Genomic DNA, 51,978 nt, shown 5'->3' with positions numbered 1-51,978 from the left:
TTCGTGCTGGCCCGCTGGCGCTTCAAGGGCGCCGACATCGTCTTCACCCTCATCCTGTTCGGGATGTTCATCCCCTACCAAGCCGTCATGATCCCCCTGAACCAGCTCGTCCTGGGCATCGGCATCCCCACCGGCATCCCCACCCTGATCCTCCTGCACGTCATCTACGGCATCCCCATCACCACGCTGATCTTCCGCAACTACTACTCGACCGTTCCCGCCGAGCTCATCGAGGCGGCCCGGGTCGACGGCGCCGGCATGCTGCGCACCTACTGGAACGTGCTGCTCCCCATCTCCGTCCCCAGCTTCACCGTCGTCCTCATCTGGCAGTTCACCAACGCGTGGAACGACTTCCTGTTCGCCGTGTTCTTCTCCTCCAGCCAGAACGGCCCCGTCACCATCGCCCTCAACAACCTTGCCAACGGCGCCCTGCTGCAGAACTACGGCGTCTCCATGGCCGGCGCCCTCCTGGCCTCCCTGCCCACCCTGCTGGTCTACATCATCCTCGGCAAGTACTTCGTCGGCGGCCTCATGTCCGGCTCCGTCAAAGGCTGAATCTCACGACTCAGCCCGTTCGCTATGCTCCTGGGCACCACCACCCAGCCGGGCAGCGGGTGCCACACCCCCAGCCGGAGTCCGGGCAGTTCTTGCCCGGCCCTCCAACGACGAAGGAAGTTCAGGACCACGAGATGCGAGTGACTCGGAGGACGACCGCGGCGGGGGCGACAGCTGTCGCGTTCGTCATGACGCTTGCCGCCTGCGGCGGCACATCAGCAGGGGAAGCCGGCCCTTCCCTCAGAACCCATACCGACGTCGGTGTCTACACCTGGTGGGCCGCAGGGGTCGAGAAGACGGGCCTCGACGCCCTGGCGGAGGTGTTCGAGAAGCAGCACCCCGACATCGAGTTCGTCAACGACGGCGTCACGGGTGGCGGTGGTTCCGCGGCCAAGGACCACCTCCAGTCGCGCCTGGAGAACCAGGACCCGCCGGACACGTTCCTCGTGCACGCCGGTGCGGAGCTCGAGGACTACATCAAGGACGGCTACGTCCTGGACGTGTCGGACCTGTATGAGAAGTACGGCCTGACCGAGGCGTTCCCGAAGGACCTCATCGAGCGGCTGTCCACCGACGACGGCAAGATCTACTCGGTCCCGTCCAACATCCACCGCGCGAACGTCATGTGGGCGAACCCCACCGTCCTGGAGGACAACGGGATCGACCCCTCCGCCAGGTACGAGAGCATCGACGCGTTCATCACGGACCTCGAGAAGCTCGACCAGGCCGGCGTCACGCCCCTCTCGGTCGGGACCACGTGGACGCAGGTGCACCTGCTCGAGACGGTCCTCCTGGGCACGCTCGGCCCGCAGGCGTACAACGGCCTCTGGAACGGAAGCACGGACTGGACAAGCGCGGAGGTCACCGCCGCGCTCGAGAACTTCAAGACGCTGATGTCGTTCACGAACAGCAACCGGGAGGATATCGACTGGCCCGATGCCACCAAGATGGTCATCGACGGCGAGGCCGCGTTCAACATCATGGGCGACTGGGCGGTCAGCGCCTTCGACGAGGCGGAGATGACCCTCGGCCAGGGCTACGTGGCCGTCCCCTCTCCCGGCACGGCCGGGTCGTTCGACTTCCTCGCCGACTCCTTCACGATGACCGCCGGCATCCTGGACCCGGAGAGCACGGAGGCGTGGCTGCAAACGATCAGCTCGAAGGAGGGGCAGGTCGCGTTCAACAAGATCAAGGGCTCGATCCCGGCCCGCACCGACGTCGACCGCGACGAATTCACCGAGTACCAGCGAATGGCGATCAAGTCGTTCGAGGAGGACACGATCGTGTCCTCCCTGGCACACGGCGCCGCCGTCCCGGTCGCGCAACTCAACGCGATCTCCGAGGCGACTCGCGCCTTCGCCGGACCCAGCGGCCATCAGGACGTGGCGAGGTTCCAGTCCGATCTGGCTGCCACCGCGGGCTGACGCCGCACAGCAGTGCGCCGAGGTGGCGGGTCCGGCGGCCGGCCACCTCGGCGTTCTCGTGCACCGCCTCTCACTAATGCGTCAATCATCATGGACGGACGTCCTAGTCGTTGCTTCTATTACCGGCGGCAACATGAGCAGCACCACTACGGCGACGGCGAGCAGGACGACCGTCCAGCCTCCGATCGCCGCCCAGAGCGGCCCACCGCCCAGCGCCCCCGCCAATCCCGCGAGGATCTGGAACAGCTGCCACGTGACGGCGAAGCCTCGGGCGACCCGGCTCCCGCGCAGCAGCGCCCGCCCGGCGGCCACCAGGGCCCACGCGGCGCCACCCAGGACCAGGACGAGGAAGACGGCCACCTCGGGGGCCTCGGACCCACGGAGCACCAGCTCCCCCAGGATCGCCAGCGCGAATGCGCCGACGCCGACGGCCTCTACCACGAGGAGCACCAGAAGTGAACGTAGCAATGGCAAAGATCTGCTCACAGTATCGCTTTCGGGTGTGATGTTGACAGACAAGATAGCGGTGAAGTGCAGATTCACAATAATGTGACGGAAACCTCACCTGCTGCGACGGGGAAAATTTGCTGCAACCCCTTGTGCGAGGCTTCACGAGATGTGAACCTAGTACCAGCAAGCCCAACCCCCCGAACACACCTGCAGTTCGAGCGCCCTCGGCGTACTGCGGCCGAAAACGTTGCACAGCCGCCGCCTACGGACGCAGTGCATGCCCGGCCGGTCGGCGCCCCCAGAACGCACGACGACGGCATGGGCCATCACGGCCCGGCACCCGGACGGCAGGTACGTTCCACCACAAGGAGTATCCGACATGGACTGGCGCCACCGTGCAGCGTGCCTCGAAGAGGACCCCGAGCTGTTCTTCCCCATCGGCAACACCGGACCTGCCTTGCTGCAGATCGAGGAGGCCAAGGCCGTGTGCCGGCGATGCGACGTCGTCGACACGTGCCTCAAGTGGGCGATCGACTCCGGGCAGGACTCCGGTGTCTGGGGCGGCATGAGCGAGGACGAGCGCCGCGCGCTCAAGCGCCGCACCGCCCGCGCCCGCCGCGCCGGCTGAGGACCACCCACCGGTCACGCACCCCCCGTTTCACCACCGACGCTTCGTCACAGAAGCGGCTTCACCACCGAAGCGCCCGGGACTCCCCCACCGTCCCGGGCGCTTCGGCGTTCACGACGCCCGCCCACCGCCGTCGCGCAGCGCCAGCCGGAGTTCCACCTCGGTACCGCCGCCTTCCCGCGCGGACCATTCGATCGTCCCCCCGAGCTCGTTCATCACGAGCGTCCGCACGATCTGCGTACCCAGGCCGCTGCCGGGCCCTGCCCCGCCCGCGGCGCCGTCGTCGCCGGACGGCAGCCCGACGCCGTCGTCGGACACGATCACGCGCATGTCGCTGCCGTTGCGCTCCACGTTCACCTCGACCGTGCCCGAGGTGCGCCCCGGGAACCCGTGTTCCACCGCGTTCGTCACGAGCTCCGTGAGGATCAGCGCGAGCGGCGTCGCGTCCTGTGCCGGCACCAGCCCGAAGGACCCGTTCCGCACGGTCCGGACGGTGGTCTGCGCCGAGGCCACGTCGGCCGTGAGACGCAGGGCGCGGCCCACCATGTCGTCGAGCTCCACCTGCTCGTCGAGCGTCTGCGAGAGCGACTCGTGCACCAGCGCGATGGTCGCGACGCGGCGCATCGCCTCCTCCAGGGCCGCGCGCGCCTCGGGCACGTCCATGCGCCGGGCCTGGAGGCGGAGCAGCGCCGCGACGGTCTGCAGGTTGTTCTTCACGCGGTGGTGGATCTCGCGGATCGTCGCGTCCTTGGTGATCAGTTCGCGCTCCCGCCGCCGCAGCTCCGACACGTCCCGGCACAGCAGCACGGCGCCGATGCGGTGTCCGTGGTCGGTGAGCGGCATGGCACGCAACGAGAGCGCGACACCCCGCGCCTCGACGTCCGTGCGCCACGGCGCCCGGCCCATCATCACCAGGGGCAGCGACTCGTCCACGGGGTTCGCCTGCTTCTCGATGACCCGGGCCACGACCTCGACGAGCGACTGCCCGCCCAACGGCCCGATCACACCGAGCCGGTGGAAGCACGAGAGCGCGTTCGGGCTCGCGTACAGCACCTCGCCCTCGGAGTTCAGCCGGATCAGGCCGTCGCCGACGCGCGGCGCGCCCCGCCGCGGTCCGGTCGCTGCGTTGGGCAGCGGGAACTCCCCGCGCGCGACCATGGCGACGAGGTCGTCGGCCGCCTCGACGTAGTTCAGCTCGAGGCGGGACGGCGTGCGGCCCGAACCCAGGTTCGTCTGCCGGGAGACGACGGCGATGGCGCGCCCCTTGTGCACCACCGGTACGGCCTCCTCGCGCACGGCGTAGGCGCCGAACCAGCGGGGCTCCCGGGCGCGCTGGGCCCGCGTCTCCTCGATGGCGCGGAGGAGTTGCGGGCGCTGCCCCTCGGGCGCGAACGATCCGACGATGTCGTCGTAGTGCACGGTCGATCCCGTCGACGGCCGGCACTGGGCGAGAGCGACGAATCCGCCGTCCGTGGTCGGCAGCCAGAGCACCAGGTCGGCGAAGGCGAGGTCCGAGATCACCTGCCAGTCACCGACGAGAAGGTGCAGCCACTCGACGTCGGCCGGCTCCAGCTCGGCGTGCTCGAGGATCAGGTCACTCATCGCGGACACGGCTCAAGCGTAGAAGATCGCGGCCCGACGCCGGACGCCGGGAACCGGCGGGCAACCCCGACACGTTACAGTTCTGATCACCGGCGTGACCGACCTCGAGGAGAGCACGTGCACCTGACGGTCGACCTGACGTACCCCGCCAGCCTTGACGACGTCTCGGCGATGTTCGCCGATGTCCAGTTCGTCCGCTGGCGGTCGGAGCGTACCGTCCGTGCCGGTCTGCCGGGGGGCGGCACGGTCGAGCAGGCCGACGTCACCGGCTCCGTGGACCACGGGTTCACCGTGGTGGTGCGCCGGACACTCGCCACCGATCAGATCCCGGCGCAGGCCCGCTCGTTCGTGGGCGGCGCCCTGGAGATCCGCCAGGCGGAGGCCTGGGAAGCGGCGGCGGACGGGCGGCGCCTGGGCACCCTGTCGGTGGAGATCCTCGGCGCGCCGGTGCGCATCACCGGAACGGGCCGGCTCCAGCCCTTGGCCGGCGGCAGCACGCGCCTCACCTACGAGGGCGACGTCCGGTCGACGGTCCCGCTGTTCGGCGCTGTGGTCGAGGAGGCGGCCGCCAAGGCCGTCCGGACCGCGCTCGAGGCCGAGGCCGAGGCGGGCCGCGCCTGGCTCGCCGGCGAGCGCCCGGCGTGACGTTCCTCTCCTGGGCAGGAGCTTTCCACGCGCGCCGGTGATACCCCGCGCTGTCTCTTAACCGTTTCACGTCGCTCGACGCGTCGCGCGGCCGTGACGGAGACTCCACGGACCGTGCGCCGTGCACCGCACGACGCCCCGGCTTGACACGACACGGGGATCGGGCAACGATCGTTCGGGCATGGGAGCGCTACCACACCTATTTCCGGGCGCTGCCGGCCGACCCCCGGTCGCACGGCCGCGCCCGCCCACGTCGAAGGGAACACGATGGACGTCGAGATCGCAGCAGCGACCGGACCTGCGGGCGGAGGCACCCTGGCCGCGCCGGGAACCGCGCTCCCGTACACCCCGACCGCGCCCCGGCCGGCGCGCGGCGCGAACGGGACCGGGCGCGTGGACTTCCCGCAGGGCTTCCTCTGGGGCGCCGCCACCGCCGCCTACCAGGTCGAGGGCGCGGCCCGCACCGACGGGCGGGAGGACTCGATCTGGGACGTGTTCGCGCGTATCCCGGGCGCCGTCCTGAACCAGGAGGACGGCGAGGTCGCCTGTGACCAGTACCACCGGTACCCGCAGGACGTCGCCCTCATGCGGGAGCTCGGCATCAAGGCCTACCGGTTCTCCACCTCCTGGGCCCGCATCCAGCCCGGCGGCCGCACCTTCAACCCCGCGGGCCTGGACTACTACGACCGCCTCGTGGACGAGTTGCTCGCCGCCGGGATCCTGCCGTGGCTCACGCTCTACCACTGGGACCTGCCGCAGGGCATCGAGGACGACGGCGGCTGGCCGGCCCGCGACACCGCCTACCGCTTCCGCGACTACGCCGTCGCCACGCACGAGCGCCTCGGCGACCGGGTCGGCGTGTGGACCACGCTCAACGAGCCGTGGTGCGCCGCGTTCCTCGGCTACACGGGCGGCCAGCACGCTCCCGGCCGGCAGTCCCGCGAGGACGGCCTGGCCGCGGCGCACCACCTCATGCTCGGCCACGGCCTCGCCGTGGAGGCGCTGCGCGAGCGTGCGCCGGAGGCGAACCTCGGGATCACGCTGAACTTCGAGCTGGAGGACCCGCTGGACCCGGAGAACCCCGCCGACGTCGAGGCCGCCCGCCGGCTCGACGGTGCCTTCAACCGCATCTTCGCGGACCCGATCCTGCGCGGCGCCTACCCGGAGGACGTCCTGGCCGACGTCGAGCCGTACGGCCTTGCCGACCGCGTCCAGGACGGCGACCTGGAGATCATCTCGACGCCGATCGACACGCTCGGCGTGAACTACTACCACGGCAACGCCGTCTCGGCGGTCCCCGCCGAGGCACCGCTCGCCGGCAACGCCCCGCTCAGCCGGGCGACGTCGTCCCCCTTCCCCGGCGGGGACGGCGCGTACGTACACCCCCGCGGCCTGCCGCTCACGGACCAGAACTGGGAGGTCCAGCCCGAGGGGCTGACCCGGCTCCTGCTGCGGCTGCAGGAGGACTACACGGGCCCCCGTGGCATCGCCCTGTACGTCACGGAGAACGGCTGCGCCTACGAGGACGTCCCGGACGCCGACGGCTACGTCGAGGACCGCGACCGCATCGCGTTCATCGACGGCCACCTACGCGCCATCAAGGACGCCATCGACGAGGGAGCCGACGTGCGCGGCTACTTCGGCTGGTCGCTGCTCGACAACTACGAGTGGGCCTGGGGTTACGGCAAGCGGTTCGGTCTGGTCCGCGTGGACTACGAGACCCAGGAACGCGTCGTCAAGGCCTCGGGACGCTGGTACGGTCAGGTCGCAACGGGTGGCTTCCTGCCGGAGCTGCCGACACACTGAATCGAGGGGGTGCGCGCTGACGCCCGACGGACCACCGACGTTGGACGACGTCGCGCGCGCAGCCGGAGTCTCTCGGTCCACCGCGTCCCGCGCGATCAACGGCGGCCTGCGCGTCTCCCCGGAGGCGCAGGCCGCCGTCGACGACGCCGTCGCCCGGCTCGGATACTCGCCCAACCGTGCCGCCCGCTCCCTGGTGACGCGGCGCACCGACTCGATCGCGCTCGTCATGCCGGAACCGGACGAGCGCATCTTCACCGACCCGTTCCTCGCCGCCACGCTGCGGGGCGTCTCCGCCGGGCTGGCCGGGACGGACCTGCAGCTCGTCCTGCTGCTGGCGCGGCCCGGCGAGCGCCCCGGCCACATGGCCCGCTACCTGGGCAGCGGGCACGTCGACGGCGTCATCGTCACCTCGCACCACCGGGGCGACCGACTGGAGCCGGAGCTGGCCGGCGGACCGCTGCCCGCGGTGTTCGTGGGCCGGCCGTTCGAGGACGACGGGCTGCGCTGGGTCGACGTCGACAACGTGGACGGTGGCCGCCTGGCCACCCGGCGGCTGCTCGAACGCGGCTGCCGGCGCATCGCGACCATCACCGGACCGCTCGACATGACCTCGGGCGTGGACCGGCTGTCGGGCTGGCGCGCCGAGATGCGCGCCGCCGGGCTGCCGGACGACGCCGTGGTCGAGGGCGACTTCACGATCGCCGGCGGGACCGAGGCCACGCAGCGCCTGCTGGACGAGCACCCGGACGTGGACGCGATCTTCGCCGCGTCGGACCTCATGGCGGAGGGCGCGCTGCGCGCGCTCGCGGCCCGGGGCCTCTCGGTGCCCGGCGACGTGGCGGTGGTCGGCTTCGACGACCTGGGCGTCGCGGCCTCCACGACGCCACGCCTGACCACCCTGCGCAACCCCGCGGTCGAGATGGTCAATGCCGCCACGAGCACGCTCCTGGCGCTGCTGGCCGGCGAGGACGTCTCCCCGGAGCCCCAGGTCTTCGAGGTCGAACTCGTCGAGGGCGCGTCCGCCTAGCCCGGCCAGGGCGGGCCTGGCCGGGCCGTCGCACTCAGCGGCGGACGTGGCCGTAGCGGTGCATCGTGCGGCTGATCGCCTGCTCGCGGAGCATCGTCAGGAGCTCGCGGCGGCCGCTCGCCAGGACCGGGCCGTCCAGGACCGTGACCGTCGCCAGGCGGCTCGCGGCCGTCTCGCGCAGGCCGGGGGCCTCGCCGATCACGCGGATCCGCCCGATGACCAGGCCGTCCGCGACCGCCTCGGCGAACTCGTCGTGCGTCAGGTGCCCGACGGCGGTCCGGGGCGTGCCGGCCGGCGCGGCGCCGTCGTCGGGGACCATCCGCGAGACGTCGACCGGCACCCCGGCCCGCTCCGCCGCCGCGAGCACGCGCCTCACCTCGATCTCCCGCGCGCCGTCGCCCACGCGCACCGTCAGTCCCGGCACCGGCCGGTAGCGGAACACGTTCGACTCCGCCTCGAGCCCCGTCGGGTCGTGCTCCACGCCGAACTCGCGGGCCCACCAGCGCTCGTCGTCGGCCACGGCCGCGGCGAGCCAGCCGTCCGGGTCGTCGTCACGCGAGGGGACGTCGGCGGCGTCGGACCACCGGCCCAGCTGGGCCACGTAGTTCGGGCCGCCGGCCTTGGCGCCCGGGCCGACCGACGACGCCTTCCAGCCACCGAACGACTGCCGTTGCACGATCGCGCCGGTGATGTGCCGGTTCACGTAGGCGTTGCCCACCTCGACGCGGTCGAGCCAGCGCTCGATCTCCGCCTCGTCGAGGGAGTGCAGGCCGCCGGTGAGGCCGAAGGAGACCGCGTTCTGCAGCTCGATCGCTTCGTCCAGCGTGCGGGCGGTCATGATGCCGAGCACCGGTCCGAACACCTCGGTCAGGTGGAAGAACGACCCCGGCCGGACGCCGTCGCGCACGCCCGGCGTCCACAGGCGGCCGTGCGCCAGGCCCGCCTCGCGGGCCGCGGCGTCCAGGCGGCGCGGCCGCACCAGCCAGGACTCGCCGGGCTCCAGCGTCGTCAGCGCGCGCAGCAGCTTGCCCTGCGCGGGCTCCGTGAGCGGGCCCATCACCGTGGACAGCGACGTCGGCGGGCCGACGGCGAGCGACTGTACCGCGTCGACGAGCTGGCGCCGGAACCTCTCCCCGGTGACGCTCCTCGGGTCGCCCACGGATCCCACGAGGATCGCCAGCGACGCCGCGGAACACTTCTGCCCGGCGTGCCCGAACGCCGACCGCACCACGTCGGCGACCGCGAGGTCGAGGTCCGACGACGGCGTGACGACCAACGCGTTCTTGCCGCTGGTCTCCGCCATGATCTGGAGGTCCGGCCGCCACGAGGCGAACATCTCGGCGGTCTCGATCGCACCGGTCAGCACCACGCGGGCCACGCCGTCGTGCGTCACGAGGCGCCGGCCGAGGTCCCCGTCGGGCACGCGGACGTACTGCACGACGTCGCGCGCGACGGCCGGGTCGAGCCCGATCTCCGGGGCAACCTCGTCGAGTGCGGCGTGCACCGCCTCGACCGCCAGCTCGTAGCAGCGCGGCGTGGGCGGCGCGGGCTTGGCGATCACGGCGGAACCGGCGGCCAGCGCTGCGAGCACGCCGCCGATCGGGATCGCGACGGGGAAGTTCCAGGGCGGGGTGATAAGGGTGACGCCGCCCGCGTGGAACTCCGCGCCGGGATACGCGCCGAGCGCCGGGTCGAGGCGCTCCGCGCTCACCGCGTAGTAGTTGGCGAAGTCGATCGCCTCGGTGATCTCGGGGTCCACCTCGGCCACGGTCTTGCCGGCCTCGTGCACGGCGGCGACGACCAGGTCGGTGCGCGCGGCCTCCAGGTGGCGGGCAGCCGCACGCAGCACGCGCGCCCGGTCGGCCGGGGCGACGCGGGACCAGGCGGCGGTGGCCCGGCCGGCGGTGGCGACGATGTCGTCCACCTGCTCGGTGGTCGCGAGCGGCTCGGCGATGGCCGGGACGAACCCCGAGCGGTCGCTGATCGCGTACGCGGCCCAGTCGCGCGAGGCGGCGACGGCGGGGTCGGTGTCCACGGCGTTGCGGAAGCCGGCCGAGTTGTCGGCCGGGGAGTTGTCGGCCGGGAGGGAGTCCGCCGGGGCGGCGGAGCCACCGGAGCCGGGCGCACCGGAGGCCGGCGTGCCGGACTCCGCCGGGGCGGCGTCGGGGCGGGCGTCGCGTGGCACGCGCCGGGGCGCGACGTCGGACGGCTCGTAGTGCACGCCGTGCGCGACGGACGCGCGGAACGCGGCCTCCTGCAGCTGCATCGGGTCGGCCGCGGAGCCGCCCTCGTGCGACTCGGCGAACATGGCGTAGACGAAGTTCTCCTTCGCCGCGTTCTCCTCGAGGCGGCGCACGAGGTAGGAGATCGCGACGTCGAAGTCCTCGTCCCGCACCACCGGCGTGTAGAGCACGACGCGGCCGCCGTCGGGCGTGATCTCGTCCCGCACGGCCGCGGACTCGGCCGGCGCCATGCCCTGCAGCATCTCGATGTCGAGCGCGTCGGCGACGCCGCGGCCGCGGGCCAGCAGCACGGCGAGCGCCACGTGGTAGAGGTTGTGCGACGCGGCGCCGATGCGGACGGCGGCGGTGCGCTCCGGCCGCAGCGCGTGGTCCAGGAGGCGCACGTAGTTGGCGTCGACGTCCGGCTTGGTGGCGTACGGGGCCTGCGGCCAGTCGTGCAGGGCGGCCTCGACGCGCTCCATGGACAGGTTCGCGCCCTTGACGAGGCGCACCTTGATCCGGGCACCGCCCGCGTCGACGCGCTTCTGCGCGAACGCGGTGAGGTCGTCGAGCGCGCCCAGCGCGTCGGGCAGGTAGGCCTGCAGGACGATGCCGGCCTCGAGGTCGCGGAACTCGTCGCGGTCGAGCACCGCCTTGAACACCTCGGTGGTCAGCGCGAGGTCGCGGTACTCCTCCATGTCGAGGTTCACGAAGACGCCGTGCTCGCGCGCCGCGCGGTACAGCGGCAGGAGGGACTCGACGACGCGGTCGCGGGAGCCGGGCAGGTCCCAGGTCACGAGCTGCGCCGCGACGCTGGACACCTTGACGGACACGTAGTCGACGTCGGGCCGCTCGACGAGCCTGATCGTGCGCTCGAGCCGCGCGGCGGCCTCCGCCTCGCCGAGCACGGCCTCGCCGAGCAGGTTGACGTTGAGGGTGTAGCCCTGGGCCCGGGTACGCGACAGATGGGCGGTGAGCCCGGGGCCGGCGTCGGCCACGAGGTGGCCGACGAGCTGCTTGAGCCGGACCCGCGCCGCGGGGACGACGACGGCGGGCGCGACGGGCGCGGCCAGCGCCCCGGCGCGGAACAGCAGCTTGTCGACCGGGCCGAGGAAGGTCGCGGATCCGGCCTGGCCGCCGAGCCGGGCCAGGGCCTTGGCGGCGACGCGCGAGTCCTGGGGGCGGGCGACGTCGTCCACGAAGCTCATCGCGAGCTCGAGACCGGCGGGGTCGGAGACCAGGGCGCTGAGGGATGCGGAGGCGCGCGCGGCGGCGCGGTCGGCTGCAGACGGGTGGGCGGCGCGTTGCTCGCTCGCGCGGATCCAGCGGCGGGCGAGGGCGACGGCGTCGTCGGCCAAGGACTCGGCGGAGACGGCGGCGCTCGTGGCGCCGGCCGGCACGTCGTCGTGCACCGAGACTGCGCGGGGATGCTGGGCAGAACTCTTCATCCCTCCAGGGTGCACCCTGTGCGGAGGGAGCGTATTGGCGGATTCCCTCGTTCCGGGAAGGAATTCCGGTCAACGCTGGTCCCGGCCGTGCGGCGATGCCGGGACGCGGGAGGGAGCGGGATGATGGGGCGATGAGCATCTCCGCGACCGAGGCGTCCTGGCCCGAGGCGAAGGCACTGCTCGATGCCCTCAGTCCCGCGATGGTGTCGCTGATGGACGAGCTGACGGGTGTGATGTTCTGCGCGAAGGACGCCGGCGGGCGGTACGTGCTGGTCAACGAGGTCTTCGTGGCACGGACCCGGGAGCGGTCGCGGCGCGATGTCGTCGGGCGGCGGGCTCCGGACCTCTTCGTGTCCGACCTGGCCGAGCGGTACGAGGACCAGGACGAGCAGGTGCGGGTGACGGGCCGGCCGCTGCGCGGCGAACTCGAGCTGATCCGCCACGTCGGGGGCGCGCCGGGCTGGTTCCTCACCGCCAAGCTGCCCGTGCAGGACGCCGCGGGTGCCTTCGTGGGGCTGGTGTCGGTCTCGCAGGACCTGCGCTCCGGGGACGCCGACGACGCGATGATCCGCGACATGGCCCAGCTGCGCCACGAGGTCGAGGCGCGCCTGGACCTGGGCGAGGTGCCGTCCGTCGGTGACCTGGTCGAGCTCTCCGGGTATGGTCCCGGCGCGCTGGACCGCCGGGTCCGCAGGGTGTTCGGGCTCTCGCCACGGCAGCTCGTGCTGCGGCTGCGGGTGGACCGCGCGACGCATCTGCTCACGTCGACGACGGTGCCGCTGGCGCAGGTCGCGACCGCGGCCGGGTTCTCCGACCAGGCCTCCTTCACGCGCACGTTCGCCCGCGTGACGGGCGAGACCCCGGCGGCCTTCCGCCGCCGCAGCGCCTGACGGCCGCGCGCCCGCTGGCCGGCGGCCGGGTCGGATGCCTGGGGTCGGCGGCCAGGTCTGCGGTCAGGACGGGGCGGCCGGGACGTGGAGGGCCAGGGTGCGGGCCACCAGAGCGGGCTTCGGCTCGCCCTCGATCTCGACCGTGACGTCGCTCTCGACGCGGGTGCCTCGCTTGCCGGGCGTGACCGCGGCGACGACGGCGGTGGCGCGCACCCGCTTCCCCGAGCGGACCGGGGCGACGAAGCGCACACGGTCGGAGCCGGCGTTGACCACCATGGCGACACCGTCCACCACGAGGAGCCCGCGCATCAGGCGCGGCAGGAGCGACAGCGTCAGGTACCCGTGTGCCACCGTCCCGCCGAACGGGCCCGCGGCCGCGCGCTCGGCGTCGACGTGGATCCACTGCGGGTCCTCGGTCGCCTCGGCGAAGCGGTCGATCCGCTCCTGGGTCACGTCGACCCAGTCGCCGGGCCCGAGCGTGGTCCCGACCAGGCCGTCCAGCTCTCCGTACGTGGTGCGCATCACCGCTGATCCTCTCAGAACGCGGCCGAACCCGAGGTCTGCACGCCGGACCGCACCGCTCCGGTCGGTGGTGGCGTTGCCACCGGCCAGAAGGCCGTGGCCGGCGGCCGGGTGACAGCGGTGGCGACGCGCGGCCCGCGGCTCGGCGGTTGGCGGCCGCCTTGTGGGTTTCCCACAAGTTGACTGCGCTTTCACGGGCATCTGATCCCCACGACGCCGTACCTCGCCGCCTCGTACTGTCGTGTTCATGACAAGCCTTGCCTTCCCTCTCGTGCCCCGCACGAACCCGCGCCGCGTCCTCGCGGACCTGATCCCCGCCGAGTCGAGCCGTGCCCGCGCGATCGCCCGGGACGTCACGCTCGTGGTCGCCGTGGCGGCCCTCACCGCGCTCGCCGCACAGATCCGCATCCCGGTCCCCGGCCTGCCCGTCCCGATCACCGGGCAGACGTTCGCGGTGCTGCTCGGCGCCGCCGCACTCGGCCCGTTCCGTGGCACCGCCGCCCAGGTGCTGTACGTCGGCGTGGGCCTGGTCGGCCTGCCGGTCTACGCCGGAGGCGGGGCCGGGGCCGAGGTGCTCTTCGGCGCGTCCGGCGGCTACCTGGTCGGCTTCGTCGTGGCGGGCGCCGTCGTCGGCGCGCTGGCCCGGCGCGGGATGGACCGCGGTGTGCTCGGCACGGTGCTCGCGTTCGCGGCCGGCTCCGCGGTGATCTACGCGATCGGCGTGCCGTGGCTGGCCGTCGTCGCCGGGATGGCCCCGGGTGAGGCCTTCGTGGCGGGCGCCGGCGTGTTCCTGATCGGCGACGCGATCAAGGCCGCCCTCGCGGGCGTCCTGCTGCCCGGCGCGTGGCGGCTCGCCCGGGACTGACCCGTGTACGACGGCGGTCCGGGGGTACCTCTCGGAGGAGAGGTGCACCCGGGCCGTCGTCGTCCGCCGGATCGACCCGTCGCCCGTCGGGACGGCCCGTCCGCTCGACCCGGCCCGGGTCCCCTCCCTCACCGGCCGGTCACAACGCCGGGCGGGATGTTTGCCGTATCGTCACGATTCGATCGGGCATTCATCCTGCCTGTCCGGCCCGATGAGGGATAGATTGAAGACAGGGCGCAGAACCCGCGCTCTGACGATCCCGCGCCATCGGCCCCACAAGGGCATCGGCGCCCGTTCTCCCCGGAGGACCATGTGACAACGACGTCAGCCACCGAGGCCGCCGAGGCCGCCCCGGTCGCTCCCACCACGCCGGCGGAGGTGGCCCCTCCGGCCACCGGCTCGGCACTGGACACCGCGCACGCCCAGCTCGCCGCGGCGGTCGACATCCTCGGCTACGACGACGGCCTGCACACGATGCTGCGCATGCCGCGCCGCGAGATGCACGTCGCCGTGCCCCTGCGCCGCGACGACGGCACCACCGAGGTGCTGCACGGGTTCCGCGTGCAGCACAACGTCAGCCTCGGGCCGGGCAAGGGCGGCCTGCGGTACCACCCGAGGGTCGAGATCGACGAGGTCCGCGCCCTCGCCATGTGGATGACCTGGAAGTGCGGCGTGGTGAACCTGCCGTACGGCGGCGCCAAGGGCGGCGTGGCCATCGATCCGCGCGGCTACTCCATCGGCGAGCTGGAGCGGGTGACCCGCCGCTACACGTCCGAGATCATGCCGATGATCGGCCCGGACAACGACATCATGGCCCCCGACATGGGCACCGACGCCCAGACGATGGCCTGGGTCATGGACACGTACTCGGTTGCCAAGGGCTACACGATCCCGGCCGTGGTCACCGGCAAGCCGCTGGCCGTGGGTGGTTCGCTGGGCCGCGGCACGGCGACGTCGGCCGGGCTGGTGCATGTCACCGCCGCGGCTCTCGCCGACGCCGGGGTGCCGCTCGAGGGCACGACCGTGGCGATCCAGGGCTTCGGCAAGGTCGGCGGGCACGCCGCCGAGATCTTCGCCGAGCGTGGCGCGAAGGTGGTCGCCGTGAGCGACCAGTACGGCGGCGTCCGGAACGACGCCGGCCTGGACGTCCCCCGCCTCATGGAGCACGTGCGCGGCACGGGCTCGGTGGTCGGGTTCGGCGAGGCCGACCCGATCACGAACGCCGAGCTGCTCGCCCTGGACGTCGACGTGCTGGCCCCCGCCGCGATCGAGGGCGTGCTCGACGAGCACACCGCGGGCGCGGTGCGGGCGCGCTGGGTGGTCGAGGGCGCGAACGGCCCCACCACCGAGGCGGGCGACGCCCTGCTCGCCAAGAACGACGTGATCGTGGTGCCGGACGTGCTGGCGAATGCCGGTGGCGTCGTCGTCTCCTACTTCGAGTGGGTGCAGGCGAACCAGACGTACTGGTGGACCGAGCAGGAGATCGCGGAGAAGCTCGAGCACCGGATGCACCAGGCATACCGGGGCGTGGCGGAGCTGGCGCGGCGGGAGGACCTCTCGCTGCGGGACGCCGCCATCACGATCGGCGTGCAGAAGGTCGCCGAGGCCCACCAGATCCGCGGCCTCTACCCGTGACCCGCTGAGCGTCCGCCGATTCCTGTCACCCACCCGCAATGCGGGTTTCGGTGGCGGGGATCGGCGGCTCTACGATCGGTCGGTGAACGAGGACCCCGAGCTTGTCGAGCGGTTGCGGGCGGCCGGCTGTGTGTTCGCCGAGGACGAGGCGCGGCTCCTGACCGAGGCAGCCGCCGCCGTGGCGCCCGACGGGACGGCGCCGGCCGGCGGGGCGAGTGGCGGCGAGATCACCCTCGGTGCTCGGGTCGATCCGGAGAAGCTCGAGCGGATGGTCGCCGCCCGGATCGCCGGGGCACCGCTGGAGCAGGTGCTCGGCTGGGCGGAGCTGTGGGGCAGGCGTTGGGCGGTCGCGCCGGGCGTCTTCGTCCCGCGGCGCCGCTCCGAGCTGCTGGTCACCGAGGCGCTGGCGCACCTGCACACGCACTCCGGTGCCGGGCGGGCCGCGGCGGCACCCGGTGCCGCAGTACCCACCTGGCCCCCTGCCGTACCGCCCACCGAACCGGTGCCACGCCCCGGACGTGCCGGGCCCGATCTCGCAACGCCCGCGAGCGCCGTCGTCGTCGACGTGTGCTGCGGGTGCGGGGCGCTCGGCGGGGCGGTAGCACTCGACCTGATCGGCGACGGGTACGACGTCGAGCTGCACGCCTCCGACCTCGACCCCGCCGCCACCGAGTGTGCGCGGAAGAACCTGACCGACGCCGTCGTCGGACCGGGCTCGGGGACAGGCGGGCCGGCCGCCGTCGGGCCGGGCTCCGGCGCCGGGCGGCTGGCCGCCGTCGTGCACGACGGCGATCTCGACGGTCCCCTGCCGGATTCGCTCCGGGGCCGGGTGGACATCCTGCTGTGCAACGCGCCCTACGTGCCGAGCGAGGCCATCGCGCTCATGCCCCGCGAGGCCCGCGACCACGAGCCCCGGCACGCGCTCGACGGCGGCGCCGACGGCCTCGGCATCCTCCGCCGCGCGATCGCCGCCGCCCCCGGATGGCTCCGCCCGGGCGGAGCCCTCCTCTTCGAGACGGGCCGCGACCAGGCCGAGTCGGCCGCGGCGGCGGCCCGGGACTCCGGGCTGGCCCCCCGCATCGTCTCCGACGACGACCTCGGCGCGACAGCGGTCATAGCCCGCCGACCGCCGCCGCGGTGAAAGCGATCAGCTCAAGGGCTGGCGCGATGCCCAGTCCTCCAGCGTGGTGCGGGGGCCGGTGAAGAACGGAGTCTCCTCGCGCACGTGGCGGCGGGCCTCGGTGGCGCGCAGGTCGCGCATGAGGTCGACGATGCGGTGCAGCTCGTCGGCCTCGAAGGCGAGGATCCACTCGTAGTCGCCCAGGGCGAACGCGGAGACCGTGTTGGCGCGCACGTCCTTGTACCCGGCGGCGGCGATGCCGTGGTCGCGGAGCATGGTGCGGCGTTCGTCGTCGGGCAGCACGTACCAGTCGTAGGACCGCACGAACGGGTACACGCACAGGTAGTCGCGCGGCTGCTCGCCCGCCAGGAACGCCGGCACGTGCCCGCGGTTGAACTCGGCGGGCCGGTGCAGCGCCGCCACGGACCACACCGGCTCCAGGGACCGCCCGAGCGTCGTGGCGCGCAGCCGCTGGTAGGCGCCCTGCACGGCCTCGATCGAGGGTCCGTGCGTCCACAGCATGAGGTCGGCGTCGGAGCGGAGCCCGGCGACGTCGTACCAGCCGCGCACCACGAGCTCACCGGTGGCCCGGGCGCTGTCCCGGCCCGCGTCCGTCGTCGTGCCGCCGTCGCCCCAGGCGGCGTCCTCGGCCTCGGCGGTCAGTGCTTTGCGGTCGCCCTCGTCCTCCGGGAGCGTCTCGGTGAGACTGAACACCGAGAACATGGTGTAGCGGATGGTCGCGTTGATGGCGTCGGCGTCGACCTTCCGGCCCGTGTCGCCGTGGATGTGGTGGTGCTCCGGCGTCGTGCCGCCGGGGCGGATGCTGTCGCTCACTGGTACATGTCCTCCGAGCAGAGTGCGGGAATGCCGGTGGGCTCCTCGTGGCGCCGCAGGCAGGAGTTCGGGCCGGTCACTGACGGCAGCGCCGGCAGGTCGCCCGTCGTGGCCTCGGTGATCTCCTCGCCGCGGGCGAGCGCCGCGCGCTCCAGCAGGAGGTCGACCAGGCCGCGGACGAACGGCTCGCGCGTGCCGACGGTTCCCGCGCGCACGGCCGTGATGCCGAGTTCCTTCGCCGTGGCGAGGGCCTCGGTGTCGAGGTCGTAGGCGACCTCCATGTGGTCGCTGACGAAGCCGATCGGCGAGATGACGACGTCCTGGACGCCGTCGGCGGCGAGCGCCTCGAGGTGGTCGTTGACGTCCGGCTCCAGCCACGGCTGGCTCGGCGGGCCGGAGCGGGAGCAGTAGGCGAGGTCCCAGGCGACGTCGTGCCCGAGCCGCTCGGAGACGGCCGCCGCGACAAGCCCGGCGACGCTGAGGTGCTGCTCGGAGTAGGTGGCGTGGCCGACGCCGGACGCCGCCTCCATGGTGTCCGGGATCGAGTGCGTCACGAAGACGAGGCGTGCTCGCTCCCCGGTGCCCCCGGCGTCGGCGAGCGCGGCGTACCCGTCGAGCACGGCGTCGATGTTGCCCTGCACGAAGCCGGGGTGGTTGAAGTACGAGCGGATCTTGTCGAACTGCACGCCGGTGGAGCCGTCGGGGCCGAGCTGGCCGCGCTCGCGCAGCGTGACCGCGAGGTCCTCGCGGTACTGGCGGCAGCCGGAGTAGCTGCTGTAGGCGGAGGTCACGAGCGCGACGGCGCGCTTCGCGCCGAGCCGCTCCAGCTCGTCGATCGCATCGGTGGTGTAGGGGGCCCAGTTCCGGTTGCCCCACACGACCGGCAGGTCGATGCCACGCCGCTCGAGCTCGGCCTCGAGCGCGGCCTTGAGCGCGAGGTTCTGCTCGTTGATGGGGCTCTTGCCGCCGAACTGGTAGTAGTGCTCGCCGACCTCCTCCAGCCGCTCGTCGGGGATGCCCTTGCCGGCGGTGACGTTCCGCAGGAACGGGACGACGTCCTCGGGCTTGTCGGGGCCGCCGAACGAGTACAGGAAGAGGGCGTCGTAGGGGGCGACGACGGCGGGTGGCGTGGTGCGCTGCGCCGCGGGCTCCACCGCGGCCGCGGGCTGGAGGGAAGGGGCCATGCGCCCATCCTCCCACCGGCGACGACGCGCGATCGCGCTTCGGCGTGGTGCAGCGACGTGACATCGACGGGACAGCTTGTCAGAACCCCGCGGCGCGCGGGTCGCGTCGGGACCGGCGGCCTGCGGCGAGACCGGCCGCCCTCTCAGGCCGACCGGGCATGCACGTTGCCCTTCGCGAGGCGCTTCCGGAGCGCCGGCAGGACGTCGAGGACCTCCGGGGGTGCAGGGCTGCGGCTCACCACGGACAGGGTGACGCGCCCACGGACCGGGGCCCGGTCGATCCGGTCGCCGGGCGCCGCGTACCAGCCGGCCACCATGTCGGGCACGACGGCGGCGCAACGCCGCTCCCGGGCCGCCCGGACGGCGGATTCGGCCGTCGCGCCGCGCCGCGCGTGCGCGCCCAGCTCGGCGAGACGGCGGTGCAGCACGTCGGCGGCCAGGTCGAGTGCGCAGTAGACGACGATCTGCCCCGCGTAGGGTCGCTTGCCGCCGGACGGTGACGGCGCGCCCTGGGGCAGGAGTGTGACGAGGTCGTGCCGGCCCACCTCGGTGACGACGAGCCCGCGGGCTATCGGGACCTGGCCCGCGATGGTGACGAAGGCGGCGTCGAGCGCGCCGCGCTCCACCCGCTCCAGCAGCCGGGGGCCGTGCTCCACCTCGGGTTGTACCACCACGTCGTCGAGCAGCACGTCGAGCACCGCGAAGAGGGTGCCGGCCAGGCTCGGGAGCGTGCCCACCGAGACCGTGCGCGACTGCGCGGCGACGAGCGACCGCTCCCCGATGCCGCGCAGGTGGTCGAGGATGTGCGCGGCCTGCGCGCAGAACTCCCGGCCAGCGGAGGTGGGCCGGGCCCCGGTGGTGTCGCGGTCGAACAGGCGCGTGCCGAGGCGGCGCTCCAGCGCCGCGAGCCGCTGGCTCGCCGACGGCTGGGTGATCAGCAGCTCGCGCGCGGCCGCGCCGAGCGATCCGTGCCGGGCGACGGCGTCGGCCAGCCGCAGGTCCTCGACGCTGGGCAATGATGTCATAGGGCTACTCTATGAGCCGCACCGGCCGGTCGGCGTCTACCGGGTCGCCGTCGCGGTGCGCAGGATCGAGGACGTGAATCGTCACCTCCTGATGCTCACGGGCACCACCTTCGTCACCTGGACCGGCCAGCGGATCACCGCCGTCGCGCTGCCTCTCGTCGCCCTCGACCAGACCGGCGATGCCTGGACCACCGGCCTGGTCGGCGGGTTCGCCGGCCTTCCCCTGCTGACCTCGGCCTGGTGGGGGCGGCCCTTCCGGCACCTGCTGACGTCCGGAAAGGCCCTGGCGCTGCTGCTCCTGATCCAGGTGGCAGGGCTCGCCCTGGTCCCGTTCGCGGCCGCCGCCGGAGAGGTGAACGCCGTCGTGCTGTGCGTCACCGGCTTCGTCACGGGCGCCACGGGCGCGCTGCTCGCGCCCGCTCAGCGATCTCTCACCGCCGACCTCGCCGACGACGTCGGGCCGGGCGTCGGCGCCAAGGCCCTCGCCTGGCAGGACATGGCCCACCGGTCGTCGATGATCTTCGCGCCGCCGCTCGGCGCCTGGCTGCTCGTCGTCTGGGGCGCGGTGCCGCTGCTCTGGTGCGAGGCGGCCGCGGCCGGGCTCGCGGCGGTCGCGATCGCCACCGTGCCGCGCGCGGCGACGCGGTCGGGGACGCACGCGCCGTCGGACACCGCGACGATCCCCGCCTCCCGCGGCCACGCCACGATCCGGTCGGTGCTCCGCGCCGACCGGGACCTGGCGATCGGCATCCTCCTGGCGGGGGTGGGCGGCATCACGTGGTTCGCGTTCCCGCTGGGCCTCGCGCTGCTGGGCGCCGAGCTCGACCGGCCCGGGCAGATCGTCGCCGCCGCGATGTCCGGCTACGGCGCCGCGACGGTCGGCGCCTCATTCCTCGTCCCGCTCGTCGTCAACCGCGTCCCGCGCATGCCGGCGATCCTCGTCTCCTGGGCGGTGCTCGGGCTCTCGTTCCTGCTGTTCCCCCTGGCCGCCCCGGATCTCGTTGCGGTGACCGCCGTCGCCGCCCTGGGCGGGATCACCATCCCGTTCGGCATCGCGGCGCTCAACGCGCTCATCACGGAGCGGACCACGGGCGACGCGCGACGCGCGGCCTTCACCGCGGAGACCGTGCTGCACAACGGCGGGGCGTCCGCCGGTCTCCTGGTCGGCGGGGCGATCATCGGCGCGTTCGGCGCGGGCGCGGTCCTCGTGGCCACGGGCCTGATCCAGGTGGCGGCGGTGATCGCCGCGCTCCCGTGGCTCCGCCGGGTGGCCGACACAGCCGAGGACCGGACCGCGACGGCCCCGGCGACCCGCTGACGGTGGCCGCCGACGGGCCGTCAGCGGGCGGCCGGGAGGGAGAGATTCGCCACCTGGGCCGCCAGGTCGGTCAGGCGGGCCGGGGTGCGGTGGATCAGGTCGTCCAGCTCGACCGGCCCGGGGGCGATCGAGAACGCGGCCGCGATCCCCGCGTCCCAGGCCAGCGGCGCCGGCAGGAGCACCTGCCCCGCCAGCACGACGACGGGCGGCTTCGCCGGGGCGACCGCGGCGAGGCGCGCGATGCCGTCCGCGACCTTGCCCCGCACCGACTGCGAGTCGAACGAGCCCTCGCCGGTGAACACCAGGTCGGCGTCCGCGAGCGCCTCGGGCAGTCCGATCGCCTCGGCGACGAGGAGCGCTCCCTGCTCGGTCTCCGCGCCGAGCACGGCGACGAGCCCGGACGGGACCCCGCCGGCCGCCCCGGCGCCGGGGGTGTCGTGGGTGCGCTCGCCGGTCTCGCGTGCGAGGACGTCCGCCCAGTGGCGCAGCGCGTCGTCGAGGTAGGTCGCGTCGCCGTCGCTCGCGCCCTTCTGGTGCCCGAACACGTGGGCGGCGCCGTGCTCGCCGACGAGCGGGTTGGTCACGTCGACGGCGAGCCGCCAGCGGACCTCGCGGGCGCGCGGGTGCAGGCCGTCGAGGTCGATGCGGGCCACCCGCGCGAGGCCTTCGCCGCCGTCGGGCACGTCGGCGCCGTCGTCGTCCAGGAGGCGCGCGCCGATGCCGGTGAGGATTCCGGATCCGCCGTCGGTGGAGGCGGATCCGCCGAGGCAGACGAGGATCTCCTCGACCCCCGCGTCGAGGACGGCGCGGGCGACCGCGCCGGTGCCGGCAGTGCTCGCGTGCAGGGGCTGCAGGGGCGCGTCGGCGACGTGCGGGAGGCCGCTGGCCTCGGCGAGCTCGACGACGCCGGTGCGGCCGTCGGGCGAGGTGGCCCACCGCGCCCGGCGTGGGCGCCCGATGGCGTCGACGGTGTCGATCACCTGGGCCGTGACGTCCCAGGCAGCGAGCAGGGCCTCGAGGGTTCCCTCGCCGCCGTCCGCCATCGGCAGGGTGGTCACGACGGCCTCGGGCCGGGCGGCGTGGACGCCGTCGGCGATCTGGGTGGCGACCTCGGCGGCGCTGAGGCTGCCCTTGAAGGAGTCGGGGGCGACGACGACACGCGGCGTGTTCACGGCCCTGATCGTAGAGGGGCGGACCGGCGACGCGCCGGGACGGCTCGCCTGCCGAGAGGTCTCAGCTTGGTCTGCTCTCCGACTGGCCTCCCCTCTGCCTGGTCTGCCCGGCCCGGCCCATCCACCCGAGCCGACGACGGCGCGAGTCCGGTGCCAACGACCGCCCGGGCCAGCGTCACAGGTCCAGGCGCATCACCGCGCGGCGCTCGGTCGGCCGGCTCACCTCGCGGAATCCGGCGGACTCGAACATGCCGACGCTGCCGACGAACAGGTCGCCGGAACCGTTGCGTCCCGCACCGGCGGGACGGGGAAGCAGCGGGTACCCCTCGACCGCCGTCGCGCCGCGTTCCCGGGCGAATCCGGCGGCGGCGCGGGCCAGTGCCGTGCCGATGCCGCGCTGCCGGAAGCCCTTGCGGGTCACGAAGCAGGTCACGGCCCAGACCGAGGCGTCGTCGGGATCCTCCGAGCGGTCCGACCAGACCAGCCGGGAGGTCCGCAGGCGCGGGTACGCGGCGCGCGGTTCGACGGCGCACCAGCCGGCGGGCTCGCCGTCGAACAGCGCGACGATCCCGCTGGTCGAGGTGGCGTGCGGGTCGCCGCACCCGGTCTGCTCCCGTAAATGGTCCTCCCGCGCGGCGCGGTCCAGTGCGTCCATCTCCCGGCGCGGGAACTTGAACCACTGGCACTGGCACCACGCGGGGACGCCACGTTCCCCGAACACCGCGCGAAGATCGTCCCAGGACACCTCGTTGGCGGGCACGACGACGATCTCGCCGCCCTTCTCCCCGACCTCCTGAACAGCCATGCGTCCAGCCTAGGAGTCCCGCCGCATCACGCCAGGGGCAGGCCGAGGGCGTCCGCCACCTCCGTGCTGCGGAGCTCGCCGGCGTGGGTGCTCAGGCCCTTGGCGAGGGACGGGTCCGCCGCGAGCGCTTCCTCCCACCCCTTGTCCGCCAGCGCGACGACGTACGGCAGGGTCGCGTTGGTCAGCGCGCGCGTGGACGTCTGCGGCACCGCGCCCGGCATGTTCGCGACGCAGTAGAAGAGTGCGTCGTGCACGCGGTAGGTCGGGTCGTCGTGCGTGGTCGGGTGCGAGCCCTCGAAGCAGCCGCCCTGGTCGATGGCGATGTCCACGAACACCGTCCCGGGCCTCGCCGCCTTCACCATCTGGTCGGTGACGAGCTTGGGTGCCGCGGCGCCCGGCACCAGGACGGACCCGATGACGAGGTCCGCCTGCTCCACCTGCTCGGCGATCTCGTACTGGGTGGAGTGCCGGGTGTGGAGCTTTCCGCCGAACCGGTGGTCGAGCTCGCGCAGGCGCGGCAGGGAGATGTCGACGACGGTCACGTCGGCGCCCATGCCCAGGGCGTTCGCCGCCGCGTGCTCGCCGGCCACGCCGCCGCCGATCACCAGCACCTTCGCCTTGGGCGTGCCCGGGACGCCGCCCATCAGGACGCCCGCGCCACCGGCCGATCGCAGGAGGTGGTAGCCACCCGCCTGGATCGACAACCGGCCGGCGACCTCGCTCATCGGCGCGAGGAGCGGGAGGGAACGGTCGGGGAGCTGGACGGTCTCGTACGCGATGGCGGTCGTGCCGGCGTCGAGCAGCGCCCGGGTGCACGCCTCCGAGGCCGCGAGGTGCAGGTAGGTGAACAGCACCTGGTCCCCGCGCATCCTGGCGTACTCGGGCTCGACGGGCTCCTTGACCTTGACGACCATGTCCGACTCGGCCCACGCCTCGTCGGCGGTCGCGAGTGTGAGGGCACCGGCCATGCGGTAGGCGTCGTCGGTGAAGCCCGACCCGATACCGGCGCCCGCCTGGACGAGAACCTGGTGACCGCGGCGAACGAGCTCGTGCGCGCCGGCGGGGGTGATGCCGACACGGTTCTCGTTGTTCTTGATCTCGGTGGGTATTCCGATCTTCATGTTTCGACGGTAGGACGGTCCCGCTGTGCGGTCCAGGTCACATTTCTGAATAGAATGTTCGGTGAATCCGAACAGAGAGGTCCGGGATGCTCGACCCCTGGCGGCTCCACCTCTTGCGCCAGCTCCACCAGCTCGGCACCGTGCGCGCGGTGGCGGACGCGCTGCACATGAGCCCGTCGAGCGTCTCGCAGCAGCTCACGACCCTGGAGAAGGAGGCGGGTGCGCACCTGCTGGAGCGGGCCGGCCGCAGGGTCCGCCTGACGCCGGTCGGACTGGCGCTGGCCCGGCACGCGACGGAGATCCTGGATCACATCGAGTCGGTCGAGGCCGAGATCGCCGGTCTGCACTCCGAGCCCACCGGCACGGTGCGGGTCGCCGCGTTCACGAGCGTGCTGCACACCGTCCTGATCCCCGCGGTGCGACGGCTGCACGCCACCCACCCGCGGATCTCCGTCGTCGTGACCGAGGCCGAGCCCTCCGAGGCGCTGCCCGCGCTGCATCGTGGCGAGGTCGACCTGGCGGTCAGCGGGGACTTCCAGGACTCCCCCGAGCCGTCCGACCCCGACCTCGTCCGCAGGCCGCTGACGAGGGACGACGTCGTCCTCGTGCTGGCCGAGGATGCGACGCCGCCGGGAGTGCCCGCACCCGGCGACCCGCACGAGCACGAGGCGGTGCACCTCGCCGCGCTGTCCGACGCGACCTGGGCGTTCGAGAAGCCGGGGGCGCATCTGGCGGACCTGGCCGAGCGCCTGTGCCTGCGCGCCGGGTTCCGGCCACGGGTCGCGGCGCGCTGCATGTCGCACGGCTCCCTGCTGCGATACGTGGAGGCGGGCCTGGCGGTGACGCTGCTGCCGCGTCTCGCCGTCGACGGCCGGTACGCCGTACGGATCCTGCCGTTCGCCGACCCGCTGGAGCGCGACATCCACCTGGTCGGCCGGCGTGCGGCGATGTCACGGGTCGCGGTCCGCGAGGTCGCGGACGCGATCACGCGGGTCGCCCTGTGACCCGGGCGTCCTGACGGGATGCCCTACGAGGCGACCTGGGAACGGTCCGGGACCCCGGACTGCGCCGCCCGGAGCTTGTCGAGCAGCGCCCGCAGGGTCGCCAGGTCGTCGGCCCGCATCGCGGAACCGACGTAGTGCGCGATCGACCGCACGTGCCGCATCCCCACCTCCTTCTGCAGCCCGACGCCGGCGTCGGTGAGCACCACCTTCACGCCCCGGCCGTCCTCGGGCGCGGACTCACGCCGCACGAGCCCTCGCCGCTCCAGCCGGTCGACCAGGCGCGACAGCGACGACTGAGCCATCAGGATGTTCTCGTTCAGATCCCGCAGGCGCATCGAGCCGGCGCCACCGGAGAGCGTGAACAGCACGTCGTACTCGCGCATGCTCAGTTCGTCCCAGATGTCGTCGGCGAGCAGCCGGCGCATCAGGGTGACCTGCGTACGGAAGAGCGACTCCCAAGCCTCCGCTGCCTCGCGGGCTGTCGGAGCCGGCCGTTCTCTCACTGTCATCGAGTGTCTTCCTCTCCTGCCTGGACTTGCACGCTACCCGAGGACGGCTCAGATTTCCGCAGGAAGGACTAATATGATGTGGATTTTCAGGACAGACGTCGCCGCGCGGAAAACCGCGCCAGGACGGAGGCCGCGCGGAGGGTGCGGAGGCCCGGGATCCGGCGGGAGATCGCGGCGATCAGCGGCCGAGCCGGCGCTCCCGCTGGGAGAAGTCGCGCAACGCCCGCAGGAAGTCGACCCGCCGGAAGGCCGGCCAGTACGCCTCGCAGAAGTAGTACTCGGAGTGCATCGACTGCCACATGAGGAAGCCGCCGACGCGCTGCTCGCCCGACGTGCGGATGACCAGCTCCGGGTCCGGCTGACCCTTGGTGTACAGATGCTCGGCGATGTGCTCGACGTCGGTCCGCTCGGCGAGCTCCTCGAGCGTCGCGCCGTTCTTGAGCTCCTCGGTGAGGTACGAGCGCACCGCGTCGGCGATCTCCTGGCGGCCGCCGTAGCCGATCGCCACGTTCACCTGCAGCCCGCCGACGCCGGACGTCGCCTCCTGGGCCTGGCGCAGGGTCCGCGAGAGACGCTCCGGGAGCAGGTCGAGGCGCCCGATCGCGCGCAGCCGCCAGCGACCGGAGTCCGCGAGGTCCCGGACGGCGTCCTCGATGATCTCCAGGAGGTTCTCCAGCTCCGCGGCCGAGCGGCTCAGGTTGTCCGTGGAGAGCATCCACAGCGTCACGACCTCGATCCCCAGCGGCTCCGCCCAGCTGAGCAGGTCCGCGATCTTGTCGGCGCCCCGCCGGTGTCCCGTGGCGGCGGTCTCACCGAACGACTTGGCCCAGCGCCGGTTGCCGTCGAGCATCACCCCGATGTGCCGGGGCAGCGCGGCCCCGTCGAGGCTGCGCGCGAGGCGGCGCTCGTACAGTCGGTAGAGAGGAGAGGGCAGATGCACGGGAAAACGCTACCGTGCCGCGGGATACCCGTAGCACGGCAGCTCGTGCCAACCCGCCGCAGGATCTTCACACCGCCGCCGCCGGACCCGGGATCGACACCCTACCCTGGTAACAACCTACGCTACCGTAGGTTCACGGTGTCGGCCGAGCGAAGGAGATGACACGTGGTAGCAGCAACGGACAAACCCGGCCGACCGACGTCGGGACCCGTGGAGAACGTCCGCGACAGGGTGTCCGGCACCTTCGACCGCGTCGGCGAGACGTTCGGCGACGTGCGCGGCAGCGTGACCGGCGTCGTCCAGACCATCTCCACGACCGTGTCCACCACGGTGGAGCGGAAGATCAAGCCCCACCTGCGCGGATGGATCCACGCGGGGACGTTCCCGTTCGCCCTCGCGGCGAGCATCACGCTGATCGTCCTCGCGCCGGGCGCCGCCGCCAAGTGGTCCGTCGCCGTCTTCGGCCTGACGGCCGCGCTGCTGTTCGGCACGAGTGCCGTGTACCACCGCGGCACCTGGTCGCCGAAGGTGGAGGGAATCCTGCGCCGCGCCGATCATTCCAACATTTTCCTCATCATCGCCGGAACCTACACACCGCTCGCGGTCACGCTGCTCGACCAGCGGACCGCCACGATCCTCCTGTGGATCGTCTGGAGCGGCGCACTGGCCGGCCTGATCGGGCGCATCGTGTGGCTGCACGCGCCCCGCTGGGTCTACACGCCGATCTACGTGGCGCTCGGCTGGGTCGCCGTCGGCTACATGAGGCCCTTCTGGGAGGCCGGAGGTCCGGCCGTGGTGTGGCTGATCATCTCCGGCGGCGTCGCCTACACCCTGGGCGCGATCGTCTACGCGACGAAGAAGCCCGACCCCAGCCCGCGCTGGTTCGGCTTCCACGAGATCTTCCACGTGCTCACGGTCCTGGGCTTCGCCTCGCACGTCGTGGCGATCTACTTCGCTGTGCTTTCCTGAGCTCTGTTCTCCTGAACCACCGCGCTACTCCGGGACGACCGCGTAGCGGCGGTTGGCCAGTGACGGGTTGGCGCGGCGGGCGGCCGCGACGCCGGACGGATCCAGGTCGACGGTCCGGATCTCCGGGTCGTCGCCGAGCTCCAGGCCGACGACGCCGTCGGGCCCGACCAGCAGCGACCGCCCCGTGACGCTCTTGCCCGCCATCCCGACGCCGAGCACGATCGCGGTGTTCTCGATCGCCCGCGCCCGCAGCAGCGTGTGCCAGTGATCCGCCTTGAGCGGCCCGGCCATCCAGGCCGCCGGGTAGACCAGGACGTCGGCCCCCGCGTCCACGACGCGCCGCGCGGATTCGGGGAAGCGCAGGTCGTAGCAGGTCAGCACGCCGAACGTGAACTCGCCGAGGGACAGAGTGACCGGCGGGTCGCCCGGGTCACCCGGTTCCAGGCGATCCGATTCCCGCGTCCCGAACGCGTCGTAGAGGTGCACCTTGCGGTACACCCCGGCGATCGATCCACCGGTGCCCACGACGACGAGCGCGTTCGCCGCCAGCCCCGCCCTCGCCGGGAGGGTGACGCCCGCGATCACGGCGACACCCGTGTCAGCGGCCCTGCGCCGCAGGGTCGAGACGTACGGGCCATCGAGCGGCTCGGCGTGTTCGGCACCGACGCCCCGCGGGTCGTACGCCGAGGCGTACTCGGGCAGCACGAGCAGGTCCGCCTGGAGCCGGGCCGCCTCGCGGAACGCGGCCTCGGCCGTCGCCCGATTGGCGGCCGCGTCGTCGGAGACGGTGAGCTGCGCGACCGTGACGCGCACCTTCGCCGGGACGTCACCCGGCCGGTCCGGCGTCGTCCCCGTCGCCGCAGGCCCGCCGCCGGATCGTGCCGGGTCGCTCATACCGGCCCCGGACCGCCGGGCGGGATGTCCATGTAACCGTGGCTGTCCCGCGGGTAGCGGTCCGCCGGCGGGCGGTGGTCGATGTCCCGCTGGATCTCGATCCCCTTGCGCTTCTCGACGTCCAGGCCCTGCTCCTCCGCGTTGCGGCGCGCCTTGCGCAGGTGCCGGGTCAGCGACAGGAAGAGGAGCACACACGCGACCGCCACGGCGAACGTCACGAGGAACCCGGTCAGGCCGGGCGTGATGTCGATCTCCTCGAGGCCGGGCCGGAGCACGCCCTCGGTCGGGTCGGGGGACGGCGCCGCGGCCTGGATCTCCGCCCAGCGTCCCACGACGACGGCTGCGGACATGGTCCCGCTCATGCGTTCACCCCGGCGTGCTCGCGCCCTTCGTCCCCGGCCTCGCGCGCGGCGTCGAGGGCCTCGCGTACGCCGGTGAACAGGTCGTCCTCGTACTCGCCCGCCCCGCGCTCCGGCAGCGGCACGGTGGACTCGGCGAGCTCGTACCCGTCCCAGGGCCACACGTCGGCCTCGATGTCGCGCGGCACGGCGAAGAAGAAGCCGTCCGGATCGATCTGCGAGGCGTGCGCGCGCAGGGCCTCGTCGCGCTGGGCGAAGTAGTCGGACACCCGCACGTAGGTGGTGACCTCCCGCTCCGGCATCTCGCGGGCCGTACGCGATTCGATCCAGTCGCCGAACGGCGACTCCAGGCCGGCATCCTCCATCGCCTCGTGCACGGCACGCAGGCTCTTCATCGAGAAGCCGTGGTTGTAGTAGAGCTTCATCGGCTGCCACGGGTCGCCCGCGTCCGGGTAGCGCGTCGCGTCGCCCGCGGCGGCGAACGCCTCGGCGGACACCTCGTGGCACTTGATGTGATCGGGGTGCGGGTACCCGCCCGACGGGTCGTAGGTGGTGATGACGTGCGGACGGAACTCGCGCACCAGGCGCACCAGCGGCTCCGCCGCCTCCTCGAGCGGGACCAGCGCGAAGCAGCCCTCCGGCAGCGGGGGCAGCGGGTCACCCTCGGGCAGCCCGGAGTCGACGAAGCCGAGCCAGCGATGCCGCACACCCAGCGCGGCGGCCGAGCGGGCCATCTCCTCGCGCCGCACCACGGCGCGGCCTTCGAGCGAGTCGAACTCGTGGCCCTCGGGCACGACGTACGACGGGTTGAGGATGTCGCCCCGCTCTCCGCCGGTACACGTCACGACCAGGACCTCCACGCCTTCGGCCGCGTAGCGGGCCGTCGTCGCGGCTCCCTTGCTCGACTCGTCGTCGGGGTGCGCGTGCACCGCCATGAGGCGGAGCGGCTCACGCTCGGTTTCGGACACCTGGACCTCCTGGCCGGCTGTTCGACGGCAATCTGCTCGCCCGACATCGGCGTTCTCCCGGGCCGGTTCCCGGCCGGCTGTTCGTCGATGTCGGTGTCATGCACCATCATGTCACTGTGAGCACCGACCCCCTTGCAGATCGTTACGGCCGACCGGCGCGCGGGACCGGTCCGTCCGGCCGGCCGCGCCTCTCGACGGGCGCGCGGATCGCGATCGGGGCGGCGCTGGCCGCCGGCGTGGCGGGCGCCGCCTGGTTCGCCTGGTCCGACGCCCAGCGCAACCCGGTCTCGTTCCGGGACATCGGGTTCTCCGTCGAGAGCGCCGAGCAGGTGTCGGTGACGTTCGACGTGATGATGCCGCCGGGGACCACGGCCGTGTGCACGATCACCGCGCTCGACCCCAGCTACGCGGAGGTGGGGTCGCTCGACGTCGAGGTCGGACCGGGCGAACGCGACGCGATCCGGGTCACCGCCGAGGTGCGGACCACGCAGGAGGCGACGACCGGCGTCGTCGACCACTGCTCGGCCGGGGATCGCGCGGGTGGGTAGCCGACCTCCTGCCCCTTGACACTTCCTGGGTTGCCCCTTGATAGAATTGTCGTTTCACACGCTGTACAGACCCGCTGAACGGGCACGTGCGTGCTTTCCCGTTCGGCGGGTCTTGCGCGTTGTCGGTGCCCCACCGCCGCTCGAACGAGCTACCACGAAAGGAGAGCCCCAGTGACCGACACCTCTGTCACCTGGCTCACCCAGGACGCGTACGACCGGCTTCAGGCCGAGCTGGAGCGCCTCTCCGGCCCCTATCGCGCCGAGATCACCGAGCGCATCGCCGCCGCGCGCGACGAGGGGGACCTCAAGGAGAACGGCGGCTATCACGCCGCTCGCGAGGAGCAGGCGAAGAACGAGGCCCGCATCAAGGAATTGACGGAGAAGCTCCGCACCGTCCAGGTCGGCCAGCCGTCCGACGACGGCACGGTGCAGCCCGGCATGGTCGTCACGGTGTCAATCTTCGGGGACGACGAGACGTTCCTGCTGGGTTCCCGGGAGATGGCGGGCGACACCGACATGGATGTCTTCTCCCCCACCTCGCCGCTGGGCGCGGCCATCGTCGAGAAGAAGGTCGGCGACCGGACCAGCTACGAGGCGCCGAACGGCAAGACGATCGAGGTCGAGATCAAGGACGCCAAGCCGTTCGCCTGATCCCCTCCCATCGCGGCCGGGTGGCTCGTCGGTCCGTACGACCGGCGAGCCACCCGGCCGTCGGCGTCCGCTACGTCACGTCGACGGCGAACCCGTCCTGCCGCAGCCGTTCGACGACGGACGCCCGGTGCTCGGCGCTCTTGGTCTCCACCTGGAGATTCACGAGCACCTCCGACACCGACAGCGAGACGTCGGTGCGCGAGTGCTCCACCTGCACGATGTTCGCGCCCGCCGCGGCGATCGCGTCGACGAGGCCGGCCAGCGCACCGGGACGGTCCTGGACGCGCACGCGGAGCTGCAGGTAGCGGCCGGCCGCGACGAGACCGTGCTGGATCACGCGCAGCAGCACGAGCGGGTCGATGTTGCCGCCGCTCAGCACCGGCACGATCGGCCCGGCGAACTCCCCGGGAGCCGCGGCGAGCAGCCCGGCCACGCCGGCGGCGCCCGCGGGCTCCACCATGAGCTTGCCGCGTTCCAGCACCAGGAGCAGACCGCGCGACAGCAGGTCCTCGCTCACCGTGCGTACTTCCACGCCGTGCTCCGCGACGATGCCGAACGGGACCTGCCCCGGCGTGCCGATCGCGATCCCGTCGGCCATGGTGGGCTGCAGGGTGACCGCCGTCGGCTGGCCGGCGTCCAATGACCCCGGATACGCCGCGGCCTGTGCGGCCTGCACTCCCACGACGCGCACGTGCGGCGCCGCATCGGCCAGCACGGCCGCGATCCCGGCCACCAGACCACCGCCGCCCAGCGGCACGAGGATCGTCGCGACGTCGGGCACCTGCTCCAGGATCTCCAGAGCGATGGTGCCCTGTCCGGCGACGATGTCGGCGTGGTCGAACGGGTGGATGAGTACGCGCCCGGAGCGCGCCGCCTCGACGCGCGCGGCGGACAACGCCTCGTCCACGCTGCTGCCGACCTGGCGCACCTCGGCCCCGTAGTTGCGTGTCGCGGACAGCTTCGGCAGGGGTGCGTCGACCGGCATGAACACGAGGGCGTCGATGCCCAGCATGCTCGCCGCGAGCGCCACGCCCTGGGCGTGGTTCCCGGCGCTGGCGGCGACGACGCCGCGCTCGCGCTCCTCGGGGGTGAGCCGGGACAGGCGCGTGTAGGCGCCGCGGACCTTGAACGAGCCGGCGCGCTGGAGGTTCTCGCACTTGAGAACGACCCTGGCGCCGGCGAGCTGGGAGAGCGCCCGGCTCTCGACGACGGGCGTGCGGGTGATCACGCCGTCGAGGAGGCTCGCGGCCTCGCGGACGTCGTCCGCGCTGACGGAGGGGACGGTACTGGGTGTCACCCCGCGACACTAGGGCGGGCGCAGGGGCACCACAAGTCAGGTGTCGTGCCTGTGGACGGCGCGGGATGCGCCCGTGATCCGGGCCGGACGGACTCTCTCCTGGTCAGGTGTCCTCCGCCGCCGGGTGGGGCGTCGTCCGCCGCCGGGTCAGGAGTCGTCCGCGGTGTCCGCCGCCACCCGGCGCAGAGGGATGCGCAGGGGCGGGGCGTCGGGGGCGAGCCATCTGATCGGGAGTTTGTCGCCGTCGCCGAGTTCCGGGAACTTGTCGTGGCCGTTGAGGTAGAGCACCACGGTGTTGAGCAGCGCGACGAGCGGCACGGCGAAGAGCGCGCCCGCGATGCCGGCGACGAACGAGCCGGCGGCGACGGAGAGGATCACGGCGACGGGGTGCAGGGACACGGCCTGCCCCATGAGGAACGGCTGGAGCACGTGGCTCTCGATCTGCTGCACGAGGATGACGATGCCGAGCATGATGATCGCCGCGACCCAGCCCTGGGCGACGAGCACCACGACGGTCGCGATCGCGCCGGTGACGATGGCGCCGACCATCGGGATGAACGAGCCCACGAACACCAGGACCCCGATCGGCACCGAGAGGGACGGCACGAAGAACGCCGAGCCGAGGCCGATGCCGATCGCGTCCACGCCGGCCACGAGGATCTGGGTGCGCGTGTAGGCGGACAGCGTCACGATCCCGCGCCGGCCCGCCTGGTGCACCCGGTCCCGGGCCCCGGCCGGGAGCAGGCCGACGACCCAGCTCCAGATGCCGCGCGGGTCGTGCAGGAAGAAGAACGTGCAGAACAGCGCGATGAGGGCACCGATCAGCAGGTTGCCCGCGGTGGCGGCGGCGCCGAGCGCGCCCGCGATGATCGCGTCTCGCTGGGCCTCCAGCTCCGCGAGGACGTCGCTCTGGTAGTCCCTCAGGTCGAGGTTGAACTGACGGTCGATGAACGCCGTCAGCTCCTCGAAGCCCGCGATGGCTTCCTCGGACAGATCGGCGAACCCGGTCGCGACCTGCTGACCCGCGAAGGTGACGAGCGCGGCCGCGAAGGCGATCAGGCCGGCCAGGGAGAGCCCGGCGGCGAGCCCCCGTGGCACCCGAAGCGTGTACTGCAGGAAGCGCCGGACCGGGGTGAGCATCACCGCCAGGAGCAGCGCGACCGCCACGGGGACGACGATCACCTGGAGGCTCGCCAGCAGCCAGCCGATCCCGGCCAGCGCGGCGCCGATCAGCAGGATCCGCCAGGACCACGACGCCGCCTCGCGGATGGCGCGGGGCACGGTGGTGGCGCCGTCGGCGCCGTCGGAACCGTGGTCGCCGGAGCCGTCGTGGTCGCGGGACGACGTCGGAGCCGCCGCGGACCCGGACGCGCCGTCGGCCGTCGGGCTCGTCCGGGCGTCGGACTCCCTCGCGCCGTCCTGCCCCGGGCGCGTCGCCGTGCCGGCGGACGGTGTCGCATCGGTCCGCGGCTCGGTCCCGGCGGGGGCGACGGCGGACTCGTTCTCACTCACGACCCCAAGGTAGGCGATTCTCCCCCGCGTACCACCGGCCACCACGCGCAGATCACAGGGACGCGCCAGTTCCTGCACAGAAACGCCCGCCGGCACGGGACCGGGGCGCCGCGACGATCGGGCCTGGGCGAAGGTGTCGGGTCCGGGGTCCGGGCGATCGCTGGGGCGGGCGATCACACCGGGCCCGGGTCCAGGCCGTTCGTTTCGGTCAGGCCTGAAATGTCGGCGCGTACCACGGACTTTCCTTCCGCTCCGTCCGGCCGTTTGTCATCCTGGGCGAGTGTCCAACGTCTACGAGCTCCACCGGACCAACGGCGACCCGGGCCGGGTCGCGACAGTTCTTCCTGGGGCCGGCTACACCGCCATGGGCCCTCTTCTCTATCACTCACGCGCCGCTCTCGAAGGGCTGGGCTGGACCGTCCGGGTCGTCGAATGGACCGGGAGACGCGATTTCGACGAGGCTCGCGCAGCGGCCGCCGAGCTGCTCGAGGGAGCCGACGCGCCCGCCGACGGCGCGACGCACCTCGTGATCGCCAAGTCCCTGGGCACCCTCGCCATCCCCGTCGCCGCCCGGCTGAATCTCCCCGGCGTCTGGCTCACACCGGTGCTGAGGCACGACGACGCGGCCGACGTCCGGGACGCCGTGACCCGCCTCGAAGGGGACCATCTCCTGATCGGCGGCACCGCGGACCCGCTCTGGGACCACGACCTCGTGTCAGGGCTCCGGGCGGACTTCGTCGAGGTGTCCGGGGCCGATCACAGCCTGGAGATCCCCGACGACTGGCGGAAGAACCTCGAGACCGTGGAGGACGTGACCGCGGAGATCGAGCACTTCGCGGCGTCCTTCGACGTCGGCTGAACGGAACCGCTCCCGTGGCAGGGCGTGCCGAGCGGGGGCCGGACGTGTGATCCTTGCGACGGGCCCTTGGCCCCGTCCCGGAACAGCTCCGGGCGCACCGGTGTTCCCAGAGAGCCGGGGCACACGACCGGCGTCGCACGTGCCGGCCCGCCGCAGGACCGCCGCCCAAGGAGGTAGCACCCATGTCGTTCTTCGAGTCGCTGTTCGGCCAGGGCAGGACCACGATGGTCGCTCCCGAGGACGCCCTTCCGGGCCGCGAGTCGCCCGTCCTCCCCACGCCGCGCCCGCACACGGTGCTCGGTACGTCGCTCACCGGCCCGTGGGAGCCGGGCACCCGTGTGCTGTACCTCGCGATGGGCTGCTTCTGGGGCGCCGAGGAGATCTTCTGGCAGGTGCCCGGGGTGGTGTCGACCGCCGTCGGCTACATGGGCGGCACGACGCCGAACCCCACCTACGAGGAGGTCTGCACCGCCCGCACCGGCCACACGGAGACCGCCATGGTCGCCTACGACCCGGCCCGTGTCTCGGAGGAGGAGCTCCTGAAGATCTTCTGGGAGCGCCACGACCCGACGCAGGGCTTCCGCCAGGGGAACGACGTCGGCACGCAGTACCGCTCGGCCCTCTACTGGACGACGCCCGAGCAGGGCGAGGCCGCGCGCGGGACGGCCGCGCGCTACGCGGAGGTGCTCGACGCCAAGGGGTACGACCCCGTCACCACGGAGCTGCGCCCGGCGGCCGAGGCCGGGCCCTTCTACCTCGCCGAGGACTACCACCAGCAGTACCTGAGCGACGCGAAGAACCCGAACGGGTACCGGTGCCACGCCACGACGGGGGTCGCGTTCCCGGACGCAGCCTGAGCGGAGACGCGGGACCGCTCGCTCCCAGGAGTCGTGCGCCCGGCTCCGCCGGCCCGCACCCTCGCCACGTCGTCAGGGCGCGCGCGACGGGCGTCAGCGGAGGCTCGGGAACTCGCCGGAGTCGTCGACCACGAACTTCGGTGCGCCGTGCCGGGGACGTGGGGACGTTTCCGGCGTCGGGACCGGCTCCTCCCGGAGCACCGGCTCGACGGCGCGTGTCGCGCGTCGCGTCAGGCGCCGGACCAGGTAGGCTACGGCCGCTGCACCCGCGATGCCGATCATGACGAGCGCGACGACGGCGTTCGGCCCGGGGCCCGCCGTCGCACGCTCCGCGGTCACGGCCGGGCCCGCCGGCCCGTTCGCCGTCCGGCCGGCTTTCGCGCGGCTTCCGAACGACGCGTCGATGCCCGTCGCCGGGCCCAGGGCCGGCGCCCCGGGCCGGGCCTCGCGGTGCGTGCCGTCGGTAGCGTCCATGTCGTCCTCAGCTTCCTCGGCCCTGTCCTTCACCGGGCCACTGGGAGTCGGGCCCGCCCCGCGGCGGCTCTCCCGCGGACGCGAACCATCGTATGGAAACACGCACCGCCGGGGCGGTGACCCGAGAATTCAGGCCGCCGCCCCGGCGGGATCGATCGATGCGCGGCAGGTGGATCAGGACATCCGGCGCTTGCGCAGCACCAGCAGCGCGGCACCGCCGCCGGCCAGGGCCAGCGCAAGGAGCGCGTAGCCAATGGCGGGACCGGCACCGGTCGCGGCCAGCACGTCGCCGTCCTCGCCCTCGGTCTCGTCGCCAGGCTCGGTCGGCTCGGCGCCCGGCTCGCTGGGCTCCATCGAGGGCTCCGTGGACGGCTCGTCGCTCGGGCTGTCCGACGGCTCGTCGCTCGGCTCGTCCGAAGGCTCGTCGCTGGGCTCGTCCGAGGGCTCGTCGCTCGGACCGTCGACCGTGATGACGGCGTAGTGGCTGATCGCCTTACCGGACTCGTGCTCAACCGTCAGCTCGGCGACCGGGGGGTCGACCAGTTCGACCCACACGCCGGCGCCGCTCTCCTCCGAGCCCGCCTTGAGGCAGTAGGCGGAGATGAGCTTGCCCTCTTCGGCCTTGAGCGTGATGCTCAAGGGCTCGCCGTCGGTGTCGTGCTTCTCGACGCCGGCGAACTCGGCAACGTCCTTGCACGTCTTGGCGCCTTCAACGTAGTCCGTGGCGACGGGTGCGGCGGCGGCCGGGGCGGCGCCCAGGCCGACCGCGAGGAGCGCGACGGCTCCCAGGGTGGCAACGCGGTTCATGAGATCCCCCTTCAGCTGGGTGTGTCACGCTCCGATGCGCGCGCAACAGCCCGAACAGTAGCGCCGATCGGCGGAAACGCCAAAGCCCGATGTTCCCGCAATATCGTTGCAAGTCGAATGCGGCCCCCAGCTCGATTTTTCACCCATTCTCATTGACGCGAACAGGGAAGAACGAGAACAGTTGGACGGCGATTTCATCGACGTCGACCCTGGCGCCTTTACTATTGCTTTTCCTTTTTTCGCCCGTCGAGGCTGCGAGGGCCGCGACGAGCTCGCGGGCGCGGTCCCTGCCGTGCCGTACGACGACAGCTGGGACCACGCCCGCGATCGTGTGGTGGCGGTGGTCAGGTGAGCTGACGGCGACGCAGCGCCAGGAGGGCGATGCCGCCCCCGGTGAGCGCGAGCGCGATCAGCGCGTAGCCGGCCTCCGGGCCGGCACCCGTCGAGGACAACTCGTCAGGGCCCTCAGGGACCACGGTCGGGGTCTCGGACGGTTCCGGCGTCGGCTTGTCCGACGGCGTGGGGGTCGGCTCCGGCGTGGGGGTCGGCTCCGGCGTGGGGGTCGGCTCCGGCGTGGGGGTCGGCTCCGGCGTGGGGGTCGGCGTGGGTGTGGGGGTCGGCGTGGGTGTGGGGGTCGGCGTGGGTGTGGGTGTGGGCTCCGGGGTCGGAGTTGGAGTCGGCTCCGGGGTGGGAGTCGGAGTCGGTTCCGGCGTCGGTGTGGGCGTCGGTGTCGGTGTGGGCGTCGGTGTCGGTGTGGGCGTCGGTGTGGGCGTCGGCGTCGGTACCGGCACCAGGAACAGCGTGTAGTGGCTGATGTCCTTGCCCGACGAATGTGTGATCGTCACCTCGGCGACAGGCTCCGGCAGTTCGACGAATTCCGGCCCGTCGCCCTGGTTGATCGATCCGGCCTTGACGCAGTAACCGGAGATGAGCATGCCCTCGGGCGCAGAGACGGTGACCGAGGGCTCGTTGCCGGGTACATCGACCTTCCCTTCCTTGGGACAGGTCTCTTCCTCGGCAGACTCAGGGGGTTCGTCGTCCTGGGAAGTGGCGACGGTTGCACCGCGATCGAATGCGGTGAGCGATGCGGCGGCGGGGACGACGCCCAGGCCGGCCGCCAGGAGCGCAGCGGCTCCCAGTGCAGATATTCGGTTCATTGGGGGTGCTCCTTCGAATGGTCGCGCCGAGACGCGACTATTCGAAGCTAGACCCGCGTTGACATAACCGCGAAAGAAGAAAGGGTGAAAACTTCTCCTCATTTACCTCTTCTCAGCCCATTCTCGCCGCGTCGGCTCGACAACCGGGTGTCTTACCCGGCGATACCACTACGTGCGCGGCCCCCGATGCGCCGTACGACGACACGCGGGGACCGCGCACGCGGTCAGGCAGTGGTTGATGTCAGGTCAGACGCGACGGCGCCGCAGCACGAGGAGGGCGATGCCACCCCCGGCCAGTGCGAGTGCGATCAGCGCATAGCCGGCCTCCGGGCCGGCACCCGTCGAGGACAACTCGTCAGGCCCGTCGGGGACCATGGTCGGGGTCTCGGAGGGCTCCGGCGTCGGCTCCTCCGACGGCCCCGGCGTGGGGGTCGGCGTTGGCGTCGGGGTCGGAGTAGGTTCCGGGGTCGGAGTCGGCGTGGGTGTCGGCGTCGGTACCGGCACCAGGAACAGCGTGTAGTGACTGATGTCCTTGCCCGACGAATGTGTGATCGTCACCTCGGCCAGAGGTTCAGGCAGTTCGACGAATTCCGGTCCGTCGCCCTCTTCGATCGATCCCGCCTTGACGCAGTAACCGGAGATGAGCATGCCCTCGGGCGCGGAGACGGTGACCGAGGGCTCGTTGCCGGGTACATCGACCTTGCCCTCCTTCGGGCAGGTGGGCTCCTCGTCCTGCGAGGTCACGACTGTTGCGCCGCGTTCGAATGCGGCGGGCGACGCGGCTGCCGGGCCGACACCGAGGCCGACCGCCAGGAGCGCGGCGGCCCCGAGTGCAGAGACACGGTTCATGAGTTTCTCCTTCGAGTTCCGTCGCGTCAGGGCGCGACCATTCGAAGCTAGACCTCGGTAGATATAACGGCGAAAGGAGAAGGGTGAAAACTTCTTCTCATTTATCCTTTCTTCGCTTATTTCTGCCACGCTGATTCGGCGGCTGGCTCCTCCCGCGTCCCCGTGACGCGTCCCGCCCGCGGCCGGATGCGCGGCCCGACGTGCGGTCGCCGGCCTTCGCTCCTCGCGTGTGCCCTCGCGCGCGCCCCGAGGCCGACGAGTCGGCCGCGGACGAACCGGACGGTGAGGCACCTCCGTCCCCGGAGGATCGCGATCGACCGCTGCCTCGCGAGCTGTTGACGGTCCGGCCCCGGACGATCCCGATCATCTCCTCGACGAGATCGGTCGTCCGGTCGATCGGCCACACGAGTCCGACGGGCGCCGTCGGGCCGTCGTCGAGCGGGCGGTACACCACGTCCTTCCGGTGGTGCAGGCGGGCCAGCGACATCGGCAGCACCGTGATCCCGGCCGCCGCGCCGACGAGCGCGAGCGCGCCCGCCGCCGTCGCCGGCCGCTCGAGCGGCACGCCGTCGGGATCGACGGGCGCCCGCCCGGGCACGGCCACGGGCGCCGCATCGGCTCCCGACCCGCCGGCACCGGCCACCGAACCGCCGGAGCCCGCCGTCGTCCCCGACCCGGGCAGCCGATCACCCGGAACCCGGTAGAGCACGTCGTCCCGCGGCAGCCACACCGTCTCGTCGGCGAGGTCGGCGGGCGCCACGGCCTCGTCCGGCTCGAGGGCGGCGAGGAAGTGGTCGCGGTGCACGCAGACCACCGGGATCTCCTCGTACAGCGGAATGCGGGAGAACACATCGGTGTCGACCGGGAGCCGCGCGATCGCCGCGTCGGCCCGGCCGTCCCGCAGCGCGGCCGGAGCGTCCGCGGGGTCGACCTGGACGAGCTCGAGGGCGACGTCGGGCAGCCGCTCGCGCCACACTCTCGCCCACTTCCCGGGCGTGGCGCCGGGGACATAGGCGAGGCGGAAGGTCTCGGACACCAGGCAAGCATATTCTTGGGGCATGGCAACCCCCTTCTCCCAGCAGGTCATCAAGCCGATCAACGCCGCCAAGCGGCTCGGCGTCCTCCTCCCGGCGACGCCGCCGGAGTTCCAGGAGAAGGGCATCACCCGCGCCGAGCTGGAGGAACTCGAGAAGAACCCGCCGGAGTGGCTCGCGGACCTGCGCCGGAACGGGCCGCACCCCCGCCCGGTCGTCGCGGGACGGCTCGGCATCTCCATCTCGGGCCTGGCCCGCGGTGGGATCACGGAGCCCCTCACGACCGAGCAGATCGACGAGCTGCGCGCGGATCCGCCGGAGTGGCTCCTCGCCGAACGCGAGACCCAGGCGCGCGTCCGCGCCGAGGAGGAACGCGCCGCCGAGAACAAGCCCAGGCGCCACCGCGACACGCCGTCGAAGTAGCGTCCCGGCGTGACCGATCCGCTCGCCGCCGCTCTCGGCGCCCTTCGCCCGTACCCCGAGGACGGCTCCCGCGCCGATGGCCCGGTCGCGGTCGACGCCACGGATCGCCTGCTGCTGGACACGGCCCGGGACGCGATCGGGTCCGCGGGCCCCGGCGAGGTCGTCACGATCGGCGACCGTTTCGGCGCCCTCACGCTCGGCGCGATCGGCCTGGGCGCCCGCGACGTGCGCGTCCACCAGGACGCCGTCGACGCGACGGCCGCCCTCCGCGCCAACGCGTTCGTGGCGCGGCGCGGCTCGTTCGACCACCGCCCCCTCGGGGCCGACCTGCTGCGGGACGCGCGCGTGGTCCTGCTCCAGCTCCCGAAGTCCCTGGCCGAGCTCACCGAGATCGCGGAGCTGGTCGCCCGCCACGCCGCCGCCGACGTCGTCCTGTACGCGGGTGGTCGCGTCAAGCACATGACGCACGCGATGAACGAGGTCCTCGGCGCGCTCTTCACGGAGGTGGAGCCGTCGCTCGCACGGCAGAAGTCGCGACTGCTCGTCGCTCGCGACCCCGTGCCCGGAGCCCGCGAGCGACCGCTGACCTACCCGGTGCGCGAGGTGCTGCGCGGCGTGCCGGGTTTCCCGGGGCCGGTCACCGTCGTCGCGCACGGCGGGGTGTTCGCGGGCACCGAACTCGACGGCGGCACACGGTTCCTCCTGGAGCAGGCCGGCGGCTGGCCGTCGAGCAGCGGGCCGATGGACGACGACGGCGGAGCGGGCGCAGCCCAGGACGCACCCGGCGCGCCTCACGCGGAGGCTCAGCGATCACCGGCGTCGGCGAACGGGAGTGACCTGGGCGCGGGCGACGGCCAGGAACGGCGGGCGCCCGCGCCGGCGCTCGCCGTCGACCTCGGGTGCGGCAGCGGGATCCTCGCGACCGCGCTCGCGCTGCGTGGTTTCGAGGTCGTGGCGACCGACCGCAGTGCGGCCGCCGTCGCCTCGGCGGATGCGACCGCGGCGGCGAACGGCGTCGGGCACCTGGTCAGGACCGTGCGGGACGACGCCGGGGCGTCCCTCCCCGACGCGTGCGTGGACCTGGTCCTGCTCAATCCCCCGTTCCACGACCGGGCCGCGGTCAGCACCGACGCCGCACACCGCATGTTCGCGACGGCGGGCCGCGTGCTGCGGCCCGGCAGCCAACTCTGGACGGTGTTCAACTCGGCGCTGCGGTACCGGCCCGCGCTGGAGCGCGTCGTCGGCCCCACCCGGCAGATCGCCCGGGACCGCCGCTTCACGGTGACGCGCTCGACCCGGCCGGCATGACCGGCGTGTCTGACGGAGCCCGCCCGGCGTCGTCTGCCGCAATTCCCCTTACTGACACGTAAGTACAGTGCGGCTAAGCTCGCCCGGAACGGAACTCGAGCATCGCCGCTCGGGGGTTCTGCGAGCCTCCTGAGCGCGGAAAGGATTGTCGACGATGACACCCCATTCTCCCCGGGCACGGCGCCGTGTCGGCGCGGGCATCACCGCCGCACTGATCGCGGGAGGCGTGGTCGCCGCCCTCCCGACGTCGGTGGCCGCTCACCCGAGAGACCACGGCGCCCCGGCCGGGGACCCGGACTTCGGCCCGAACGTCACGTTCATCGACGAGACGTGGTCCACGGACGAGATCAACGAGTTCCTGGACTCCGTGAACGACGAGCCGGAGTTCAGCCAGGACCGGCACCAGGTGTTCTTCGAGCCGGGCGTGTACGGCAGTGCCGCCGGCGAGGACGACCCTGCCACGGCGGAGGGCATCATCAACGCGGAGCTCGGCTACTACGAGTCGGTCGACGGTCTGGGCGCCGTGCCGGGCGATGTGCTGATCAACGGCGCGATCCACGTGGAACCGCACGTCGAGTGCCCCGACACGCCCTGGGCCTGCCAGGGACCGGGCTCGCTGACCCGCTTCTGGCGTTCCATGGCCAACCTCGGGTTCAACCCGATCCAGCGGCCGACGGCCGAGGATGCCGAACGCCCCTTCCCGGCCGGCGTGGCGGAGCCGCACCAGATGCGCTACGCCGTGTCGCAGGCGGCCCCGTTGCGCCGGGTCGACGTCCGGGGCGACCTGACGGTGTTCGGCCGGTTCGGGGAGTACGCGTCGGGCGGCTACCTGGCGAACTCCCGGGTCGAAGGCACCATCACGACCGGCTCGCAGCAGCAGTGGTACACGCGCGACAGCGAGGTCGGAACCTGGGACGGCGGCGTCTGGAACATGGTGTTCTCCGGCGTCGACGGCGCGCCGGCCACCGACTTCGGCCAGCCGGCCGGGAACGACGCGGTCGGCGTGAAGACGTCGCTCGGCACCACTCCCGTCACCCGCGAGAAGCCGTTCCTCTATCGCGCCGACGACGGCGAGCTGCGCGTCTTCGCCCCGCATGCCCGCACGGGGACCTCGGGAGTGAACTGGTCGACGGACGCCGCCGCGGGCGACTCGCTACGGCTCGACGACTTCTACATCGCCCGTGCCGAGCGCGACACGGCGGCCTCGATCAACCGCAAGCTGCGTCAGGGGAAGCACCTGATCCTCACGCCCGGCGTGTACGAGCTGAACCGCCCGCTTCGCGTCACCCGGCCCGACACCGTGGTGCTCGGCCTGGGCTACGCCTCGCTGACCCCGACACGCGGCAACGCGGCGCTGGTGACCGGCGACGCACCCGGCATCCACGTCGCCGGCATCACCGTGGACGCCAACGTGCCGGAGTCCGAGGTGCTGGTCCAGGTGGGGAAGAAGTGCCCGCCGTCGTGGGCGAAGGGGCGCGGCCACGGACACGGGCACGGCCACGGACACGCACACCTCGGGCACCACCGGGACGGCGACGACCCGATCACCCTGACCGACGTCTTCGTCCGCGTGGGCGGGCCCTGGGTCGGCAAGGCGGTCACGTCGATCGAGGTGAACAGCGACGACGTGCTGCTGGACCACATCTGGGCCTGGCGCGGGGACCACGGCAACGGCATCGGCTGGGAGGACAACACCGGCGCGCACGGCGTCGTCGTGAACGGCGACCACGTCACCGCCACGGGCCTGTTCGTGGAGCATTACCAGGAGAACCAGACCGTCTGGAACGGCGAGGACGGCCTGACCGTCTTCTACCAGAGCGAGCTGCCGTACGACCCGCCCAGCCAGGAGGCGTGGACGGACGGCGACCGCCTCGGATACGCGTCCTACCGGGTCGCGGACCACGTGCGGCGCCACGAGGCCGTGGGCCTGGGCGTCTACTCGTACTTCTGGAACGGCGTGGACATCCGCACCGAGTCGGGGATCCAGGTCCCGGAGACACCGGGCGTCACCCTCCGCTCCATGACGAGCGTCTTCCTCAACGGCTCGGGCGGGATCAACCACGTCATCAACACCACGGGCGCCCCAGCCGTAGGCAGCTTTGCGTCCCCCCAGGTCATCGCCTACCCCACCAGCTGACGACCGGGACGGCGCGGCCGTGCCGCGCCGTCCCGGTCGTTCCCGGCAAGGGCCCTACTGGACGCCTTTGACCTCCACGACGAAGACCAGCGTCGCCCCGCCCGGAATCCCCGCCTGCGGCACACCGCGCGACCCGTACCCGTGCTCGGCCGGGATGGACAGCAGGACCTTGTCGCCGACGTTCCGGCCGACGAGGCCCTTGTCCCAGCCGCCGATCACGGCGCCGACGCCGATCGGGAAGTCGATGGTGGTGCCACGGTCGTAGCTGTTGTCGAACACGCCGCCGCCCCAGGTCTGTCCCAGGTAGTCGACGACGATCGTCCGGCCGGCCTCGACGACCGGACCGGTGCCCTCCTCGAGCACCTGGACCTGCAGGCCCGCGGGGGCGTCGCCCTCGGGGAAGGTGAGCGCCGGCTTGCCGCCGGCCTGCCACTCGACGGTGGGGAGCGTAGTCACGAGAACTGCCTCTCGGTCGGGTTGGCGCCAGGGTCCTGGCGCCCGAACCGGTCCACCCTACGTCGCGAGGGCCGGCGGCCGCGCCCCGCCATCGGCATCGCCACCTGAGGCCGGCCGCGCCGGTCCTGCCGGGGTCGGCTCTCAGCGCGCGGGCTCGCGGCGGGCCACGTCCCGTCGCGCTGCCTCGCGCTCGGCCGCCGCGCGGAGCTCGTCGACCGCGGCACGCACCGGTGGCGTGTCCGCGACCGGATCCGCGACCACCGCGTACACGGAGCGCACCGGCGTGGGGCGCACGATCCGTACCGACACCGTGTTCGGCGGCAGGCCGATCGTCCCGAGCTCGGGCAGGACCGTCGGCCCGATGCCCGCGTCCACGAACGCGAGCGCCGTCGGGTAGTCGTGGGCCTCGACGTGGAAGGTGGGGCTGAAGCCGGCGGCCGCGCAGGCCTCGAGGAGGTTGCGGCGGCACCAGCCGCGGGCGAAGTCGTTGTCGATCCAGGGTTCGTCGGCGAGTTCGGCGAGTTCGATCTCCTCCTTGCCCGCGAACCGGTGGTCGGCGGGGACGACGGCGACGTAGGCGTCGTCGAGCAGGTGGTGTGCGGTGAAGCCCGCGGCGCGCGCGTATTCCGCCATCATGACGACGAGCTGCAGGTCGGGGCGTTCCTCGGGCAGGTCGGGGATGTCGTCGCGCAGCTGGAGGTCGAGGCGCACGCCGGGGAAGTCGGTGGTGAGCCGGCGCACGACGTCGGGCAGCCACGACGCGCCGACCGATCCGAAGTAGCCGATGCTGAACGTCCCGGTGCGGCCCTCGCGCAGGTCGGAGACCAGGGTCTCGGCCGCGCCGAGGCGTTCGAGCACGCCGTCGGCCTCCTTCGCGAGGGTGAGGCCGGCGGCCGTGGGACGCAGGCCGCGGCCGGCCTTGACCAGGAGGGTCAGGCCGGTCTCACGCTGCAGCGCGGCGAGGTGCTGGCTGACGGCCGAGGACGTGTAGCCGAGGTTGGCGGCCGCCGCGGCGACCGAGCCGCTGGCGACCACGGAGCGGAACACGCGGAGACGGTGGACGTCGAGCATGGAACCAATCTACAGCGAAACTGAAGAGTCGTACAGAAGAAGTCGCTTGTGCTTCATGGTCGTCGCGGGCGAGCATCGTTGCCATGACGACCGCCGATGCCCTGTCCGAAAACCGCCGGACACGACCCGCGGACGCGGGCGATGCTCGCGACATGAACTCCACCGCCGTCGTCCCGGAGCTCCGGGACAACCTCCCGGACGAGCCGTCCGGATCCCGCGCCCGTTACCTGGTCCCGCTCGCCGCGGGCGTGACGGTCGTCCTGTGGGCCTCGGCATTCATCGGGATCCGGGCCGCCGGGCACGACTACTCCCCCGGCGCGCTCACGCTGGGGCGGATCGTCGTCGGGACGCTCGCCCTGACCGTGCTGGCGGCCGTCACCGGGAAGCTCAGGATCCCGCGCGGCCGGCTGCTCGCGGGCGTGATCGTGTGGGGCGTGCTGTGGTTCGGCGTCTACAACATCGCGCTGAACGCGGCCGAGCGCACGCTCGACGCCGGGACGGCCGCGATGCTCGTGCAGCTCGCGCCGATCCTCACCGCGGTCGTCGCCGGACTCACACTGGGCGAGGGGTTCCCGGCGCGCCTGCTCACGGGGATCGGGGTCGCGTTCACCGGCGTGGTCGTGATCGCCTGGGCGTCGTCGTCGGGCACGGCCGACCTCGAGGCCGTCCTCCTCGGGCTCGCCGCCGCGGTGCTCTACTCGGCAGGCGCCCTCCTGCAGAAGCGGATGCTGCCGCGGGTCGACGCGCTGACCATGACCTGGCTGGGCTGCCTCGCGGGCACGGTGGCGGCCCTGCCGTTCACCGGGACGCTGATCGCCGAGGTGGCCGCGGCGCCCGTCGGCGCCACGCTGGGCGTGGTCTACCTCGGCGTCGTGCCGACGGCGATCGCATTCGCCACCTGGGGATACGCGCTGTCGCACACGACGGCGGGCCGACTGTCCGCGACCACGTACGCCGTGCCGCCGATCGCCGTGCTGCTCTCCTGGTGGCTGCTCGGCGAGGTGCCCGGCCCGATCGTCCTGATCGGCGGTGCACTGAGCCTGGGCGGTGTGATCCTGGCAACGCGGCGGCCGCGCACACGCTGAGGACGGCTCGCGCGCTCGCCGGCTCCGCCTCAGGTCATCGCGGAGTCGGCGGCACGCTGCCGCGCGGCAGCGCTGTCAAAAGAAGTCCGACGGCTGCGCCCATGGTTTGTCCAAGTACGGAGGCGTGGGGAACCCTTGAGTCCATGACGACGGATTCACCCGAGGCCGCGGCTCCACAGGCGGCCCGGCGGCGCCCGCAGAAGCGTGCCGACACCCTCAAGCGCCCGGTCAAGGGCCACACCTCCAGCGACGGCGCGTCGCCCCAGGCGTGGGACTGGCGCAGCAAGTTCCCGTCGATCGCCGACTACGGCTTCCTCTCCGACTGCGAGGCCAACGCCCTCATCGCCCCGTCGGGCGCGGTCGAGTGGATGTGCATCCCCCGGCCCGACTCGGCCAGCATCTTCTCGGCGCTCCTCGACCGCGGCGCGGGGCGGTTCCGCCTCAGCCCGTACGGGGTCCGCGTTCCCGTCGCGCGCCGGTACGTCCCGGGCACCCTCATCCTCGAGACCACCTGGCAGACGCCGACCGGCTGGCTCGTCGTGCGCGACGCGATGGTGATGGGGCCGTGGCACGACGTCGACAAGCGGTCCGGCACCCACCGCCGCACCCCGACGGACAACGACGCCGAGCACATCCTGCTGCGCACGGTGAAGTGCGTGTCCGGCACGGTCGACCTCGAGGTGATGTGCGAGCCGCGCCCGAACTACGCGCGCAACGAGCCGGCCTGGTCCTACGACAACAGCGGCTACTCGAACGTCACCGCGAAGCTCGGCAAGCACAACCCGGACATCAGCCTGACCTCGGACCTGCGCTTCGGCCTCGAGGGCCGGCGGGCCATCGCCCGCACCCGGATGACCGAGGGCACCACGCACTTCGTCGCCATGTCGTGGGGCTCGCAGCCCGCGCCCACGAACTGGAACGAGGCGGTCGAGGCGATGTGGCGCACGGAGCAGTACTGGCGCGACTGGATCACCCAGGGCAAGTTCCCGGACCACCCGTGGCGCATCTACCTGCAGCGCTCCGCGCTCACGCTGAAGGGGCTCACCTACTCCCCCACCGGCGCGCTCATCGCCGCGGCGACGACCTCGCTTCCCGAGACGCCCGGCGGGGAGCGCAACTGGGACTACCGGTACTCCTGGATCCGCGACTCGACGTTCGCGCTGTGGGGCCTGTACACGCTCGGCCTGGACCGTGAGGCGAACGACTTCTTCGCGTTCATCCACGACGTGTGCCGCGACAACAAGCAGCTCCAGATCATGTACGGGGTCGGCGGCGAGGAGACCCTCGAGGAGGCCGAGCTCGCGCACCTGTCGGGCTACGAGGGTGCCCGCCCGGTACGGGTCGGCAACGGGGCGTACAACCAGAAGCAGCACGACGTCTGGGGTGCCGTCCTCGACTCCGTCTACCTGCACACCCGCTCGCGCGAGCAACTGCCCGAGTCACTGTGGCCCATCCTCAAGCGCCAGGTCGAGGAGGCCGCGAAGCACTGGCACAAGCCGGACCGCGGCATCTGGGAGGTGCGCGGGGAGCCGCAGCACTTCACCTCCTCGAAGCTGATGTGCTGGGTCGCGATGGACCGCGGCGCCAAGCTCGCGAGGCTGTACGACGAGCACGACTACGCCGAGCAGTGGCAGAAGATCGCGGACGAGATCCGGGCCGACATCCTTGCCAAGGGCGTCGACGACCGCGGGGTGTTCACACAGCGCTACGGCGACCCGGCGCTGGACGCGTCCCTGCTGCTCGTCCCCCTGCTGCGGTTCCTGCCGCCCGACCACGAGAACGTGCGCGCCACGGTCCTCGCCATCGCGGACGAGCTCACCGAGGACGGACTCGTGCTGCGCTACCGCGTCGACGAGACCGACGACGGCCTGGCCGGCGAGGAGGGCACGTTCACGATCTGCTCGTTCTGGCTGGTGTCCGCGCTCGTGGAGATCGGCGAGCTGGAGCGGGCCAAGGCGCTGTGCGAGCGGCTGCTGTCGTTCGCGTCGTCGCTGAACCTCTACGCGGAGGAGATCGACCCGTCGAGCGGCCGGCACCTCGGCAACTTCCCGCAGGCGTTCACCCACCTCGCGCTGATCAACGCGGTGATGCACGTGATCCGCGCGGAGCAGGGCGAGCGGCAGAACCACGTGTTCGCCGACGCCGAGGGAGTCTGACCGGCGCGCCGGGCGCCCGATGCTCCGACGCGCGCCGTGTCGCGTCGCCGAGAACGACAGGAACGTTGTTACAGAGTTCTGTAACAACGTTCCTGTCGTTCTTGGCCGCAGGGAGGCCGCGGCGCAGGGACGACGCCGGCCCGGGGTTGCCTTCGCGAGGAAGGCGGCCCCGGGCCGGCGGCGTGGTGCTTCGGCGGACGGCTACTCGCCGCTGAAGATATTGATGATCGCGATCAGGCGCAGGATCTCCGTGTACAGCCAGATCAGGGTGACCAGCAGGCCGAAGGCGGCCGCCCAGGCCATCTTGGCCGGGGCGCCCTGCTGGACGCCCTGCTTGATGAACTCGAAGTCGACCATCAGCGACATCACCGCGAGGATGATCGCCACGGCGCCGATGATGATGCCCAGCGGGCCGGTGCGCATCCCGAAGCCGTCGAGCACACCGAACATCACGAGGCCGAAGTTGACCAGCGAGAACAGCGCGTAGCCCACCAGCGCCATCATGAGGAAGCGCGTGAACTTCGGCGTGACCCGGACCTTGCCGCTCCGGTAGAGGAACAGCGAGCCGGCGAAGACGCAGAGCGTGCCGATCACGGCCTGCGTGACGGCACCCTCGAACATCGAGTTGTACAGGAACGACAGCGCCCCGAGGAAGACACCCTCGAACACCGTGTAGGCGATGATCAGCGCGGGGCTCGGGTTCTTCTTGAACGCGTTCACCAGACCGAGCACGAGGCCGCCGATCAGGCCGCCCCACAGCGCGATCGAGAGCATCGGCGGCGGCACGAGCGTCCAGGTCGCCGCGGCGACGACCACCAGCAGGGCCAGCAGCCCGCCGGTCTTGATGATCACGTCGTCGTACGTCAGGCGCTTGGTGTCGGCCGTGGTGGCGGACGGCGCGTCGTACATGGCACCGAGCTGGTCGGCGTCCATCGCCGTCTGACCTGCCGAGCCGTACTGGGAGTAGGGATTGGGGGCGGTGGCAGTGCCACCCTGGGCGCCTCGCGGCGCCCCGGTGCGACGCGGTTCACCGAACACGTCACTGTTCGAAAAGACGGGGTTCCTCATGTGCTCCTCCTGGTCGTGGCACCCATGCTAGTGAACGTCACCGACACCCGGACAGTTCCCGGGCCGCCCTCCCGGCGTGCCGACGGGTTCCCGCCCGGTTTTGCCGACCTAGGTCGATCGGATGACCCCGCTCCGCCTCCAGGATGATTCGCGGATTCTCAGGGATGATTCAGGGTGACTTTCGATGACGGGTGTCGGTGGGTCGCCCTAGTGTCGTGACTACCCCACGTCGTCGGACCCGACGGCCCGACGCCCCAGCACCCAGAGAGTGAAAAGCCATCAGCATGACTCATCCACGCAGGAGCGCACCATGATCGAGGCTCACGGTCTCGCCAAGCGATATGGCTCCAAGACCGCCGTCGACCACGTCACCTTCACCGTCCAGCCCGGCCGCGTGACCGGCTTCCTCGGGCCCAACGGGGCCGGGAAGTCCACGACGATGCGCATGATCATGGGCCTGGACAAGCCCACGGCCGGCAGCGTCACCGTGAACGGGCACCCGTACGCGAAGCTGGCGCGCCCGCTGGCCGAGGTCGGCGCGCTGCTCGAGGCCAAGGCCGTGCACTCCGGCCGCTCCGCGTTCAACCACCTCCTCGCCCTGGCCGCCACGCACGGCATCCCCCAGCAGCGCGTGCACGAGGTCATCGAGCTCACCGGGCTGGAGTCCGTCGCGAAGAAGCGCGTCGGCGGATTCTCGCTCGGTATGGGCCAGCGCCTCGGCATCGCGGCTGCCCTGCTGGGCGACCCGAGGACGCTCATCCTCGACGAGCCGGTCAACGGGCTGGACCCGGAGGGCGTCATCTGGGTGCGCAACCTCGCCAAGCATCTCGCGTCCGAGGGCCGCACGGTCTTCCTGTCGAGCCACCTGATGAGCGAGGTCGCGCTCACCGCGGACCACGTCATCGTGATCGGCAGGGGGCGGATCCTCGCCGACACGTCCGTCGCCGAGCTCATCGCGGCGTCGGAACGCAAGCACGTCCGGGTGCGCTCGCCGCAGGCAGGTGATCTGGCCATGCTCCTGAGGGAGAAGGACGCAAAGGTCGCCACCCCGGAGGCCGACATCCTGGAGGTCGTCGGACCCGACGCGGCGTCGGTGGGCGAACTCGCCGCCGCGGGCCGGATCGTGCTGCACGAGCTCACCCCGATCCAATCGACGCTGGAGGAGGCGTACATGTCCCTCACCGCCGACGCGGTGGAGTACCGCTCGGAGGACCTGGCCGACGGCGCGGAGGAGCCGCAGCCCGCGCCACGGCCCCTGACCGGGGCTCACCTCGCCGTGGACCCGGCGCCCGCCGACCGCCCGGCGGGATCGCGGAGCGGGCGGCACGCCGCCCCCGCTCCCGCGGCGTCCGCGCGGGAGGTGAGCGACCGATGAGCACGACGCTCGACACGCCCACCCCCACGACGCCGTCGTCCCGTGTGACGGTGAAGAACGTGACCTTCGGCCGCCTGCTGCACTCGGAGTGGATCAAGCTCTGGTCGCTGCGCTCCACCTGGTGGACGCTGGGCTCGACGGTGGTGATCCTCGTGGGCTTCGGCTTCCTGGTGGCGATCGTGGCGCAGCTGTTCACGAACCAGTTCGCGGATGCCTCCGCCGAGGAGCGGGCTGCCATGGGCGGGAACATCTTCACCGCTCCCCTCGTGATCACCGGCGGCTACGAATTCGCCGCCCTCGTGGTCGCGGTCCTGGGTTCCATGCTGATCACCGGCGAGTACTCCACCGGAATGATCCGCTCGACGTTCACGGCCGCGCCCCACCGGCTGGGTGCCTACCTCGCGAAGGCTCTGGTGCTCGCCGGGGTGACCGCCGTGCTCGTCGCCCTGTCGCTCGCTCTCGCGTGGCTCGTGACCTACCCGATCCTGGAGCCCAACGGGATCACGGTCGACTGGGCGGACGGTGACGAGGTCCGCCAGCTCTACGGAACGGTCCTGTACACGGTGCTCGTCGCCCTCTTCGCTCTGGGGGTCGGCACGCTGATCCGGCACACGGCCGGGTCCATCTTCACGGTCGTGGCGATCTTCCTGGTGATCCCGATCGTCTTCAGTATCGCGACCATCGCGGCCAGTGAGGTGCCGTGGGTGCTCGACGTGAACAAGTTCCTGCCGAGCATCGCCGGCGCGGCGATCACACCGGCAGCCGCGCAGACACCCGAGATCCTGGACCCGTGGGTCGGCATCGGGATGCTCGCCCTGTACACGGCGGCGGTCCTGACGGCCGGTGCGATCTCTCTCAAGACCCGCGACGCCTGATCGGGCACAGACGGCGGCTGGTCGGTCACACCGTGACC

Annotated in this window: 50 protein-coding genes; 25 read left to right on the top strand and 25 right to left on the bottom strand. The window is 72.3% G+C overall.

Annotated features, from left to right (window positions below; translation table 11 throughout):
- Both IIE03_RS07930 and IIE03_RS07925 read left to right on the top strand, forming a co-directional pair.
- A partial coding sequence (locus IIE03_RS07930) for a carbohydrate ABC transporter permease (protein WP_192862201.1) occupies positions 1 to 555 on the top strand: 555 nt, incomplete at its 5' end.
- Between the two features lie 134 nt (positions 556 to 689).
- The gene (locus IIE03_RS07925; protein ID WP_192862200.1) at positions 690 to 1,979 is read left to right on the top strand and encodes an ABC transporter substrate-binding protein; all 1,290 of its coding nucleotides are present in this window, start codon (positions 690 to 692) and stop codon (positions 1,977 to 1,979) included.
- Positions 1,980 to 2,060: 81 nt separating this feature from the next.
- Here the strand turns inward: IIE03_RS07925 and IIE03_RS07920 are convergent, their stop codons facing one another.
- Positions 2,061 to 2,429 (bottom strand): hypothetical protein, encoded by a 369-nt coding sequence (locus tag IIE03_RS07920; RefSeq protein ID WP_192862199.1) that lies wholly within the window; start codon positions 2,427 to 2,429, stop codon positions 2,061 to 2,063.
- A 379-nt stretch (positions 2,430 to 2,808) separates the two neighbouring features.
- On the opposite strand from IIE03_RS07920, the gene IIE03_RS07915 reads away from it, so the two are divergent.
- Complete coding sequence (locus tag IIE03_RS07915) at positions 2,809 to 3,057, top strand: WhiB family transcriptional regulator (RefSeq protein ID WP_123813288.1); 249 nt, start codon at positions 2,809 to 2,811, stop codon at positions 3,055 to 3,057.
- Between the two features lie 111 nt (positions 3,058 to 3,168).
- Here the strand turns inward: IIE03_RS07915 and IIE03_RS07910 are convergent, their stop codons facing one another.
- A complete protein-coding gene (locus IIE03_RS07910; protein WP_192862211.1) occupies positions 3,169 to 4,659 on the bottom strand; it encodes a sensor histidine kinase in 1,491 nt (496 codons plus the stop codon).
- 117 nt (positions 4,660 to 4,776) lie between these two features.
- Between IIE03_RS07910 and IIE03_RS07905 the strand changes: the two genes are divergently transcribed.
- The 3 genes from IIE03_RS07905 to IIE03_RS07895 all read left to right on the top strand — a co-directional run bounded on the left by IIE03_RS07905 (position 4,777) and on the right by IIE03_RS07895 (position 8,137).
- Positions 4,777 to 5,304: a DUF2505 domain-containing protein gene (locus IIE03_RS07905; protein WP_192862198.1), complete on the top strand. Its 528-nt coding sequence runs from the start codon at positions 4,777 to 4,779 to the stop codon at positions 5,302 to 5,304.
- 267 nt (positions 5,305 to 5,571) lie between these two features.
- Positions 5,572 to 7,110, top strand: a complete 1,539-nt coding sequence (locus tag IIE03_RS07900) for a GH1 family beta-glucosidase (RefSeq protein WP_192862197.1) — start codon at positions 5,572 to 5,574, stop codon at positions 7,108 to 7,110.
- Positions 7,111 to 7,150: 40 nt separating this feature from the next.
- Positions 7,151 to 8,137, top strand: a complete 987-nt coding sequence (locus IIE03_RS07895) for a LacI family DNA-binding transcriptional regulator (RefSeq protein ID WP_264158572.1) — start codon at positions 7,151 to 7,153, stop codon at positions 8,135 to 8,137.
- A gap of 34 nt (positions 8,138 to 8,171) precedes the next feature.
- On the opposite strand, the gene IIE03_RS07890 is transcribed toward IIE03_RS07895, so the two are convergent.
- The gene (locus IIE03_RS07890) at positions 8,172 to 11,807 is read right to left on the bottom strand and encodes a proline dehydrogenase family protein (protein ID WP_192862196.1); all 3,636 of its coding nucleotides are present in this window, start codon (positions 11,805 to 11,807) and stop codon (positions 8,172 to 8,174) included.
- Between the two features lie 131 nt (positions 11,808 to 11,938).
- Between IIE03_RS07890 and IIE03_RS07885 the strand changes: the two genes are divergently transcribed.
- A complete protein-coding gene (locus IIE03_RS07885; RefSeq protein WP_192862195.1) occupies positions 11,939 to 12,697 on the top strand; it encodes a helix-turn-helix domain-containing protein in 759 nt (252 codons plus the stop codon).
- A 63-nt stretch (positions 12,698 to 12,760) separates the two neighbouring features.
- Here IIE03_RS07885 and IIE03_RS07880 read toward each other — a convergent pair whose 3' ends face one another.
- A complete protein-coding gene (locus IIE03_RS07880) occupies positions 12,761 to 13,219 on the bottom strand; it encodes a MaoC family dehydratase (protein WP_192862194.1) in 459 nt (152 codons plus the stop codon).
- 247 nt (positions 13,220 to 13,466) lie between these two features.
- Here IIE03_RS07880 and IIE03_RS07875 point away from each other — a divergent pair, with 247 nt between their 5' ends.
- The 3 genes from IIE03_RS07875 to IIE03_RS07865 all read left to right on the top strand — a co-directional run bounded on the left by IIE03_RS07875 (position 13,467) and on the right by IIE03_RS07865 (position 16,860).
- On the top strand, positions 13,467 to 14,084 hold the full coding sequence (locus tag IIE03_RS07875) for a biotin transporter BioY (protein WP_192862193.1): 618 nt from the start codon (positions 13,467 to 13,469) through the stop codon (positions 14,082 to 14,084).
- A 312-nt stretch (positions 14,085 to 14,396) separates the two neighbouring features.
- Positions 14,397 to 15,719: a Glu/Leu/Phe/Val family dehydrogenase gene (locus tag IIE03_RS07870; RefSeq protein WP_408632836.1), complete on the top strand. Its 1,323-nt coding sequence runs from the start codon at positions 14,397 to 14,399 to the stop codon at positions 15,717 to 15,719.
- 82 nt (positions 15,720 to 15,801) lie between these two features.
- Positions 15,802 to 16,860 (top strand): class I SAM-dependent methyltransferase, encoded by a 1,059-nt coding sequence (locus IIE03_RS07865; RefSeq protein ID WP_192862192.1) that lies wholly within the window; start codon positions 15,802 to 15,804, stop codon positions 16,858 to 16,860.
- Between the two features lie 6 nt (positions 16,861 to 16,866).
- Here the strand turns inward: IIE03_RS07865 and hemQ are convergent, their stop codons facing one another.
- From hemQ to IIE03_RS07850, 3 genes are all read right to left on the bottom strand, one after another.
- Positions 16,867 to 17,673 (bottom strand): hydrogen peroxide-dependent heme synthase, encoded by an 807-nt coding sequence (hemQ, locus tag IIE03_RS07860; protein WP_408632835.1) that lies wholly within the window; start codon positions 17,671 to 17,673, stop codon positions 16,867 to 16,869.
- Complete coding sequence (locus IIE03_RS07855) at positions 17,670 to 18,857, bottom strand: ferrochelatase (protein ID WP_192862191.1); 1,188 nt, start codon at positions 18,855 to 18,857, stop codon at positions 17,670 to 17,672. Before IIE03_RS07855 ends, hemQ begins: the two co-directional genes overlap by 4 nt.
- Positions 18,858 to 19,000: 143 nt before the next feature.
- On the bottom strand, positions 19,001 to 19,882 hold the full coding sequence (locus IIE03_RS07850) for a LysR family transcriptional regulator (protein ID WP_192862190.1): 882 nt from the start codon (positions 19,880 to 19,882) through the stop codon (positions 19,001 to 19,003).
- Positions 19,883 to 19,955: 73 nt separating this feature from the next.
- Here IIE03_RS07850 and IIE03_RS07845 point away from each other — a divergent pair, with 73 nt between their 5' ends.
- Complete coding sequence (locus tag IIE03_RS07845; RefSeq protein WP_318842866.1) at positions 19,956 to 21,200, top strand: MFS transporter; 1,245 nt, start codon at positions 19,956 to 19,958, stop codon at positions 21,198 to 21,200.
- A 20-nt stretch (positions 21,201 to 21,220) separates the two neighbouring features.
- Here IIE03_RS07845 and IIE03_RS07840 read toward each other — a convergent pair whose 3' ends face one another.
- From IIE03_RS07840 to ald, 3 genes are all read right to left on the bottom strand, one after another.
- On the bottom strand, positions 21,221 to 22,372 hold the full coding sequence (locus IIE03_RS07840) for a glycerate kinase (RefSeq protein WP_318842865.1): 1,152 nt from the start codon (positions 22,370 to 22,372) through the stop codon (positions 21,221 to 21,223).
- 175 nt (positions 22,373 to 22,547) lie between these two features.
- The gene (locus IIE03_RS07835; protein WP_192862189.1) at positions 22,548 to 23,177 is read right to left on the bottom strand and encodes a GNAT family N-acetyltransferase; all 630 of its coding nucleotides are present in this window, start codon (positions 23,175 to 23,177) and stop codon (positions 22,548 to 22,550) included.
- A 26-nt stretch (positions 23,178 to 23,203) separates the two neighbouring features.
- Complete coding sequence (gene ald, locus IIE03_RS07830; RefSeq protein ID WP_192862188.1) at positions 23,204 to 24,298, bottom strand: alanine dehydrogenase; 1,095 nt, start codon at positions 24,296 to 24,298, stop codon at positions 23,204 to 23,206.
- A gap of 86 nt (positions 24,299 to 24,384) precedes the next feature.
- On the opposite strand from ald, the gene IIE03_RS07825 reads away from it, so the two are divergent.
- A complete protein-coding gene (locus tag IIE03_RS07825) occupies positions 24,385 to 25,302 on the top strand; it encodes a LysR family transcriptional regulator (RefSeq protein WP_192862187.1) in 918 nt (305 codons plus the stop codon).
- Positions 25,303 to 25,325: 23 nt separating this feature from the next.
- On the opposite strand, the gene IIE03_RS07820 is transcribed toward IIE03_RS07825, so the two are convergent.
- Positions 25,326 to 25,811 carry a MarR family winged helix-turn-helix transcriptional regulator gene (locus IIE03_RS07820; RefSeq protein WP_192862186.1) on the bottom strand — a complete coding sequence of 162 codons (486 nt, stop codon included), beginning with the start codon at positions 25,809 to 25,811 and terminating at the stop codon, positions 25,326 to 25,328.
- Positions 25,812 to 25,989: 178 nt separating this feature from the next.
- Complete coding sequence (locus tag IIE03_RS07815) at positions 25,990 to 26,751, bottom strand: isoprenyl transferase (protein ID WP_192862185.1); 762 nt, start codon at positions 26,749 to 26,751, stop codon at positions 25,990 to 25,992.
- Between the two features lie 165 nt (positions 26,752 to 26,916).
- On the opposite strand from IIE03_RS07815, the gene trhA reads away from it, so the two are divergent.
- A complete protein-coding gene (gene trhA, locus IIE03_RS07810) occupies positions 26,917 to 27,720 on the top strand; it encodes a PAQR family membrane homeostasis protein TrhA (RefSeq protein WP_408632834.1) in 804 nt (267 codons plus the stop codon).
- Positions 27,721 to 27,744: 24 nt separating this feature from the next.
- Here the strand turns inward: trhA and IIE03_RS07805 are convergent, their stop codons facing one another.
- From IIE03_RS07805 to mca, 3 genes are read right to left on the bottom strand one after another with little or no spacing between them, the layout of a single operon-like run.
- Positions 27,745 to 28,614, bottom strand: a complete 870-nt coding sequence (locus IIE03_RS07805) for a carbon-nitrogen hydrolase family protein (RefSeq protein WP_192862184.1) — start codon at positions 28,612 to 28,614, stop codon at positions 27,745 to 27,747.
- Complete coding sequence (locus IIE03_RS07800; protein ID WP_192862183.1) at positions 28,611 to 28,976, bottom strand: hypothetical protein; 366 nt, start codon at positions 28,974 to 28,976, stop codon at positions 28,611 to 28,613. The genes IIE03_RS07805 and IIE03_RS07800 overlap by 4 nt, the downstream gene beginning before the upstream one ends.
- Positions 28,973 to 29,908: a mycothiol conjugate amidase Mca gene (mca, locus tag IIE03_RS07795; protein ID WP_192862204.1), complete on the bottom strand. Its 936-nt coding sequence runs from the start codon at positions 29,906 to 29,908 to the stop codon at positions 28,973 to 28,975. Before mca ends, IIE03_RS07800 begins: the two co-directional genes overlap by 4 nt.
- A 149-nt stretch (positions 29,909 to 30,057) precedes the next feature.
- Between mca and IIE03_RS07790 the strand changes: the two genes are divergently transcribed.
- Together IIE03_RS07790 and greA are read left to right on the top strand one after the other, a co-directional pair.
- Positions 30,058 to 30,489: a DUF4307 domain-containing protein gene (locus tag IIE03_RS07790; RefSeq protein WP_318842864.1), complete on the top strand. Its 432-nt coding sequence runs from the start codon at positions 30,058 to 30,060 to the stop codon at positions 30,487 to 30,489.
- Between the two features lie 171 nt (positions 30,490 to 30,660).
- Complete coding sequence (gene greA, locus IIE03_RS07785) at positions 30,661 to 31,140, top strand: transcription elongation factor GreA (protein WP_192862181.1); 480 nt, start codon at positions 30,661 to 30,663, stop codon at positions 31,138 to 31,140.
- 70 nt (positions 31,141 to 31,210) lie between these two features.
- On the opposite strand, the gene ilvA is transcribed toward greA, so the two are convergent.
- Both ilvA and IIE03_RS07775 read right to left on the bottom strand, forming a co-directional pair.
- A complete protein-coding gene (gene ilvA / locus IIE03_RS07780) occupies positions 31,211 to 32,437 on the bottom strand; it encodes a threonine ammonia-lyase (RefSeq protein WP_192862180.1) in 1,227 nt (408 codons plus the stop codon).
- Between the two features lie 147 nt (positions 32,438 to 32,584).
- Positions 32,585 to 33,949, bottom strand: coding sequence for an AI-2E family transporter (locus IIE03_RS07775; RefSeq protein WP_318842863.1), 1,365 nt, complete (start codon positions 33,947 to 33,949; stop codon positions 32,585 to 32,587).
- A gap of 280 nt (positions 33,950 to 34,229) precedes the next feature.
- Between IIE03_RS07775 and IIE03_RS07770 the strand changes: the two genes are divergently transcribed.
- Together IIE03_RS07770 and msrA are read left to right on the top strand one after the other, a co-directional pair.
- Complete coding sequence (locus tag IIE03_RS07770; RefSeq protein WP_192862179.1) at positions 34,230 to 34,808, top strand: hypothetical protein; 579 nt, start codon at positions 34,230 to 34,232, stop codon at positions 34,806 to 34,808.
- 182 nt (positions 34,809 to 34,990) lie between these two features.
- Complete coding sequence (msrA, locus tag IIE03_RS07765; RefSeq protein WP_192862178.1) at positions 34,991 to 35,665, top strand: peptide-methionine (S)-S-oxide reductase MsrA; 675 nt, start codon at positions 34,991 to 34,993, stop codon at positions 35,663 to 35,665.
- A 93-nt stretch (positions 35,666 to 35,758) separates the two neighbouring features.
- Here the strand turns inward: msrA and IIE03_RS07760 are convergent, their stop codons facing one another.
- Positions 35,759 to 36,139, bottom strand: coding sequence for a hypothetical protein (locus IIE03_RS07760; RefSeq protein WP_192862177.1), 381 nt, complete (start codon positions 36,137 to 36,139; stop codon positions 35,759 to 35,761).
- A 174-nt stretch (positions 36,140 to 36,313) separates the two neighbouring features.
- A complete protein-coding gene (locus IIE03_RS07755; protein WP_192862176.1) occupies positions 36,314 to 36,946 on the bottom strand; it encodes a PT domain-containing protein in 633 nt (210 codons plus the stop codon).
- A 181-nt stretch (positions 36,947 to 37,127) separates the two neighbouring features.
- Here IIE03_RS07755 and IIE03_RS07750 point away from each other — a divergent pair, with 181 nt between their 5' ends.
- Positions 37,128 to 37,298: a hypothetical protein gene (locus IIE03_RS07750; protein WP_192862175.1), complete on the top strand. Its 171-nt coding sequence runs from the start codon at positions 37,128 to 37,130 to the stop codon at positions 37,296 to 37,298.
- Here IIE03_RS07750 and IIE03_RS07745 read toward each other — a convergent pair.
- From IIE03_RS07745 to IIE03_RS07735, 3 genes are all read right to left on the bottom strand, one after another.
- Entirely contained in the window at positions 37,291 to 38,103 is an 813-nt protein-coding gene (locus IIE03_RS07745) for a hypothetical protein (protein WP_192862174.1), read from the bottom strand. The genes IIE03_RS07750 and IIE03_RS07745 overlap by 8 nt on opposite strands.
- 246 nt (positions 38,104 to 38,349) lie before the next feature.
- Positions 38,350 to 38,952: a hypothetical protein gene (locus IIE03_RS07740; RefSeq protein WP_192862173.1), complete on the bottom strand. Its 603-nt coding sequence runs from the start codon at positions 38,950 to 38,952 to the stop codon at positions 38,350 to 38,352.
- Positions 38,953 to 39,049: 97 nt separating this feature from the next.
- Complete coding sequence (locus IIE03_RS07735) at positions 39,050 to 39,988, bottom strand: LysR substrate-binding domain-containing protein (protein ID WP_318842862.1); 939 nt, start codon at positions 39,986 to 39,988, stop codon at positions 39,050 to 39,052.
- A 22-nt stretch (positions 39,989 to 40,010) separates the two neighbouring features.
- On the opposite strand from IIE03_RS07735, the gene IIE03_RS07730 reads away from it, so the two are divergent.
- The 3 genes from IIE03_RS07730 (at position 40,011) to IIE03_RS07720 (ending at position 43,854) form a co-directional block, all read left to right on the top strand.
- Positions 40,011 to 40,409 (top strand): DUF5997 family protein, encoded by a 399-nt coding sequence (locus IIE03_RS07730; protein ID WP_192862171.1) that lies wholly within the window; start codon positions 40,011 to 40,013, stop codon positions 40,407 to 40,409.
- Positions 40,410 to 40,418: 9 nt separating this feature from the next.
- A complete protein-coding gene (locus tag IIE03_RS07725) occupies positions 40,419 to 41,717 on the top strand; it encodes a class I SAM-dependent methyltransferase (RefSeq protein WP_318842861.1) in 1,299 nt (432 codons plus the stop codon).
- A gap of 154 nt (positions 41,718 to 41,871) precedes the next feature.
- Complete coding sequence (locus IIE03_RS07720; RefSeq protein WP_192862170.1) at positions 41,872 to 43,854, top strand: adenylyl cyclase; 1,983 nt, start codon at positions 41,872 to 41,874, stop codon at positions 43,852 to 43,854.
- 54 nt (positions 43,855 to 43,908) lie between these two features.
- Here the strand turns inward: IIE03_RS07720 and IIE03_RS07715 are convergent, their stop codons facing one another.
- Both IIE03_RS07715 and IIE03_RS07710 read right to left on the bottom strand, forming a co-directional pair.
- On the bottom strand, positions 43,909 to 44,310 hold the full coding sequence (locus IIE03_RS07715; RefSeq protein ID WP_192862169.1) for an FKBP-type peptidyl-prolyl cis-trans isomerase: 402 nt from the start codon (positions 44,308 to 44,310) through the stop codon (positions 43,909 to 43,911).
- Between the two features lie 141 nt (positions 44,311 to 44,451).
- Positions 44,452 to 45,381, bottom strand: a complete 930-nt coding sequence (locus IIE03_RS07710) for a LysR family transcriptional regulator (protein WP_192862168.1) — start codon at positions 45,379 to 45,381, stop codon at positions 44,452 to 44,454.
- 152 nt (positions 45,382 to 45,533) lie between these two features.
- Between IIE03_RS07710 and IIE03_RS07705 the strand changes: the two genes are divergently transcribed.
- Positions 45,534 to 46,466 carry a DMT family transporter gene (locus tag IIE03_RS07705; RefSeq protein WP_192862167.1) on the top strand — a complete coding sequence of 311 codons (933 nt, stop codon included), beginning with the start codon at positions 45,534 to 45,536 and terminating at the stop codon, positions 46,464 to 46,466.
- A 143-nt stretch (positions 46,467 to 46,609) separates the two neighbouring features.
- Positions 46,610 to 48,622, top strand: coding sequence for a glycoside hydrolase family 15 protein (locus tag IIE03_RS07700; protein WP_192862166.1), 2,013 nt, complete (start codon positions 46,610 to 46,612; stop codon positions 48,620 to 48,622).
- Between the two features lie 201 nt (positions 48,623 to 48,823).
- Here the strand turns inward: IIE03_RS07700 and IIE03_RS07695 are convergent, their stop codons facing one another.
- A complete protein-coding gene (locus IIE03_RS07695; RefSeq protein WP_192862165.1) occupies positions 48,824 to 49,690 on the bottom strand; it encodes a Bax inhibitor-1/YccA family protein in 867 nt (288 codons plus the stop codon).
- 310 nt (positions 49,691 to 50,000) lie between these two features.
- Here IIE03_RS07695 and IIE03_RS07690 point away from each other — a divergent pair, with 310 nt between their 5' ends.
- Both IIE03_RS07690 and IIE03_RS07685 read left to right on the top strand, forming a co-directional pair.
- Entirely contained in the window at positions 50,001 to 51,065 is a 1,065-nt protein-coding gene (locus tag IIE03_RS07690; protein ID WP_192862164.1) for an ABC transporter ATP-binding protein, read from the top strand.
- Positions 51,062 to 51,940, top strand: coding sequence for a hypothetical protein (locus tag IIE03_RS07685; RefSeq protein ID WP_192862163.1), 879 nt, complete (start codon positions 51,062 to 51,064; stop codon positions 51,938 to 51,940). Before IIE03_RS07690 ends, IIE03_RS07685 begins: the two co-directional genes overlap by 4 nt.
- Positions 51,941 to 51,978: the final 38 nt, after the last annotated feature.

The sequence above is a fragment of the Myceligenerans pegani genome (assembly GCF_014892515.1).
Taxonomy (GTDB): domain Bacteria; phylum Actinomycetota; class Actinomycetes; order Actinomycetales; family Cellulomonadaceae; genus Myceligenerans; species Myceligenerans pegani.
The sequence above is the reverse complement of the archived record's forward strand: the minus strand, read 5'-3'. Positions and strand labels throughout refer to the sequence as shown.

Coding starts and splice junctions, on each gene's coding strand:
- IIE03_RS07695 (WP_192862165.1), bottom strand. CDS start 49,690: ATGAGGAACCCCGTCTTTTCGAACAGTGACGTGTTCGGTGAACCGCGT.
- IIE03_RS07705 (WP_192862167.1), top strand. CDS start 45,534: ATGAACTCCACCGCCGTCGTCCCGGAGCTCCGGGACAACCTCCCGGAC.
- ald (WP_192862188.1), bottom strand. CDS start 24,298: ATGAAGATCGGAATACCCACCGAGATCAAGAACAACGAGAACCGTGTC.
- IIE03_RS07805 (WP_192862184.1), bottom strand. CDS start 28,614: ATGAGCGACCCGGCACGATCCGGCGGCGGGCCTGCGGCGACGGGGACG.
- IIE03_RS07900 (WP_192862197.1), top strand. CDS start 5,572: ATGGACGTCGAGATCGCAGCAGCGACCGGACCTGCGGGCGGAGGCACC.
- IIE03_RS07850 (WP_192862190.1), bottom strand. CDS start 19,882: ATGACATCATTGCCCAGCGTCGAGGACCTGCGGCTGGCCGACGCCGTC.
- IIE03_RS07730 (WP_192862171.1), top strand. CDS start 40,011: ATGGCAACCCCCTTCTCCCAGCAGGTCATCAAGCCGATCAACGCCGCC.
- IIE03_RS07825 (WP_192862187.1), top strand. CDS start 24,385: ATGCTCGACCCCTGGCGGCTCCACCTCTTGCGCCAGCTCCACCAGCTC.
- IIE03_RS07890 (WP_192862196.1), bottom strand. CDS start 11,807: ATGAAGAGTTCTGCCCAGCATCCCCGCGCAGTCTCGGTGCACGACGAC.
- IIE03_RS07835 (WP_192862189.1), bottom strand. CDS start 23,177: ATGGCTGTTCAGGAGGTCGGGGAGAAGGGCGGCGAGATCGTCGTCGTG.
- IIE03_RS07700 (WP_192862166.1), top strand. CDS start 46,610: ATGACGACGGATTCACCCGAGGCCGCGGCTCCACAGGCGGCCCGGCGG.
- IIE03_RS07855 (WP_192862191.1), bottom strand. CDS start 18,857: ATGGCCCCTTCCCTCCAGCCCGCGGCCGCGGTGGAGCCCGCGGCGCAG.
- IIE03_RS07720 (WP_192862170.1), top strand. CDS start 41,872: ATGACACCCCATTCTCCCCGGGCACGGCGCCGTGTCGGCGCGGGCATC.
- IIE03_RS07685 (WP_192862163.1), top strand. CDS start 51,062: ATGAGCACGACGCTCGACACGCCCACCCCCACGACGCCGTCGTCCCGT.
- IIE03_RS07875 (WP_192862193.1), top strand. CDS start 13,467: ATGACAAGCCTTGCCTTCCCTCTCGTGCCCCGCACGAACCCGCGCCGC.
- IIE03_RS07690 (WP_192862164.1), top strand. CDS start 50,001: ATGATCGAGGCTCACGGTCTCGCCAAGCGATATGGCTCCAAGACCGCC.
- IIE03_RS07820 (WP_192862186.1), bottom strand. CDS start 25,811: ATGACAGTGAGAGAACGGCCGGCTCCGACAGCCCGCGAGGCAGCGGAG.
- IIE03_RS07740 (WP_192862173.1), bottom strand. CDS start 38,952: ATGAACCGTGTCTCTGCACTCGGGGCCGCCGCGCTCCTGGCGGTCGGC.
- IIE03_RS07755 (WP_192862176.1), bottom strand. CDS start 36,946: ATGAACCGCGTTGCCACCCTGGGAGCCGTCGCGCTCCTCGCGGTCGGC.
- IIE03_RS07910 (WP_192862211.1), bottom strand. CDS start 4,659: ATGAGTGACCTGATCCTCGAGCACGCCGAGCTGGAGCCGGCCGACGTC.
- IIE03_RS07915 (WP_123813288.1), top strand. CDS start 2,809: ATGGACTGGCGCCACCGTGCAGCGTGCCTCGAAGAGGACCCCGAGCTG.
- IIE03_RS07880 (WP_192862194.1), bottom strand. CDS start 13,219: ATGCGCACCACGTACGGAGAGCTGGACGGCCTGGTCGGGACCACGCTC.
- IIE03_RS07760 (WP_192862177.1), bottom strand. CDS start 36,139: ATGGACGCTACCGACGGCACGCACCGCGAGGCCCGGCCCGGGGCGCCG.
- IIE03_RS07800 (WP_192862183.1), bottom strand. CDS start 28,976: ATGAGCGGGACCATGTCCGCAGCCGTCGTCGTGGGACGCTGGGCGGAG.
- IIE03_RS07710 (WP_192862168.1), bottom strand. CDS start 45,381: ATGCTCGACGTCCACCGTCTCCGCGTGTTCCGCTCCGTGGTCGCCAGC.
- IIE03_RS07885 (WP_192862195.1), top strand. CDS start 11,939: ATGAGCATCTCCGCGACCGAGGCGTCCTGGCCCGAGGCGAAGGCACTG.
- mca (WP_192862204.1), bottom strand. CDS start 29,908: ATGGCGGTGCACGCGCACCCCGACGACGAGTCGAGCAAGGGAGCCGCG.
- IIE03_RS07745 (WP_192862174.1), bottom strand. CDS start 38,103: ATGAACCGAATATCTGCACTGGGAGCCGCTGCGCTCCTGGCGGCCGGC.
- IIE03_RS07925 (WP_192862200.1), top strand. CDS start 690: ATGCGAGTGACTCGGAGGACGACCGCGGCGGGGGCGACAGCTGTCGCG.
- msrA (WP_192862178.1), top strand. CDS start 34,991: ATGTCGTTCTTCGAGTCGCTGTTCGGCCAGGGCAGGACCACGATGGTC.